The 57,671-nt window shown below is 34.8% G+C and carries 49 protein-coding genes, 2 tRNA genes and 2 rRNA genes (2 of these 53 running past the window's edge); 18 read left to right on the top strand and 35 right to left on the bottom strand.

The genetic code is table 11. From position 1 onward, the window contains the following. The 7 genes from ACZZZA_RS00860 to ACZZZA_RS00890 all read right to left on the bottom strand — a co-directional run. Positions 1-681: ribosomal RNA gene (locus tag ACZZZA_RS00860) — 23S ribosomal RNA — on the bottom strand (it extends 2,081 nt beyond the left edge of the window). 203 nt (positions 682-884) lie between these two features. After that, positions 885-958: transfer RNA gene (locus ACZZZA_RS00865), tRNA-Ala, on the bottom strand. An 89-nt stretch (positions 959-1,047) separates the two neighbouring features. Next, positions 1,048-1,121 (bottom strand) — tRNA-Ile (locus tag ACZZZA_RS00870). Positions 1,122-1,340: 219 nt separating this feature from the next. After that, positions 1,341-2,857, bottom strand: a 16S ribosomal RNA gene (locus ACZZZA_RS00875). Together the 16S and 23S rRNA genes with 2 tRNA genes alongside form the textbook arrangement of a ribosomal RNA operon. Positions 2,858-4,000: 1,143 nt before the next feature. Next, positions 4,001-5,449 carry an asparagine--tRNA ligase gene (gene asnS / locus ACZZZA_RS00880; protein WP_463429387.1) on the bottom strand — a complete coding sequence of 483 codons (1,449 nt, stop codon included), beginning with the start codon at positions 5,447-5,449 and terminating at the stop codon, positions 4,001-4,003. A 125-nt stretch (positions 5,450-5,574) separates the two neighbouring features. Continuing rightward, a complete protein-coding gene (locus ACZZZA_RS00885; protein ID WP_463429388.1) occupies positions 5,575-6,174 on the bottom strand; it encodes a CDP-alcohol phosphatidyltransferase family protein in 600 nt (199 codons plus the stop codon). Then, positions 6,171-6,839: an LA_2272 family surface repeat-containing protein gene (locus tag ACZZZA_RS00890; RefSeq protein ID WP_463429389.1), complete on the bottom strand. Its 669-nt coding sequence runs from the start codon at positions 6,837-6,839 to the stop codon at positions 6,171-6,173. The genes ACZZZA_RS00885 and ACZZZA_RS00890 overlap by 4 nt, the downstream gene beginning before the upstream one ends. Before the next feature lie 107 nt (positions 6,840-6,946). Here ACZZZA_RS00890 and ACZZZA_RS00895 point away from each other — a divergent pair, with 107 nt between their 5' ends. Together ACZZZA_RS00895 and ACZZZA_RS00900 are read left to right on the top strand one after the other, a co-directional pair. Continuing rightward, positions 6,947-7,879: a helix-turn-helix domain-containing protein gene (locus tag ACZZZA_RS00895; RefSeq protein WP_463429390.1), complete on the top strand. Its 933-nt coding sequence runs from the start codon at positions 6,947-6,949 to the stop codon at positions 7,877-7,879. A gap of 82 nt (positions 7,880-7,961) precedes the next feature. Next, complete coding sequence (locus ACZZZA_RS00900; RefSeq protein ID WP_463429391.1) at positions 7,962-8,363, top strand: GlcG/HbpS family heme-binding protein; 402 nt, start codon at positions 7,962-7,964, stop codon at positions 8,361-8,363. 618 nt (positions 8,364-8,981) lie between these two features. Here ACZZZA_RS00900 and ACZZZA_RS00905 read toward each other — a convergent pair. Both ACZZZA_RS00905 and ACZZZA_RS00910 read right to left on the bottom strand, forming a co-directional pair. Beyond that, complete coding sequence (locus ACZZZA_RS00905; RefSeq protein ID WP_463429392.1) at positions 8,982-9,752, bottom strand: hypothetical protein; 771 nt, start codon at positions 9,750-9,752, stop codon at positions 8,982-8,984. Between the two features lie 161 nt (positions 9,753-9,913). Then, positions 9,914-10,864 (bottom strand): hypothetical protein, encoded by a 951-nt coding sequence (locus ACZZZA_RS00910; RefSeq protein ID WP_463429393.1) that lies wholly within the window; start codon positions 10,862-10,864, stop codon positions 9,914-9,916. A 1,265-nt stretch (positions 10,865-12,129) separates the two neighbouring features. Here ACZZZA_RS00910 and ACZZZA_RS00915 point away from each other — a divergent pair. Next, positions 12,130-12,516, top strand: a complete 387-nt coding sequence (locus ACZZZA_RS00915; RefSeq protein WP_463429394.1) for a helix-turn-helix domain-containing protein — start codon at positions 12,130-12,132, stop codon at positions 12,514-12,516. 107 nt (positions 12,517-12,623) lie between these two features. Here the strand turns inward: ACZZZA_RS00915 and rimM are convergent, their stop codons facing one another. The 5 genes from rimM to ACZZZA_RS00940 all read right to left on the bottom strand — a co-directional run bounded on the left by rimM (position 12,624) and on the right by ACZZZA_RS00940 (position 15,710). Then, positions 12,624-13,166, bottom strand: a complete 543-nt coding sequence (rimM, locus tag ACZZZA_RS00920; protein WP_463429395.1) for a ribosome maturation factor RimM — start codon at positions 13,164-13,166, stop codon at positions 12,624-12,626. A gap of 13 nt (positions 13,167-13,179) precedes the next feature. Next, positions 13,180-13,752: a 30S ribosomal protein S16 gene (locus tag ACZZZA_RS00925; RefSeq protein WP_463429396.1), complete on the bottom strand. Its 573-nt coding sequence runs from the start codon at positions 13,750-13,752 to the stop codon at positions 13,180-13,182. 286 nt (positions 13,753-14,038) lie between these two features. Beyond that, a complete protein-coding gene (locus ACZZZA_RS00930) occupies positions 14,039-14,554 on the bottom strand; it encodes a nitroreductase family protein (RefSeq protein ID WP_463429397.1) in 516 nt (171 codons plus the stop codon). A gap of 62 nt (positions 14,555-14,616) precedes the next feature. Then, positions 14,617-15,066, bottom strand: coding sequence for a hypothetical protein (locus ACZZZA_RS00935; protein ID WP_463429398.1), 450 nt, complete (start codon positions 15,064-15,066; stop codon positions 14,617-14,619). A 110-nt stretch (positions 15,067-15,176) separates the two neighbouring features. Further along, positions 15,177-15,710: an SRPBCC family protein gene (locus ACZZZA_RS00940; RefSeq protein WP_463429399.1), complete on the bottom strand. Its 534-nt coding sequence runs from the start codon at positions 15,708-15,710 to the stop codon at positions 15,177-15,179. A 264-nt stretch (positions 15,711-15,974) separates the two neighbouring features. Between ACZZZA_RS00940 and ACZZZA_RS00945 the strand changes: the two genes are divergently transcribed. Continuing rightward, positions 15,975-18,029, top strand: a complete 2,055-nt coding sequence (locus ACZZZA_RS00945; RefSeq protein ID WP_463429400.1) for a M3 family metallopeptidase — start codon at positions 15,975-15,977, stop codon at positions 18,027-18,029. Between the two features lie 24 nt (positions 18,030-18,053). On the opposite strand, the gene xerA is transcribed toward ACZZZA_RS00945, so the two are convergent. Further along, positions 18,054-18,878, bottom strand: a complete 825-nt coding sequence (gene xerA / locus ACZZZA_RS00950; RefSeq protein WP_463429401.1) for a site-specific tyrosine recombinase/integron integrase — start codon at positions 18,876-18,878, stop codon at positions 18,054-18,056. Positions 18,879-19,082: 204 nt separating this feature from the next. Here xerA and ACZZZA_RS00955 point away from each other — a divergent pair, with 204 nt between their 5' ends. The 4 genes from ACZZZA_RS00955 (at position 19,083) to ACZZZA_RS00970 (ending at position 27,734) form a co-directional block, all read left to right on the top strand. Then, positions 19,083-19,556 carry a hypothetical protein gene (locus tag ACZZZA_RS00955; protein WP_463429402.1) on the top strand — a complete coding sequence of 158 codons (474 nt, stop codon included), beginning with the start codon at positions 19,083-19,085 and terminating at the stop codon, positions 19,554-19,556. A 9-nt stretch (positions 19,557-19,565) separates the two neighbouring features. Continuing rightward, a complete protein-coding gene (locus tag ACZZZA_RS00960) occupies positions 19,566-20,921 on the top strand; it encodes a hypothetical protein (protein WP_463429403.1) in 1,356 nt (451 codons plus the stop codon). A gap of 801 nt (positions 20,922-21,722) precedes the next feature. Continuing rightward, positions 21,723-24,098 (top strand): outer membrane beta-barrel family protein, encoded by a 2,376-nt coding sequence (locus tag ACZZZA_RS00965; RefSeq protein WP_463429404.1) that lies wholly within the window; start codon positions 21,723-21,725, stop codon positions 24,096-24,098. Between the two features lie 402 nt (positions 24,099-24,500). Continuing rightward, positions 24,501-27,734, top strand: coding sequence for a fibronectin type III domain-containing protein (locus ACZZZA_RS00970; RefSeq protein WP_463429405.1), 3,234 nt, complete (start codon positions 24,501-24,503; stop codon positions 27,732-27,734). A 113-nt stretch (positions 27,735-27,847) separates the two neighbouring features. Here ACZZZA_RS00970 and ACZZZA_RS00975 read toward each other — a convergent pair whose 3' ends face one another. From ACZZZA_RS00975 to panD, 3 genes are all read right to left on the bottom strand, one after another. Next, complete coding sequence (locus ACZZZA_RS00975) at positions 27,848-28,423, bottom strand: TerD family protein (RefSeq protein WP_463429406.1); 576 nt, start codon at positions 28,421-28,423, stop codon at positions 27,848-27,850. Positions 28,424-28,545: 122 nt separating this feature from the next. Beyond that, positions 28,546-29,634, bottom strand: a complete 1,089-nt coding sequence (locus ACZZZA_RS00980) for a lysylphosphatidylglycerol synthase transmembrane domain-containing protein (protein WP_463429407.1) — start codon at positions 29,632-29,634, stop codon at positions 28,546-28,548. Between the two features lie 3 nt (positions 29,635-29,637). Next, positions 29,638-29,988, bottom strand: coding sequence for an aspartate 1-decarboxylase (gene panD, locus ACZZZA_RS00985; protein ID WP_047444445.1), 351 nt, complete (start codon positions 29,986-29,988; stop codon positions 29,638-29,640). A 397-nt stretch (positions 29,989-30,385) separates the two neighbouring features. Between panD and ACZZZA_RS00990 the strand changes: the two genes are divergently transcribed. After that, positions 30,386-30,676, top strand: a complete 291-nt coding sequence (locus ACZZZA_RS00990) for an HU family DNA-binding protein (protein WP_129536153.1) — start codon at positions 30,386-30,388, stop codon at positions 30,674-30,676. Positions 30,677-30,847: 171 nt separating this feature from the next. On the opposite strand, the gene pdxH is transcribed toward ACZZZA_RS00990, so the two are convergent. Further along, the gene (gene pdxH, locus ACZZZA_RS00995) at positions 30,848-31,489 is read right to left on the bottom strand and encodes a pyridoxamine 5'-phosphate oxidase (protein ID WP_463429408.1); all 642 of its coding nucleotides are present in this window, start codon (positions 31,487-31,489) and stop codon (positions 30,848-30,850) included. 24 nt (positions 31,490-31,513) lie between these two features. Between pdxH and ACZZZA_RS01000 the strand changes: the two genes are divergently transcribed. Both ACZZZA_RS01000 and ACZZZA_RS01005 read left to right on the top strand, forming a co-directional pair. After that, the gene (locus tag ACZZZA_RS01000) at positions 31,514-32,062 is read left to right on the top strand and encodes a YqgE/AlgH family protein (RefSeq protein ID WP_463429409.1); all 549 of its coding nucleotides are present in this window, start codon (positions 31,514-31,516) and stop codon (positions 32,060-32,062) included. A gap of 104 nt (positions 32,063-32,166) precedes the next feature. Then, complete coding sequence (locus tag ACZZZA_RS01005) at positions 32,167-32,748, top strand: N-acetylmuramoyl-L-alanine amidase family protein (protein ID WP_463429410.1); 582 nt, start codon at positions 32,167-32,169, stop codon at positions 32,746-32,748. A gap of 78 nt (positions 32,749-32,826) precedes the next feature. On the opposite strand, the gene ACZZZA_RS01010 is transcribed toward ACZZZA_RS01005, so the two are convergent. The 9 genes from ACZZZA_RS01010 to ACZZZA_RS01050 form a co-directional block, all read right to left on the bottom strand. Next, a complete protein-coding gene (locus tag ACZZZA_RS01010) occupies positions 32,827-33,642 on the bottom strand; it encodes an aminotransferase class IV (RefSeq protein WP_463429411.1) in 816 nt (271 codons plus the stop codon). A gap of 77 nt (positions 33,643-33,719) precedes the next feature. Further along, entirely contained in the window at positions 33,720-34,106 is a 387-nt protein-coding gene (locus ACZZZA_RS01015) for an START-like domain-containing protein (RefSeq protein WP_300355011.1), read from the bottom strand. 203 nt (positions 34,107-34,309) lie between these two features. Further along, entirely contained in the window at positions 34,310-35,485 is a 1,176-nt protein-coding gene (locus tag ACZZZA_RS01020) for an aspartate aminotransferase family protein (RefSeq protein WP_463429412.1), read from the bottom strand. Positions 35,486-35,591: 106 nt separating this feature from the next. Beyond that, a complete protein-coding gene (locus tag ACZZZA_RS01025; RefSeq protein WP_463429413.1) occupies positions 35,592-37,328 on the bottom strand; it encodes an OstA-like protein in 1,737 nt (578 codons plus the stop codon). 3 nt (positions 37,329-37,331) lie between these two features. Further along, a complete protein-coding gene (locus tag ACZZZA_RS01030) occupies positions 37,332-37,805 on the bottom strand; it encodes a transcriptional repressor (RefSeq protein WP_314494890.1) in 474 nt (157 codons plus the stop codon). A gap of 77 nt (positions 37,806-37,882) precedes the next feature. Continuing rightward, a complete protein-coding gene (locus tag ACZZZA_RS01035; protein WP_463429414.1) occupies positions 37,883-39,877 on the bottom strand; it encodes a KUP/HAK/KT family potassium transporter in 1,995 nt (664 codons plus the stop codon). 108 nt (positions 39,878-39,985) lie between these two features. After that, positions 39,986-40,969 (bottom strand): pyruvate dehydrogenase complex E1 component subunit beta, encoded by a 984-nt coding sequence (locus ACZZZA_RS01040; protein WP_463429415.1) that lies wholly within the window; start codon positions 40,967-40,969, stop codon positions 39,986-39,988. Positions 40,970-41,078: 109 nt separating this feature from the next. After that, a complete protein-coding gene (locus tag ACZZZA_RS01045; RefSeq protein WP_463429416.1) occupies positions 41,079-41,498 on the bottom strand; it encodes a DUF2147 domain-containing protein in 420 nt (139 codons plus the stop codon). Between the two features lie 147 nt (positions 41,499-41,645). Further along, positions 41,646-43,574: an LTA synthase family protein gene (locus ACZZZA_RS01050; RefSeq protein ID WP_463429417.1), complete on the bottom strand. Its 1,929-nt coding sequence runs from the start codon at positions 43,572-43,574 to the stop codon at positions 41,646-41,648. Between the two features lie 127 nt (positions 43,575-43,701). On the opposite strand from ACZZZA_RS01050, the gene ACZZZA_RS01055 reads away from it, so the two are divergent. From ACZZZA_RS01055 to ACZZZA_RS01075, 5 genes are all read left to right on the top strand, one after another. Continuing rightward, positions 43,702-44,415 carry a CDP-alcohol phosphatidyltransferase family protein gene (locus tag ACZZZA_RS01055; protein WP_463429418.1) on the top strand — a complete coding sequence of 238 codons (714 nt, stop codon included), beginning with the start codon at positions 43,702-43,704 and terminating at the stop codon, positions 44,413-44,415. A gap of 75 nt (positions 44,416-44,490) precedes the next feature. After that, positions 44,491-45,255 (top strand): exonuclease domain-containing protein, encoded by a 765-nt coding sequence (locus ACZZZA_RS01060; RefSeq protein WP_463429419.1) that lies wholly within the window; start codon positions 44,491-44,493, stop codon positions 45,253-45,255. 3 nt (positions 45,256-45,258) lie between these two features. Continuing rightward, complete coding sequence (locus tag ACZZZA_RS01065) at positions 45,259-45,660, top strand: putative signal transducing protein (RefSeq protein ID WP_463429420.1); 402 nt, start codon at positions 45,259-45,261, stop codon at positions 45,658-45,660. Positions 45,661-45,907: 247 nt separating this feature from the next. Further along, positions 45,908-46,513 (top strand): fumarylacetoacetate hydrolase family protein, encoded by a 606-nt coding sequence (locus ACZZZA_RS01070; protein ID WP_463429421.1) that lies wholly within the window; start codon positions 45,908-45,910, stop codon positions 46,511-46,513. A 63-nt stretch (positions 46,514-46,576) separates the two neighbouring features. Continuing rightward, complete coding sequence (locus ACZZZA_RS01075; protein WP_463429422.1) at positions 46,577-47,014, top strand: universal stress protein; 438 nt, start codon at positions 46,577-46,579, stop codon at positions 47,012-47,014. Between the two features lie 28 nt (positions 47,015-47,042). Here ACZZZA_RS01075 and ACZZZA_RS01080 read toward each other — a convergent pair whose 3' ends face one another. Then, complete coding sequence (locus ACZZZA_RS01080; RefSeq protein ID WP_463429423.1) at positions 47,043-47,315, bottom strand: DUF6341 family protein; 273 nt, start codon at positions 47,313-47,315, stop codon at positions 47,043-47,045. Between the two features lie 42 nt (positions 47,316-47,357). Here ACZZZA_RS01080 and ACZZZA_RS01085 point away from each other — a divergent pair, with 42 nt between their 5' ends. Further along, entirely contained in the window at positions 47,358-48,263 is a 906-nt protein-coding gene (locus tag ACZZZA_RS01085) for a DUF6427 family protein (protein WP_463429424.1), read from the top strand. 11 nt (positions 48,264-48,274) lie between these two features. Next, positions 48,275-48,859: a DUF3109 family protein gene (locus tag ACZZZA_RS01090; protein WP_463429425.1), complete on the top strand. Its 585-nt coding sequence runs from the start codon at positions 48,275-48,277 to the stop codon at positions 48,857-48,859. Positions 48,860-48,947: 88 nt separating this feature from the next. Here the strand turns inward: ACZZZA_RS01090 and ACZZZA_RS01095 are convergent, their stop codons facing one another. The 6 genes from ACZZZA_RS01095 to ACZZZA_RS01120 form a co-directional block, all read right to left on the bottom strand. Continuing rightward, complete coding sequence (locus ACZZZA_RS01095; RefSeq protein ID WP_463429426.1) at positions 48,948-51,800, bottom strand: M16 family metallopeptidase; 2,853 nt, start codon at positions 51,798-51,800, stop codon at positions 48,948-48,950. Between the two features lie 157 nt (positions 51,801-51,957). Continuing rightward, positions 51,958-52,644, bottom strand: a complete 687-nt coding sequence (locus tag ACZZZA_RS01100) for a LolA family protein (protein WP_463429427.1) — start codon at positions 52,642-52,644, stop codon at positions 51,958-51,960. A 133-nt stretch (positions 52,645-52,777) separates the two neighbouring features. After that, positions 52,778-54,112 (bottom strand): trigger factor, encoded by a 1,335-nt coding sequence (locus tag ACZZZA_RS01105; RefSeq protein WP_463429428.1) that lies wholly within the window; start codon positions 54,110-54,112, stop codon positions 52,778-52,780. 142 nt (positions 54,113-54,254) lie between these two features. After that, positions 54,255-54,824 (bottom strand): hypothetical protein, encoded by a 570-nt coding sequence (locus ACZZZA_RS01110; protein WP_463429429.1) that lies wholly within the window; start codon positions 54,822-54,824, stop codon positions 54,255-54,257. Positions 54,825-54,866: 42 nt separating this feature from the next. Then, on the bottom strand, positions 54,867-57,251 hold the full coding sequence (locus ACZZZA_RS01115; RefSeq protein ID WP_463429430.1) for a TonB-dependent receptor: 2,385 nt from the start codon (positions 57,249-57,251) through the stop codon (positions 54,867-54,869). Positions 57,252-57,470: 219 nt separating this feature from the next. Then, positions 57,471-57,671: the 3' portion of a hypothetical protein gene (locus tag ACZZZA_RS01120; protein WP_463429431.1), read on the bottom strand. 156 nt of this gene lie beyond the right edge of the window; only the last 201 of its 357 coding nucleotides appear in the window; the start codon falls outside the window, past its right edge — the gene reads right to left on this strand; it ends in the stop codon at positions 57,471-57,473.

Genomic DNA, 57,671 nt, shown 5'->3' on the forward strand with positions numbered 1-57,671 from the left:
ACCTGCCCATGGGTAGATCACAAGGTTTCGCGTCTAATCCTACTAACTATACGCCCTATTCAGACTCGCTTTCGCTCCGGCTCCGGACCTGAAGTCCTTAACCTCGCTAGTAAAATTAACTCGTAGGCTCATTATGCAAAAGGCACGCCGTCACCCAACTTGTGGGCTCCGACCGCTTGTAGGCGTACGGTTTCAGGTTCTATTTCACCCTTCTATTCGAAGTGCTTTTCACCTTTCCTTCACAGTACTTGTTCACTATCGGTCTTTCAGGAGTATTTAGCCTTGGAGGATGGCCCCCCCATATTCAGACAGGATTTCACGTGTCCCGCCCTACTCATTTATCATCTATGTATGCCTTTCAAATACGGGGCTATCACCCTCTATGGCTGTTCTTTCCAGAACATTCTTTTAAACATATAAAGACTTTTGGGCTAATCCGCGTTCGCTCGCCACTACTTACGGAATCTCTTCGATTTCTTTTCCTCCGGGTACTTAGATGTTTCAGTTCTCCGGGTTTGCTCTCCTTGCGGAGTGACTGGTCTTCAACCAGACGGGTTGCCCCATTCGGACATCTGCGGATCAATTCGTGTGTGCCGATCCCCGCAGCTTTTCGCAGCTTACCGCGTCCTTCTTCGCCTCTGAAAGCCTAGGCATCCGCCATACGCCCTTAACGATTTCTTTCCTAATTATTAATTAGTTCAGTATTTTTGTCTAATATTGCTATTAAACTATTTTGTAAACTCAAACGCTTAATTGCGCTCGGTTTTCTCTTTGTGATATTTTTACCGTTAATGTCAATGATCTTAATTCTTTCTGCTCGTCTGATAAATGGATATTTGTTTTGGCTCTATCCATCTTACTTTTAAATCAAACTCACAAAACTGTGGAGAATAAGGGAGTCGAACCCTTGACCTCCTGCGTGCAAGGCAGGCGCTCTAGCCAGCTGAGCTAATTCCCCCTCTAGTAGACTTCAGATGTCAGATTACAGACTCTAGACCTAAATGTCTCACGTCTCATATCTGATGTCTTCCCGTCTTTTACAATTAGTAGTCTCGGGCAGGCTCGAACTGCCGACCTCTACATTATCAGTGTAGCGCTCTAACCAGCTGAGCTACGAGACTTTGTTTAGATGTTAGATTTTAGACACTAGATGTTGGACTAATCTCTAACTTCTAATTTTCTAACCTCTATTTTCTAAATCTCTCCCTCTGATACTAATTTCTAGTGGGTTTTGTATTTTTATAATATAAGCAACCGAGTAAAAAACTAAAACGTCTTCTTTAAGTAAGTACATGATACATTTAAGTATCTTTTTTTGTTTATCGTCTAATGACGCTCTAAAATGAGATGTTCCAGCCGCACCTTCCGGTACGGCTACCTTGTTACGACTTAGCCCTAGTTACCTGTTTTACCCTAGGCAGCTCCTGTTACGGTCACCGACTTCAGGTACCCCAGACTTCCATGGCTTGACGGGCGGTGTGTACAAGGCCCGGGAACGTATTCACCGCGCCATGGCTGATGCGCGATTACTAGCGATTCCAGCTTCATAGAGTCGAGTTGCAGACTCCAATCCGAACTGAGACCGGCTTTCGAGATTTGCATCACATCGCTGTGTAGCTGCCCTCTGTACCGGCCATTGTATTACGTGTGTGGCCCAAGGCGTAAGGGCCGTGATGATTTGACGTCATCCCCACCTTCCTCTCTACTTGCGTAGGCAGTCTCACTAGAGTCCTCAACTTAATGCTAGCAACTAGTGACAGGGGTTGCGCTCGTTGCAGGACTTAACCTAACACCTCACGGCACGAGCTGACGACAACCATGCAGCACCTTGAAAATTGTCCGAAGAAAAGTCTATTTCTAAACCTGTCAATTCCCATTTAAGCCTTGGTAAGGTTCCTCGCGTATCATCGAATTAAACCACATAATCCACCGCTTGTGCGGGCCCCCGTCAATTCCTTTGAGTTTCAATCTTGCGATCGTACTCCCCAGGTGGCTAACTTATCACTTTCGCTTAGTCTCTGAATCCGAAAACCCAAAAACGAGTTAGCATCGTTTACGGCGTGGACTACCAGGGTATCTAATCCTGTTCGCTCCCCACGCTTTCGTCCATCAGCGTCAGTTAAGACATGGTAACCTGCCTTCGCAATTGGTGTTCTAAGTAATATCTATGCATTTCACCGCTACACTACTTATTCCAGCTACCTCTACCTTACTCAAGACCCGCAGTATCAATGGCAGTTTCATAGTTAAGCTATGAGATTTCACCACTGACTTACGAGTCCGCCTACGGACCCTTTAAACCCAATAAATCCGGATAACGCTTGCACCCTCCGTATTACCGCGGCTGCTGGCACGGAGTTAGCCGGTGCTTATTCATACTGTACCTTCAGCTACTTACACGTAAGTAGGTTTATCCCAGTATAAAAGAAGTTTACAACCCATAGGGCCTTAGTCCTTCACGCGGGATGGCTGGATCAGGCTCTCACCCATTGTCCAATATTCCTCACTGCTGCCTCCCGTAGGAGTCTGGTCCGTGTCTCAGTACCAGTGTGGGGGATCACCCTCTCAGGCCCCCTAAAGATCATGGACTTGGTGAGCCGTTACCTCACCAACTATCTAATCTTGCGCGTGCCCATCTCTATCCACCGGAGTTTTCAATATCAACTGATGCCAGTTAATATATTATGGGGTATTAATCTTCCTTTCGAAAGGCTATCCCCCAGATAAAGGCAGGTTGCACACGTGTTCCGCACCCGTGCGCCGCTCTCAAAGTCCCGAAGGACTTCTACCGCTCGGCTTGCATGTGTTAGGCCTCCCGCTAGCGTTCATCCTGAGCCAGGATCAAACTCTCCATTGTATGTTTGTCTGACTCACTCAAAGTTATTGACGCTTTAGTCTTTTCCTTACTTGGTTGTTATATCTATGTTTCAATGATCTCTTCTCTTACGCTTCCTCAGCTACCCTTTTCTGTCGTTGGGCGTTGCCGTATTTGCGTGTGCAAAAGTAATAATTTATTTTGTCCTGACCAAATGTTTTTTGAAGAAATTTTAAAGTTTTTTAAGTAACCCTAAACACCCTCTTTCTAAACATCCAATCTACTACTCCTGCGCTCCCCGTATTGGGATTGCAAAGATACAAATCTTTTTCAACCTCACAAATTTTTATCGCTAAAAATTTATTAATAATTAAAAAGTTTTTCTCTCTTCTAAAGTAATATAAACTACTGCCCTAAAGCTCTCCTGCGCTACTGATATACTCTCGTTTTCAGTGGGGCAAAGATAGGGCACATTCTTACACGAAACAAATATTTAATAATCAATTATTTTGATTGTGGAAAAGTATTAGAGTAAAACGCTGGTTTGATAAGCATTAAATAACATTATAGAGTTATCCACAATGTTCATATTATTTTAATGATGGATAAAAGGCAGTTTTATCCGGGTAATATTTGGAAATTTAGTAAAACAAAATATCTATTTTGTTTCTCGAAAATACTGTTAACGACATGTTTTAAGTATAAACAACATCGACGAGTGTACTGTTTACAAAAATTAAGCCAACAGATTATTAATATCAATCTATTAATGGAAGGTGTCGCTCCTACGGAGCTCTTTGTATATGTGATAATCGATTACTACAAACATATTGCTCCTCCGGAGCAAAAGATAACAATAAGATCTTCAAATGGGCAATGATTATTCGTCATGGAAAGATTAGGTTGAGAAAAAAATAGTCAGACTGAAGCTAAATAATTGAAAAATATTTCTTTTTGGCCGAATAATGAACTACCGACCGCTATCCTAGCCTAGATTGAACGACATGTTTGAGCTCTTTTTGCAAGAGAGGGATAAGCAAAGTGTAAAAAAGCGAGTAGTGAAAGCTGGAATAAGCTTCTGAAATAAAAAGTATCCAAGTTGGAAGTAACGCTTCTATAAGTATAACAAAAAAACCTCTGAAATTTTCAGAGGTTATATATATATATATATATATATGATGCAGATTAAAATTCTGCGTTCTTTGGAGTTCTTGGAAAAGGAATTACGTCTCGAATATTTGTCATACCCGTCACGAAAAGCACAAGTCTTTCTAAACCGAGTCCGAAACCAGCGTGAGGAACGGAACCAAATCTTCTGGTATCAAGATACCACCACAATTCGTGCTCATCTACGTGCATTTCTGCCATTTTGGTTTTCAGAACGTCTAATCTCGCTTCTCTTTCTGAGCCACCGATGATTTCTCCGATTCCGGGAAAGAGTACATCCATGGCGGCAACGGTTTTGTTATCGTCGTTCAGCTTCATGTAGAATGCTTTGATCTCTTTTGGATAATCGAAAAGAACAACAGGACATTCAAAATGTTTCTCTACTAAGAATCTTTCGTGCTCAGACTGAAGATCTGCACCCCATTCTTCGATCGGATAAACGAATTTTCCTTTTTTATTTTCTTTTGAATTGAGTAAAATCTCAATTGCTTCTGTATAAGAAACTCTTTTGAAACGTTTTGCTATAACATTTTCCAATTTTTCGATTAAGCCTTCTTTAGCTCTTTCTTTTTCAGGTTTTGTTTTTTGCTCTTCTTCAAAACGTTTATCTAAGAATTCAAGATCATCTTTACAATTGTCTAAGACATATTGGATGACATATTTTAAGAAATCTTCTGCCAAATCGATGTTATCTTCAAGGTTGTTGAAAGCAACTTCAGGCTCTATCATCCAGAATTCGGCTAAGTGGCGAGTTGTGTTTGAATTTTCTGCGCGGAAAGTCGGTCCGAAAGTATAGATTCTTCCTAACCCCATTGCTGCAGTTTCACCTTCAAGCTGCCCGGAAACCGTCAAGTTGGTCTTTTTACCAAAGAAATCCTGAGCAAAATCGATATCGCCCTGTTCATCTCTTGGAATATTATTTAAATCGAAGTTGGTTACCCCAAACATTTCTCCTGCTCCTTCGGCATCAGCTCCTGTTACGATTGGAGTATTGATATAGAAAAATTGGTTTTGGTTAAAGAATGAGTGAATTGCAAAACTTACCGCATGACGTACTCTGAAAACTGCTCCAAATAAATTGGTTCTGAATCTCAAATGCGCCTGCTCTCTTAACACTTCTAATGAATGTTTTTTTGGCTGAAGAATCGTTTTATCTCTTTCTTCGGTAAAGTTGTCGCCTAGAATAATGATTTTTTTAGCAATAATTTCTACGGTTTGTCCGGCTCCCTGGCTTTCCACGACTTCACCAACAACTTTGAGAGAAGAGGCTGTACTTATTTTGCTGATAATTTCTGCATCGAAATTTTCAAAATCAACAACAATCTGCAAATTATTAATTGTAGAACCATCATTAAGCGCAATAAAGCGATTTGAACGGAAAGCTCTTACCCAACCGTAAACTGTAATGTCATGATGTAATACTTTTTTGTAGTCTTGTAGGACTTCTTTAATTGTCTGCTTTTTCATTTGTTGATTGATAAATTTTTGTATAAAAATTAATGTTTGCAAATCTACAAAAAACAGTGTAATTTTTCTATGATTCCATTGTTTGATTTATCATTGATCGTTAATCCATAAAAATTCGCTATCGATTAATTGAAAAGTGTGCTCTTTTTTCTCTGCTTTCCTTTCCTGATATTCCAGGCATGATAAAAACTTGGAACGTCATACTGCCATTTAGGAAGAATTAAAATAATGAGGATGACATCAATATGAGAGATGACTCCTAAAACTATCATAAGATAAAACGCCCAACCAACTTCTTGAAATCCTATTAAATATACAAATGCAATCAGTAAGCTCAAACCCCACATTTTTGATAGAAATGCATGAGTGCAGGTTTCTTTTTTAAATTTTAAAAAGCTTATCAGATAGCATAAAGCTTCCATGACGAAAACAATTGTAATACTTTCCCAATGATTTTGTATGATTTTCGGATTGATAAAATAAGCAGCAAAACCTAACGAGAGCCAGAAAACCAAATCTACCTGACTGTCTAATCTTCTTAATTTTTCTGAAGAAACCCCTACCTTTCGTGCAATGATTCCATCAAAAATATCTGTTAGCAGACCAACGAACATTAAGGTTATAATTAAATATCCCAATTCTTCACCTTTTAAATAGGCTAAAAAGAAAATTATTGGTGCTAAAAGAAAACGGATTGCTATTAATATATAAGGTATGTTTTTCATGATTTAATTTTTTTAGATTTAAAATTCCAATTGACGATTGGAAACTTTCTTTTCTCGTTCACATTCCATAATCCAAACTGAAAACCTTTGAGATCTTTAGTTTTGTTGACTATTCCTATTTGAATTCCTCTCAATTTTTTCGATTCGTTGAACATAGAAATTTGCATACCTTTAAAATCATCTGAGTAATTTCCGAAAAAAGCCATATTCAAACCATTTCCTCTCTCCGAACTATTATCAAATCCTGAAATATGAACTCCATTTAAATTTCCTGAAGTATTGTTAAAAAAATTTACCGATAATCCGTTTGTCGTGCGTGAATGATGATACATTGAGATACCGATTCCGTTCAATTTTTTGCCATCCATCATTCCGCCTGTAGAAAGATGCAATCCATTCACCGTCACAGTTGATTTCTCTTCGGTAGGGACTGAAATTGCCTGTGGAATTAAAGGATAAAGTAAAGTGAGAGGGTTTACCTGAAAATTAATCCCATTAATCCTTTGTTTTTGATAGTCATCTAAAATTCCAACGTTAAAACCATTTGTATTCCTAATCGTTTTTTGAGGATTGATAGTAACCAATGAGGATTTTACTTTCAAACTGTCTTGCCCGAAAATAATTAAACTCATCAGTAGTGCGATGATTGATAATTTCGTTTTCATAACATTTAATTTTAAATTATATTTCAAAGCTAATTTTGAAAACCACTTTTATGAATGCGATAAAAAATTAAAATAAATCAATACATTTGTGAAAATCGCAAATCAGAATGAATCAAGAAATTCTACTCAGACAAATCAGAAAAAAAATTGGAGATAAATCGTTGAATGATGAGATTGCCAATATTCTCAACATTAGCTATGACGCAGCACACAGAAGAACTTCGATGAAAGCGAAATTCAGTTTTGAAGAAGCGGTGGAATTGGCCAAATATTATCAGATTTCAATTGATCAGTTTTTGGGAACCGAAAACCAATTGGTGGTAAAAAGAACTCAGCCTGTAAAGACACAGGAAGATTTATTGCATTTTTTTGAGAGTTCGCTGAAAATACTGAATGTTTTCCAAGGTATGAATCAATCACAGGTTTATTATTCGGCTAAAGATATTCCGTTTTTTTATACGATTTCGAATACAATTCTATCACGCTTCAAATTTTATGTTTGGATGAATCTGCTGAATGAAGACAAGTTTCTATGTTCATTTGAAGATTTTGATCTCCCCTACCATTCTCCAAAAAATGAAATGCTGAAAGATCTTTATGAAAATCAAAATGTAACCGAAGTCTGGAACGACACAACCATTATGAGTATTCTAATGCAGATTTCTTATTATTCTGAAATGGGACTTTTAAAATTTAAAGACATTGCACTTATTTTGGAAGAAGTCAGAATTGTTCTTCGCAATATAGAATATAAAATTCAAAACAATCCTGATTTTAATTTTTACGTCAATGATTTGGTGATCTTAAGCAACAATATTTTCTTTAAAAACGAATATCAATCATCATTTTTCATCCCTTTTAATATGTTTGGCTACATGATGACCAATGATGAAAAAACTTGTAATGATACCTTGATTTATTTTGAGCATGAAATTAAAAATTCAAAATCTCTTAATACAGCCGGAAATAGAGAAAGAAAGATGTTCTTTAATAAAATGTATCAACAAATTAATGAATTAGAGAATAAACTGAAAATCTGATATAATTTAACAAAACATTAAATGGCGGGAATCATTGTTTGCCAACAATTTTTGTAGATTTACTGTAATTAAACAAAAAAATATGAACATCACATTAGATCAGGCTCAAAAAATAATAGAAGCTGCATTAGAAAAATCCAAGGAATTGGGAGTTAAAATGAATATCGCCGTTATGGACAGTGGTACTAATCTGGTTGCATTTGCAAAAATGGATGATGCCTGGTTAGGATCGATCGATATTGCTCAGAAAAAAGCTAAGACGGCAAGGTATTTTAATATGAATACCGGCGAAATCGGGAAATTATCACAACCTGGTCAACCTTTATACAATATAGAACACTCCAACAACGGATTGATTACATTTCCGGGTGGAGTTTTGATAAAAGATTCTTCAGGAAATATTATTGGATCGATTGGAGTAAGCGGAAGTTCTGTGGAAGATGATCATGAAGTTGCCTCTGCAGGAGCAGCAGCTTTAGAATAAATAAAATTTAAATTAAAAAATAATTAAAGTTGGTTTTCAGAAAGCCAGCTTTTTTTGTGGGAATATCACTACGGGAAATTATAAATTTTAGAATAAAAAAAATAGTGACCCCCTTATTTAGAGGTCACTATTATAAGATTAAGAATTTAAATATATTTGGAACTGTTTAAATTCTCTCAAATTTTTTTTTGTGTTTTTAGAATCATCCGTTTTTTTTACTGCAAAATTTTAATATAATCCTATTTGAAGTATCATATTGGGAATATATAATACAAGAATCATCAACAAGTTTTTAAGTAGAATTGGGATTTTCATACCGATAATCATATTATTTTTGATATCTAAACTTGTCTCAAGATTCTATCTGACATAGGAAATAAAATTTTATGTAAATATTTGAATTGATATAGTTTTGTTAGAAAAATTATACTTTTAAATAGTTATTTAACTATCTCAACTATAAATCTTTTTCCATTTTCCAACTGTATTTTTACTAGTTTAAAACAATTAGCCATTTGTTCTCAATTACATGCTATTTGATTTACAATTAATATATAATACAGATGGTATTAAAAGCCAGGAGGAGCAAATCTCCTGGCTGTAAGTCTAAAGGAGCAATTAATAAACTACTGGATAGAAGGTTCCTATTGCCCAATATGCGTTATTTACTGCTGTTACTCTTATTTTTGTGGTTTTAATTTCACAAACTGGTATTGTAGTGAGAGCAGTTTTACTCATTACCGGCACTTCTGCTGCATATACCCAAGCTGTACCATTCCAGTATTGAATTTCGTATGCGTATTGTTTAGGACTACCATAAGCTTTCCAATAATTTGTATAAGCATTTGTATAATATTCACCTAAATAAGCATAACCACCCCAACATGTAGGATCACTTGTTGATATCTTTATTTCTTTAAGCGTTTTTTCTTCCGGGAAGGTAATTTCTACAAATCCACCAGTAGCACCTGTACCCGTATTGTTATAATCATTAGCCCAACCTGAAGCGAAATCATTATCTGTCATGTTAGCTTGGGTCGCTACACAGCCAGGGAAATAAACTGTATTAAGACTTGATGCATAAGTACCTGAAAGAAACGGTGTGGCAACCCCTATCTTCACACTGCAAGATTGAGTTCCTACTATATTGATATTAGCCGTCATTTCCTGACAGGTAGTACCTGTATAGGTACCTCCGATCGTGTAGACTACAGAACCTGAAAGTCCAAATGTTCCTGCCGATCTGGAAACGGTAAGTCCGTTACCTATTGAAACATTAGTCTGGGCCGGATAAGCAATACCAGCTATTGTAGAAGTATAAGGTATTGTTATTGTTCCGGTATATGAAGTACCATTCTTAAGATATTTAAACGGAGCCAAAGCAGACACAACAGCATTCGCACAGTCAGGAGTAACTGCTCCATCTTTTACGGTTCCAACTTTTTCACACTCTAATCCGTTTCCTGAAAATCTTGCTCTAAAATCTCCTGCTACTGTAGGTGTCCCGGAGATCGTATATACTAAAGTTACGCTTGAGTTAGCAGGGATATTTACAGGTTGAGCCGGAGAAGGCCTGAAACCGTAAGACCTGCAGCCGCTGATCCTAATAATGTAAGATAACCTGTGAAGTTATTTGAAACAGTCTGGAATGAATTATTGATAACTTTAATTGAAACTGTATTGGATGCTGAATTAGCTATCCCTTTAATATAGTCTCCATTAATTGAACTACCAACACAATCTACGCTAAATACAGCTCCTTTTGGTTTACCCAAGCATTCCCAAAGAGGTGCTGCCGGTGTACCATAATTATATATCAAACATCCATTTTTGGTCAGACCGTCTGTGCTTACGTTACAATCTGTACAATATACCATTAAACCTTCTGCCGGCTGTGAAATGGCATCACGTTCTGCTTGCGTCATCCTTGGAGGTAATAAACCTTTGGTTTTAGAATTAACATCCAGCATTGCACTTGCATCTATCGTTGAAGTTGCGCCAATTCCTACTTCTCCTGTTCTATATATTGCATTCGTTTTATTAGATGAAGCATCTGTAGTAGTACCACCTAAATACCATTCTGTAGAAGGATCCGGCTGGTACGAAAGATAAATGTTGCTTAGTTGATCATATTTCCAATAAGATCCGTCAATTGAGGACGCGTATATGTTATTGAAGTTTGCGGGCAAATTCGGTGAAAACACGGTTCCTGACTGGTTTGGATCGGTAGTGTTAAATGAAACTAACGAAGAAGTATCCTTATTAACTTTAGTCCATTGAAGACCATCATTATAATAAAATCCCTCAGTCAAACTAGAAGTTGCCGAACCTAAATTGTACACAATCATCCCTTTTACATGCGCTGATAAAGGTGCAGGATCGATCGAAGCAACTAATACTACCCTGGGAATGAGTAACCCTTTATTATCACTTTTTATCTCCAGAGCGGCATTAGGGTCTGGAGTAATTGTATTAATACCTACTTGCGAGTATGAGAGCATACTTAAAAAAATAAATAGGATTTGATAAAATTTCTTCATTGAATTGTTTGTTTTTTTATTATTGTTTTCTATTAACTAATTTATTTATACTATCTGCACTATGAGCGCTGATAGTTTACCTTCATGTGCTAATATTTTGAGATTCATCCATATAATGTTGTTTTAGGTTATTTTGTTTTTATGATTTCATTTAAAGTTTTAATATTATTATAGGTTTATAATTCTTTAGGGATACATCCTTTTTTCTGAATTCGGGTAAGGTGACGATTTATATTTTGTTGGTGGGGAAAGAGAAAGATTGTGGAGAATAAAGAAATTAAATCCTGTCTCTATATTTTAAAAAAAAATCATATTTTATAAATATCTGAAATATGAATATATGTGTGGTATCAGATTCCAACACTTTATGTTTAATATAATTTCCTATATTAATTTCTTTAAAATTTTCATAATTTAATTCCATCATTTGTGTTTAATAAGTAATTGTGTTAAATAACTAATTTTTATTAATAACTAATTTGTGTTTAATAACTATTTGAATAAAATGCAATACCATTCAATAAACATTGTATAATTTCATCTAAAATCACAATCAAAAAATTTAATTTTATATTTTTTTTGAGGATAGATGAAAAATCGATATTTTTACCACCATTATTCTTAACACAAATTAAGAGAGACTTTATTACAAAAATTTTGTAAAACATAAAAAGAGTAAAACATAAAAAACATATCTTGTAAATGACCGGTTATCAATCATTTATATTTTATGTTTTATTGTTTTGTTTTACTGTTTAGATTTTACTTTTAAGTTTTATTTATAAAAGATGGATATTGAAAAAAAAATATTAGAGTTTGAAATACTATTTGTTAAATATTCTACCTTATTATATTGCTCAATAAGCTATAGCCAGAATCTTACTATTGTATTTTTGTATATCTTTTTATTTCCGATAGGCTTTTTACTTTTCTTTGACTTTAAAAAAGTTTTTATTTTATCTGCTTCAATGGTGTTGATCTTTCCTATTAGTTATTTAATCAAATACTCTTTTACGCTCAACTCACATTTTTCTGAAATATATTTGGAGGGTCTAAAAATATTCACCATCACATTCTCTCTAGTTTTATTCTTTTGCTATTTATACTATTTTGTTCAAATCATTAAACTGAGAACAATACGTGATTTTAGAGACAGTAATGAAATAATGATCGATGGCTTTTTTTTCATTAAACAACAATGTTATAGAATCAACTCCAACAATATTTTGAATAAAACAGCAGATCTCCCCGAAGATGAATCTGCTTATAAAATGCTGTTCGAAAAGATAGAATGTCACATGAATACCGCCCAGCCCTGGAAGTCTTCAGAATACACTTTACAACAATTGGCAAAAGAAATTAACTCAAACCATCTGTATGTTTCATCTGCCATTAATAAGTATTCAAAAAACAACTTTAAAACTTATCTGAATGAATATAGATTAAATGCCTTTACCGAATATGTGAAAAATAAAAACAACGGACAAGTGCTTTTAAAAGAAATATATCTGAATATTGGTTTTGATAATCAGGCAACTTTCAACAGAGTATTTAAAAGTAAATTTTTAATGACTCCAAATGAATATCTTGAACAGATAATAAATAAACAATAATACTACCTTATTCTTGTTTGAAAGTAATACATTGAGAATGTAAGGATTGTATAACGGATGTATAGTAGAAGTAAATAAGTAATTTTATTTTTCAGAAAAATAAATTATTATTCGTCTTTCTTTGAAGGAACTAAAAAGACATCAATCAAACCTTCGGGAAGATTCATTTTGATTGTTCTTTCTTCACGGTCTACTTCAAGAATCCAGTCTTTGATGATTGGGACTACGACTTCTTTTCCGTCTAAGTTGGTCACGAAATAGTTCTGAGCGGTCTGATCGTTCACAGATCTTATGACCCCACAGTTGTTACCGTCTTGATCAAAAATTTCAAAACCGATAATTTCATGATAATAAAATTGATTTCCGGTCAGTTTTGGCAAACTCGTCAACGGAAGGTAAACATCTTTATTCAAAGACTGGTCTACCAAAGCTTCGGAAGAGTTTTTAAAAGAAAGGTTCAGAGCATCGAGTTTGCTCCAGGATGATTTTTCAATAAAAAAAGGAACCAATAATCCGTTGATTTCAACGAATATTGATTCCAATTTATTGTAAAGCTCGGGTTGGTCGGTATCCAATTTAAGGATGACGTTTCCCGCAAGGCCGTGTCTGCGTGTGATTTTTCCTAAAAAATAGCAATCTTCTTTACGCATAACGGGTTTGTTTTTAAGCTTCAGTGTTTTCTTCAGTTTCAGCAGCAGGAGTTTCTCCTTCTGTAGCTTCCGCAACAACTTCTTCAGCAGGAGCAGGTGCATTTGCAGCTTCTTCAGCAGCTTTAGCATCAGCTTCTACTTGTGCAGCAGCAGCAATTCTTGCTTCATTTACTTTAGTTTCAGCATCAAAAGCAGCTTTTTTAGCATCAGACTGAGATTTTGATAAACCTTCTACTTTACCTTGTACTTTTTGTTCTTTAGATTCTAACCAAGCACCGAATCTTTTTTCAGCTTCAGCCTCATCAAAAGCACCTTTAGCAACACCACCTTGTAAGTGTTTTTTGTAAAGTACACCTTTGTAAGAAAGAATAGCTCTTGCAGTATCAGTAGGTTGAGCACCGTTGTTTAACCACTTTACAGCAGAATCAACGTTCAAATCGATAGTCGCAGGGTTAGTAATTGGGTTGTAAGTACCTAGTTTCTCGATGAATCTACCATCTCTTCTAGCTCTAGCATCTGCAACCACGATGTGGAAAAAAGGTCTCCCTTTTGATCCGTGTCTTTGTAATCTGATTTTTACTGACATAATGTATGAATTTTAAGGGAACTCGTCCCGATTAAATATTTAAGTGTGCAAAGATAGTAAAAATTTTCTATTCTGAAAATTTATTGGAAGCCAGATGCCGGAAGTTTAGTGTCATTCTCATTTCATATATAACTAAAAAATATTTTACAGAAGCCGGGAACCTGCTGTTCACTATATCTTTTTTCCTCCATCGCTAAATCTTAACAAACAAAAAAGGATGCCGTTTCCATCAGGGCTATTTCACAGCTTCGTTACAGATTTTGGTTCAATTATAAGACTTATGTTTTTACACTTCAACATTTCCCATATAAAATAATCCCAAACATTTTTGGTTTTCCTCAATCGTTAAAGATTCCTTCAGATGATCTACAATTTTAGGCGAACTCCAGTAGCATCCTACTCCATTTGCTGTACAAGTAAGATACATATTCTGAACAGCCATTGAAACTGCCGCAATCTCTTCCCATTCCGGAACCATTCCGCTGTAATTAACTACAATGGAAATAACCACATCAGCTTTATTAATTTTAAATCCGATGTCATTATATTTCTTTTCTAGAAATACTTGCGGAGTTTGAGTAGATTTGTAAATTTCCTGCATTTCTATAGCTAATTTTGCTTTTTCTTCTCCTTTGAAAACTTTAAAACGCCAAGGTTTCGTTCTTTTATGGTTTGGAGCTAATGTTGCTGAATGCAAGATTTCTTCAATGATTTGCTGCGAGATTTCTGTTTCAGCATAATCTTTTGGAAAGATACTTCTTCTTTGCTCTATGATTTCCTTTAAAACTTCTGCTTTATTCATAGACACAAAATTACGGAAAAAGATGGAAGTTAGAAGTTAGAAGTTAGAAGTTAGAATCAAAATTAGAGAACCTCAATTATTTCCTGATGAATATTATTTAAAGTAAATGAACTACCGGATTTCATACCCATCATTTTTTTTGCCATCGGACTTTCTGCCGAGATAGCGTAGAAACGGTCGCCCTCAAAAAAGAATTCACCCAAAGAAACCGAAATATAAAATCTCGCTTTATTGGTAATCACTAATGAGCCCAGCTGCACTCTTTCTGTAGAAGCAGGAAGAACTCTTGCTAAATTTATTTTCAAATCATTCAATGCAGCGAGTTGTCTTTGCATCTGGTAAATTTCCTCCTGCATTTCTTCGCGCATACTGTCGTATTTAGGGGTTTTCTTGATTTCCCGACTTGCTTCTAAGGTAAATTCTATAAAGTTTTTAAGTTTTTCTATTTTTTCTGAAATCACGGTTTTCACATAATTTCTTATGTTGTTTTTCTCAAATACTATCTTCTCCATGTATCGTAATCTTTAGATAAAGATAATGTTTTAATTTAAATTTTGAAAAACAAAAAACTGATTTCAAAATGTGAAATCAGTTTTTTATTACATCAATTCTTAGATAGTAATTATTTTTCTACCAATATTTTCAGATTATTAAAACCCTCTTCGTAAGATTTTCCCATCTGGTAATCCATCATCGGTCGCATAATTTTCATCCATGTTTCCTGTTTTGTATCCATGCTCCACGTAACTTTTGTAGAATTTCCTTCGGAAGTTAAAACAATATCAGAAATTGCCTGTCCTTCAAAAGGTCTTTTAAAAATCATTTCTGTTTTTTGTTTTTCGCCAGAAATCAGTTCTTTAATTTCCTGACAACCTGCTCCTGCGTCATCATTTTTACTATCCCAACAATACTTATCTCCCACTTCCCCAGAATTGCCGGTGTAAGTGATTTTCATGTTATTGTCTAATTTCATCCAGGGATTCCATTGGTTAAACGCTTTCATTGTACTGATTTGCTGCCAGACTTTCTCCTTTGAAGCATTCATGACGACAGATTTTTCGTAGTGATAATGATCTCCGAAAGTCAACATGGCAACGATTGCATAGACAACGAGCAAAAGGATAACGCCGCCGATAATTTTTAAAATTGTTTTCATTTGTATATTTATTACGTTTAAATGTATGTTATTTTTTTGAATTAAATAAGACACCTGTTTAAGGTGTTCTATACAACAAAGAACTCAAAGTAAATTACTGAAAATCAAAATTAGCAATTCGTTATGAAGTAAATCTTTCCCTATGACAAGAAAATTAATTAATGAGGCATTTTTGTCATACAAATTGTGGCGGGCATCGTTTTTGAGAATCAAAATATCATTACATTCAAATTAATTAAATTTACACATATTAAAAATACGTCAATGAATATTTTAACAGAAAATTTTAATACACCATATCATTCAGCACCCTTTGATCAGATTAAAAACGAAGATTATCTTCCGGCATTTAAAGAATTAATTGAGAAATCTGAGAAAGAAGTTGACGCAATAGTCAATAATCCTGAAGAACCCAATTTTGAAAACGTCATCGAAGCTTTGGCTTTTTCGGGAGAGCAACTTGACCGAGTGTCTAATATTTTTTTTAATTTAAATTCTGCGGAGACAAGCGATCAATTACAGCAAATTGCTCAGGAAGTTTCACCTATCCTGACAGCATATTCTTCAAAAATTTCTCAAAACGAAGCTTTATTTAATAAGATTAAAAAAGTGTACGACGAAAAGGAAAAATACAATCTGAATGAAGAACAGCAAATGCTTTTGAATGAGACCTATAAAGGTTTTGTGAGAAACGGAGCACTTCTGAATGAAGAAGATAAAGAAAAATTAAAGAAAATCAGTATGGATTTATCTTTGAAATCTCTTCAATTCGGGCAAAATGCTTTAGCATCAACCAATGCCTACTTCAAGCACATCACCGATAAAGAAGATTTGGCCGGGATCCCAGAAGCAATTATCGAGCAATATGCTGAAGAAGCTAAGGAAAGAAATCTGGAAGGCTGGGTTGTAACGCTGCAATATCCAAGTTACATTCCGTTGATGACGTATGCTGAAAACCGTGACCTGAGAAAAGAGCTGGCTTTGGCAAACGGTAAAAAGTCTTTTGACGGCGGAGAATTTGACAATCAAAACCTCATCAAAGAACTTTTAAAGTTAAAACAACAAAAAGCAGAACTTCTAGGCTATGCAACTTATGCAGATTTTGTTCTGGAAGAAAGAATGGCAAAATCTCCCACCAAAGTTTTGGATTTTCTGAATGAACTTTTAACGAAAGCAAAGCCTTACGCAGAACAGGAAATTGGAGAATTGAAATCGTTGGCAAAAGCTGACGGAATTGAAGAAATGCAAGGTTACGATCACGCTTTTTATGCAGAAAAACTTCGTAAAGCAAAATACGACCTGAATGATGAGGAATTAAAACCTTATTTTCCTTTAGAGCAGGTTCAGGAAGCAGTTTTTGGATTATCTAATCAACTTTTCGGGCTGACTTTTGTGGAAAGAAATGACATCCCGAAATATCATGAAGATGTGAAAGTATATGAAGTAAAGGAGGTCTTCAACTCTGCTCAGACCGACAACCATCAACCGACAAGCGACTTCAAAGCTTTGCTTTATGTAGATTATTTCCCAAGAAAAGGGAAAAGAGCTGGAGCATGGATGACGAGTTACAAAAATCAGTATCAGAAGGATGTAGAAAATTCTCGTCCGCACATTTCTATTGTTTGTAATTTTAGCAAGCCTACGAAAGACACGCCGAGTTTATTGACATTTCAGGAAGTGACGACATTGTTCCATGAGTTTGGTCACGCTTTACACGGCATGATGGCAAACACGCAGTATCCGAATCTATCAGGAACCTCTGTGAAATGGGATTTTGTAGAGCTGCCTTCACAATTTTTGGAAAATTTCTGCTACGAACCAGAATTTTTGAAAACTTTTGCTAAACATTATAAAACAGGAGAAGTTTTACCTGATGAAAAAATAGAAAAAATTGCATTATCTAAGAACTTTATGGAAGGTTATCAGACGATGAGGCAGCTTGGTTTCGGTATTTTAGATATGAATTACCATACAAAAGTTGAAGAGTTGGAGCATTTGACTGTGAAAGAGTTTGAGGATCATTATACAAAAGCGACACAACTGTATCCTGCAAATCCTGAAACAGCGATGAGCCCGAGTTTTTCGCATATTTTTCAAGGGGGATATTCTGCGGGATATTATTCGTACAAATGGGCGGAAGTTTTGGATGCTGATGCTTTTCAACATTTTAAGGATACAGGAATTTTCAATCCTGAAACTGCAGCAAAATTTAAAATTCTTCTTTCTTCCGGCGGTACAAAAGACCCGATGGAATTGTATAAAAACTTCAGAGGAAGCGAGCCAAAAGTGGAAAGCTTGCTGAAAAGAGCGTTTGGCTAAAAATTTAATTCAAAGTTCCTGGGGTTACATATCAAGGGGACTTTGAATTTTTCTTTTTTTTAAATCTGTAATATGAGTGTAGATTTGAGTTGTAATTATGCTATTATGACCTAACAATTCCTGTATATATCTGATATCTGTACCACTCTCAATAAGATGCGTTGCGAAACTGTGTCTTAAAATGTGAGGCGTTACCAAATTTGGTATCTTTGATTTGATGGCTGCCTGTTTTACAACCTGCTGCACGCTTCGGGTTGAATATTTTTCACCAACATTTCCTTCAAAAAGATAGACATTGGGCGAACAGCTCTTAAAATAATCCCGCAGCAATGGCAGAATTGACTTAGGCAACATCACATAACGATCTTTTTTTCCTTTTGACTGGACGATTGCAATCATTCCGGAAACAGAATCTATATCGGTAATTTTCAGACTGACCAGCTCACTCACTCTCAAACCGCAACCGTACAATAGGCTAATGATAGATTTGTGTTTCAGATTTTCTGTAAGGCTGATCATTTTCAGGATATCATCTTTGTTGAGATATTTGGGTAATGAATGCTCTACCCTTTTCGGATAAAGATGAGAAAGTGAAAATTTTCTATTGAACATTACTTCATAAAACAGTTTTATGCTTCCTAAAATATGTTTCTGATACGATTGTGAAATATTCTTTTCTTTTATTTCACTGTAAATATATTTTTCAATAATACTTTCATCAACTTCTTCTATGGAAACATCGTGTAGCGTTTTAAAAAAAGATGCTAAGGTCGAAATATAAGTTTTGATCGTAGACGTGCTGTATCTTGCTATTTCAAGCTTTTGTCTGAATAATTGTGAATATTTCATCAGTTGTGTGTGTTTGATCAAAAATACAAAATATTCGTCAATCCAAAAAAAAATATAAAAAATTCTTTTTCTCAAAACCCAATATTTACCAGCAAATGATATATTACGTAATCAAAGCTTAAAATATGACTTAGTGAATGTTATATAGTTTGGATTGACGCAATGCGTAAATTTGGACGTTAGCAGACATTTTATACCAACATTATGGCAATCATCAAAAAAGCAAAGAATATTACCATCAAAGTGAATAGAGATTATACATTAATTGCTGGTACAATAACAGAAATTGCAGATAAAATCACTATTACTGCAACAAAAGGCAATCTAACTTTGGGTTCTAATAAAAAAGTAATAATGCAGGGTTTAAATGGAGGAGTGAAATTTGGAAATTATGAACCTCCAGTAGAAACAAAAAAAACAATTACTGAAGTTGTTTGGATGGACTCACCAATGGAAAAACAAATAAGTGAAGCCCAAACAAATGAACTTTTGAGCATAAAAGTCAAAACTCAAAACTATAATGAGGGTGAGATGATTTCTCTTTTAATAAAAGATGAAGAAAATCACGAAGAAAATATTCAATTAATAGGATATGTAGATAATGAGGGTTTTGCTGTTCTTCAAGAAGTAATGTATGCAGATTCTGAAAACTTAAACAAAAACACAAATTTAGCTTAAAAATTAATAATGGCAAGAACCCTAATTATAGCCGAAATCAATGGTGAAGATGTTAGACATTTTAATGCAACTTTGGACATTTTAGATGAGCCAATTTGTATGAATGTTGGAATAGCTTATATGCCATTTATGGAAAATGGATTTTATTTTCTGAAAGAGGACAATACAAAATCTGTAAAGGGAATAAATGAAGTGGAAACTGATTTTGTTGAATATTTATACAAAATAAGACAAGCCAATAGAAATAAAACAAAACTAGAATATACTCGTCTTTCCAGGCCTAGTAGATTAACTAGAAGAGAACGGATTTTCATAGCCGGAAAAATATTTCCAGTTATGAGTATTTCATACAGCGGAAAAGATATTGATTGTTCTACTTCAAAAATTCGAGTAAAGTCAATTTCTACTTATGAATTGAGACTTTTATTTGGAGAAACGTTTAGTGAATACAAAGAATTTGCAATAAATTACATCAGTATAGATAATGACAACATACGGATTTATTTACCAAAATATTCAAGCATAGAAGTTGATTATGCAGATTTATTGATTGATTTTTTGAGTAACGGAGAAAAAACAAAAATTGTAGCGAATAACGGAGAATTTCCAAGTATGGAAATCTATAAAATGGCAACAGGAAATGTAAACCTCCAAAAAGCTTGCTGGTTAAAAAGTGACCGAAAAGCAAAAAATGATAAGTGGAAAGACGCTTGTATGTACATTGTGGAACACAAATATCAGGGTGTTTTAGGTCCTTTCGGACAGATTGCTGATTTTTATGGTTTATTAAAAGATAAAGTAACACAATCACAACATAAATCTCGTTGGCTAAAAGGTGCATATAATTTAGTTGATAAACTTAAAATTATGGATGGTGGATTTGGTTTTGTAGATAATGATGTTGAAGTTATTTTAAGTGAATTAAATATAGGTATTTGCGATTATGCTATTACTAAATTTTATGATTTATTTTACGGGAAATATAAAAATGTACCAATAGACACCTTTGAAAAAGCATATAATTGGGACTTGGCATTTGTAAAACACGAGCAAGGAGTTGTTGCTGTTCCTATTTATGCAAAAACCTCAAAGAAAACCATAGAAACATTTCAATCTATGGCAGACAAAGATCCTCAAAACAATATAAGACACGGTTTTGGTGGTTATTTAGGTGTAACTCCTGAGTTCGATGACCCTTGGAATGGAAATGTTACAGATGCTAATTTTAGAATAGATTTACCAATGTTAATGTTGTGGTTAGATAGGCACAAACCTACTTCTACACCTTTTAAAGGTAAAGTTAATAGTACTGGATTTTTGAAAGAAGATTATAAGAAAATAATAAGAAAATATGCGGTTAAATAAAACGTACACGATACTATTAATTTGGGTAGTGCATTTCTATATTTTTTTTGGACTAACAGTTTCTTACATGAACTATCAATCAGGGACATTAGACGCAACATTTTATGATCTTAAAAGTAGCTTCTTGTTTTTAGTTGGTGTTCCAATTTTTTCTACATTATTGGGTGTGTATTGTCCAATTTTTTTGGCTATTATATTGATGATCATACTTATTGAATACAAAAAATATAAAATATTTAAATCATATATTATATCTATTTTGTTTTTTTTTATTGCATACTTGTTTCTTTTTACAAGAGTAAATTACTTAAAATATGATTTAGAGTGGATAGCAAGTTTAGCTTCATTAATATTTGCAAGTTTAATTATTTTTATAGTTTTCAAAAAAACTTTTGCTCGATTGAATAAAGAATATAATTTGAAATAAAAAATGTCTGCTAACAAGGGTTTGCAATAGTGGGGCGAAACTGCAAAGTTCAACGGTAGTTCTTCGATTGAACTTTTGCGCAAAATTGTAGATTTGTGCTTCGATTGCCCCACCTTAGCAAAGCCCAAAAACGTTATGCGGCAATCCTAGAAGTATTTAAAAAATTTGAACCAAAAATGATGAACTATCAATGAGTTTGAAAATTTTATAATAATTTCGGTTAGATTAAAGCGTTTTTCTAAAATTTTGCTATTTAAAATAAATTTCTATTCTCTATACAAATAATCTTTCTCAGAATCAAAGATTTAAAAATTATTTCCCACCGTGATGTAATATTTTACGTTTGACAACTGTCTAATGAGTAAATAATACACATGAACAAGAAAATCATTCTTCTTTTTGCAATTGCCTCATCAGCATTTTTATTTGCACAAAGTATTGAAGGAACTATCACCCATAATTCTCATCAACCTGCCACTGATACCGAAATTCTTTTAACCAAAGAAAACTCAAAATTCTCAGCAATTACAGACGAAAAAGGAAAATTTAAAATTCCACTAAAAGAAAACGGAAACTATGTTCTTCAGATCATCAGAGACGGCATTACTACAAACACAGAAAATATTACCGTAAAAGGGAATCTTCTTAAAAATATAGAAATCAAAGAAGAAAAAGCACCTTCCGAACAAAAAATAGAAGGTGTAACCATGACTGCAAAGAAAAAACTTTTTGAAAGAAAAGTAGACCGTTTGGTTTTCAATGTAGAAAATTCTGTTGCTTCACAGGGAATTGATGCTGTAGAAGCCTTAGCAAAAACTCCGATGGTACGCGCAACTGATGATGCGATTTCGATTGCAGGAAAAAGCAATGTTGCCATTATGGTGAATGACAGACTGCTGAATTTATCCGGTCAGGAAATGATCAACTATCTTAAAACGCTACGCTCAGACGATATTGCGAAGATCGAAGTGATCACTACTCCACCCGCAAAATATGAAGCTGAAGGGAAAAGCGGATTGATTAATATAGTCTTGAAAAAGAACACAAGTCTTGGATGGAACGGATCTCTGCAAACATCCGGAAGCTACTATTGGAACCGCCCTGTCGTTTCTACAAGAAGTGGCGCAAGTTTTAATTATCAGGGAGAGAAATTATCTGTAACGACCAATCTGTCTCTGGGAGATAATTACTGGGAACAAAAATCCTACAACTATCTTACTGGAAAAGGCAATACAGATTATTGGAATACCGACAGCCAAAGTGCTAATAACTACCGATATAAAGGTGGAAACGTAAAAGGAGAATACAAAATCAATGATAAAAACCTTGTTGGTGTCAATTATAATTATTCGTACAGCAACCCGATAGAGCGCGCTAAAAATTACACCAAAAGACAATCGGAGAATATTCCGCAGGAATTTTATTCAGATTCAGAAAACAGAAATATCAGAAAAGTACACAACGCATCAGCTTTTTATGATGTAAAACTGGACACGTTGGGAAGCAAACTGAGTCTTTCTGCCAATGTCATGTTGAATGATGCTAATGCTAAAAATCTATACAGTACAGTTACGGATGTTGTTACAGCGTCATTTGTAAATCCTATCAGTCAATATAAAATCTATTCGGGACAGGCAGATCTTGAAAAAAATTTCGCTAAAATAAAAACAGAAGCCGGACTGAAATTCACCAGCATAAAAAACGATTCATACTTCAACTTTTTTGATATTGAAAACGGTCAGAATGTAAGAAACACTGCAAGAAGCAATGATTTTTTCTACAACGAACAAAATTATGCGGCATACGCTTCCACGAGTTTTAAAATCAATGAAAAATGGGATGCTAAAGCCGGATTGAGATATGAATACACTAATCTTGAAGGAATTTCTGTAAACGATAATGTAGGTACAAACATCCAATACGGAAAGTTTTTTCCTACCGCTTACCTGAGTTATAAAGCGAATGACAACAATACTTTTTCCATTAATTATTCAAGAAGAATCAGCAGACCTTATTTCGGGAATCTGAATCCTTTTAAATACATCATTTCAGAATTTGAGTACAGCACCGGAAATCCTTATTTGCTTCCTTCGTTTTCAGATAATCTGGAGTTTGGATATGTTTTGAAAAATAATTTCAACATTACAGCATATTATAATTACAATAAAGATAATTCTGACCGCATCCAGGTGGTGCAAGGTGCCGAAAAATACAGCATAGTAAAGAATTTTTATAATGAAGATCAAGCCGGAATCAATATTTCCTATAATTACAACAAACTGAAATGGCTGGAATCTAATATTTTTGTCAATGGTTTTTATGCCCAATCAAAATCTTTTGATGCAGATGCCGTTGCAGCACCTGCAGGATACGGAGCCAACTTTAATTTTGACAACAATTTCTTTTTAAACAAAGAAAAAACCGTCACCCTTATGCTCGGACTATGGAGTAACATCCCAAACAGAAGCGGAAATACCTACTTTAACGGTAATTTCTCTGCTTATTCTGGTTTAAAACTGAATCTGATGCAGAAAAACCTGATGATCAATCTTTACGTAAACGATTTACTAAATACCAACCGTTCAAAAGGTACAGAATACTATCCCAATTATGATGTGGAATACTATTCTAAAGGAATTACCCGAAATATTTACCTTTCTGTGACCTACAAATTTGGAAATAACGATGTAAAAGGCGCTACCAAACAAGTGAAATTTGAGGAATCGAGCAGAGCTGGAGGCGGAAGTTAGAATCTGAAAACAACAATTTGATTTATTGTTGTTTTGATAACAATAAAGAAGCATTCACTTAAAACGAAATTAATACTCCATCGGAAAGAACATCAGAAACGTAAATTTAGATTAGAATCGAAAAAAAAAACATTTATTTTTTTACACCTACTTCAACATATGTTGAAGTATTTTTTTATTGAAATTATCATTTTGAGTTAATAATAGCATTTTTTCTAAGAAAATTGATTAAGCTTATGATAGATTTTATCAAAAAACAGATTATTCATAAATTCTAAAAATTAGACATCTGATAATAAATCAGACATACATATATATTTATTGCAAAATTATAAGCAATAAAAAAAGATTAATAAGTTAATAAATACTAAATTAGCAGAAATTTAATAATCGATAAATCAAATGAAAAAAACTTTACTCTCAATTGTTTCAGCTGCATTTGCCACGCTGACCTTTGTGACCACTAATGCCCAGTATTACAATCGGGCACCTATCTCAAGCGGTTTTAATGCTGATGTCATCGCAAACGGCACAGGTCCTTCAGCAAGTTCCACCACTATAGATGTTGATGGTGTGAGCTTTGCGTTTATTTCGAAAGACTTTATGGCAACAGCTACAAGCCCAACGCTGGCTTACGGACTTCCTGTAAATGGTATTTTCACATCTGCAGTTACAACTACACCGGGATTGAGTTACGAATTAGCTTCCTACTCATCAAACAACACTTTAAGGTTGAGTGCGGTAAATGACACAGGTACTTTAGCATTAACTACACCTGTAGCTTCGTATAACCTTTACATTTTAGCAACTAGCGGAAGCGGAACTTCTACTCTTACCGCAGTAATTAACTTTACAGATGGTACAAGCCAAACGGCTACGGGACTTGCCGTAGGAGATTGGTACAACACCACAGGATTCGCAATACAAGGTATCGGAAGAATCAACAGAACCAATGATAACCTGGAAGACGGTGGTGGTACTAATCCCAGATTATACCAAATCCCAGTAACAGTCAATGTTGCTAATCAGGCGAAGCTGGTACAGTCTGTTGCATTTACCAAAACTGCAGGAAGCGGAATTTCAAATATTTTCGCATTATCTGTAAATAAATACACCACTTGTCCTGCTCCTTCTGCACTTACAGCGGGAAGCATTACTCAAAATGGAGCCACAATTTCATTTACGGCACCTACACCTGCTCCTTCTAACGGATATCAGTTGTACTACAGCACTTCGAATGTTTCTCCTACGGATGCAACACCGGCTTCCATTACAAACATCACAGGTTTATCTGCTCCTGTTACCGGTCTTAGTCCTAACACCATCTATTATGTATGGGGAAGATCAGTATGCGGAACGCCTGGACCTTGGGGATTTTCTGCAACTTTCAAAACATTATGCGGACCCGTAACCTCTCTTTCCGAAAATCTTGACAGTTACACAACAGGAAGTATTGTTCCTGATTGTTGGGCAAGGCTTGTTTCCGGAACAGGAACCATGTCAATTAGTGCTACAGCTCCGGTATCATCAGGAAACAGACATCTTTATCAGAGCAGCTCGACTGTTGCTAACTCGTCTGTCGTTGTTTTACCTGAATTCAGCAATATCAATGCAGGTACACACAGATTGAAATTTAAAGGAAGATCATCATCTACAACAGGTTCTGCTATACAAGTTGGATATGTGACAGATGCTACAAGTGCAGCAAGTTTCGTAAGCTTATTTGCCTTTGACGTTACCAATACCACCTACACAGATTTGGCTTCACAAAGATCATTTGTAATTCCTAATACCGTTCCTGCCACAGCAAGACTTGCTGTAAAAAATACAGGAACAAAGACGGGCGGTTTTTATTGGGATGATGTTGTATGGGAAGCGGCTCCTGTATGCATTGAGCCTTACAACCCTGTAAAGACAAATTCATCAACCTCATCAATATCGTTATCATGGACTGCGCCTTCACCGGCTCCTGCTACGTATGATATCTTCTATTCAACCACAAATACTCCACCTACAGGTACTTCAACACCACAAATTTCAGGAGTTACAACCACCTCAAATACTGTAGGCAGCTTAACAGCCAGTACAACTTATTATTTCTGGATCAGATCTAACTGCGGTACTTCTCAGAGCTCATGGATTGGTCCTGTGACGGGTTATACAGGAGTTTGTTTACCAACAGGAGGAGCTAGCTCAACCACATATTACTTACAAACAATTAGTACAACAGGTGGCACAAATAATATTTCGTATAATGCTACTACGTATAATGCATACACCGATAACAGTGCTACATCACTTTCATCTTATCCTGGCGGTATTGTTAACTACAATCTTGTAAGCAGTGCAGGAACCAACTATCATTATATCTGGGTAGATCATAACAATGACTTAGATTTTGACGATACTGGTGAAACTATTTTAGCTACAACAACATATACAGCTTCTTCTGCCGGAAACTTTACTATTCCTGCTACTCAGGCGATTGGTAATTACAGAATTAGATTTGCACAGTCTTACAGCGGAAACATCACCTCTTGCGGCCCAGCTCCTTATGGTAGTTATGTAGATTACACCCTTAACATCAATGCTGCACCATCTTGTGGTGTTGTAACAGGTGTTACGGCAACCAACCCTACTACTACATCAGCTTCAGTGTCATGGTCAGCTCCTGCTAATATACCTTCTAGCGGATATCAAATTTACTACAGCACAAGCAATGTCGCACCAACTGCATCAACTGCGGCAACTCAAAGTGTAGCATCAGGAACTACTGCTACCATTACACCGCTTACACCCAATACAACTTATTACGTGTGGGTAAGATCAAATTGTGGTTCAGGAACTTCAAGCGACTGGTCTGTTACAGCAGCTACTGTAACAACACTATGCAACGCTACAACAGTACCTTACAATGAAAACTTTGAAACTGCAGTAACTCCTGCTGCACCATCTTGTACGAATGTAATTAATGCCGGATTGGGGAACAATTGGTACACAAGCAACAATCCAGGATCAGGATTTACTACAAATGTTTTGAGATACGATTACAACTCATCAAATGCAGCAAACTCTTGGTTCTTTACTCAAGGAATTCAGCTTACCGCAGGAACACAGTACAGCGTAGAATTTGATTATGGTGATAATACTGTAGACACCTATTCTGAAAACCTTAAAGTTTCTTACGGAACTACGGCAACAGTTGCCGGAATGACAAATCTTATTACCGACATTACAGGGATCAACACAGGAACTTTGACTAATGGAGTATACACATTTACACCTGCTACAACAGGAGTTTATTACATTGGATTTAATGCTCATTCTGACGCTGATCAATATTATCTTTATGTTGATAATATAAAAGTAAATCTTAGCACATTAGGAACTTCAGAAGCAACTAAAAAACTGAATGAAGTAAGATTATATCCTAATCCTTTTGTGGATATTCTAAGTATTTCAGACATTAAAGGTTTACAGTCTGTATCTATTGTAGATATTGCAGGCAGAACTGTAAAAACGATTGCAAAACCTGGTAAAGATTTGAATGTATCTGATTTGGTTTCTGGTTCTTATCTGGTAACTCTTCACTATGAAGACGGAAGCAAAAAGACCATCAAAACTATTAAGAAATAGAAATCTGTTACCTCTTAAATACAATAAAGGCTGTCATTCAACAATGACAGCCTTTTATTTTTACTTTATCTCAGTTTTACAAAAGATGCGAAATACATGATTAAAAAACTTTATTATTTAATGATCTGCCCACTGTAATATTTCTCTAAAAAGAAACCCAAATCAGCTCTATAGCCAATTCCGGAAGCTTCAAATTTCCAGCTGCCGTTTCTTTTATACAGTCTGCCGAATTCAATTCCTGTTTCTATGGAAAAATCTTCATCTAATTCGTATTTCGCAATCTCCTGATTTGTATTCTGATCAACAATTCTTATGTAGGAGTTTCTCACCTGTCCAAAATTCTGCCTTCTTCTTTCAAAATCTTCGATCGTGACTACGAACAGGATCTCTTCCACTCTGGAATCCACTTTTTCAAGGTCGACTAAAATCGCCTCATCATCATCGCCGTCACTATTTTTCCCGCTTGGATCATCACCTGTATGGACTAAAGCATCGTCCGGCGATTTGAGATTGTTATAAAAAATAAAATAGTCTTCACTTACCAGTTTTTTCTGGGAATCAATCATAATTGCAGAAGCGTCAAGATCGAAATCATAACCCGTCCCTTCATTAGGATCCCAGCCAAGTCCGATGGTCATTTTTGTAAATCCGATATCTATTCTCTGTCCTTTTCGTAGGTTTATTGCCATAATTCTGTACTTTATATCTAAGATAGTTTTGATTTTTCAAATCTCCAAATATTCAGATTAAATAAACATTAAAAAGCCCGATCGATTTGATCAGGCTATATTTTTTTTGAATATTCAAGAATTTATTTGATATTAATTTCAGTCTCAGTTTCCAATTTATTTCGAGCTTTCGCCAACATCAGAATAGACAGCAAACCGGTGATCAGCATGATTACAATCTGCATCGGCAAGGAAATAAATGAATATGTAATCCCCATTTCACCACCAAATTCAGCACTTTTACCCATTGAGATGAATAATGCCATAAAGCCATATTTCATGGCTAAATTAAATGCTCCAATACCGCCACTCGCCGGAATAATCATTCCTAAAGTTCCCACAACAATAATGAAAAAACCGTCAGCAATAGTGAAATTCGAAGTTTCTGGCAAGGCAAAACAAACAAGGTAGGTTGCCATAAAATAACACGCCCAAATACCAACAGTGTATAAAATAAATTTTCCCTTTTTTTTCAATTTTGAAATTGATGCAATTCCTTCCCAAATTCCTTTACCGAAATTAATGAGCTGAACCCTTTTAAATTTAATCAAATAGAAAATTACACCTAAAAATAAAAGTAAAATGATCACCTTCACTATCAAATAAAAAGAATCAAAATCGTTGATCCCAAGTGACATTAAAAATTCTTCAAAACCATTCGGAATATGCTCTTCTTTACTTACTTTCTTTTTTTCAGTAACGTAATCGTAAAATGATACAATAGCATCAAATTTAAAAATAACCGTCAGCAAAAGAAAACCCATCATACAAACAAGATCAATCACCCGTTCTAAAATAATGGTACCAACAGATTTGCTAACGGGCACTTTTTCAACACCGTACAAAGCCGTTGCTCGGGCAACTTCACCACTTCTCGGAATGGTTAAATTCATTAAATATCCGAAGGAGATCGTCCAGAATGCATTGGAGGTCGAGATGCTGTGTCCCATCGGTTCTAATAAAAGATTCCATCTAACCGCTCTGAACCAATAGGCAAGAACACCAAAAACTGCTGCGAAGGCAACCCAAATATAATTCGCTTTTTCCAAAGATTTCTGAATCTTCGGAAAATCAAAACCTTTCAATGCTAACCATAGAAAAAAGCCTGCGAATGCAAGTGAGATAACAACCGTTACAATTGTTTTTAAAGGATTAGCTGATTTTTTTTCCATGAATCAGGTAAGAAGGTTAGTTTTCTCGTCCGGAAAAACAATTTTCGGCTGAAAATCTCTTGCTTCCTCAGGTGTCATCTGAGCGTAAGCTATGATAATGATAATATCATCACGCTGTACTTTTCTTGCTGCAGGACCATTCAGGCAAACCTCACCAGATTTTCTCTTTCCTTTAATCACATAAGTGTCAAAGCGCTCACCATTATTTACATTAACAATATAAACCCTCTCTCCCACAACCAATCCTGCTGCATCAATAAGATCTTCATCTATGGTAATGCTTCCTATATAATTAAGATCCGAGGCAGTTACTCTTACCCTGTGAATCTTAGATTTGAATACTTCTATTAACATGGTGCAAATTTATTAATAATATTTAATAAAATGATTTTAAAATACACTTTACAATCACTACAAAAAAGACAATTTAATTTCAAATAAAACATGATATTTATTAACTGATTATCAATACAATAAGGATATTAATAAAAAATGAAAACTAAACATGAAATTCAGGAATCAATAAATACAAAACATAATATTATTTTTTTAGCAAAACCAATACACATAAGCAACTGGCACGATTTTAGTATCTCGAAACCTAGATTTTTCGCAAATAACTGAATTATGATATTTTGATTGATTTCAGGATAAATCAAAATACATTCATAAGTTTTTAGAAAAAATTTGCACAATTTGAAAATTGTTTTATATTTGCTATAATTACTAACTAACTTTTAATATTAAAATTATGAACAAATCTGAATTAATCGACGCAATTGCGAAAGATGCAGGAATTACTAAAGTTGCAGCAAAAGCTGCCTTAGAATCATTTATCTCTAACGTTACTACTACTCTTAAAGCGAAAGACGGTAAAGTTTCTCTGGTAGGTTTCGGTACTTTTTCAGTATCTGAAAGAGCTGCGAGACAAGGTATCAACCCTGCAACTAAAAAACCAATCAAAATTGCTGCTAAAACAGTAGCAAAATTCAAAGCTGGTGCTGATTTGGCAACTGCCGTATCTGGAGTTAAGAAAAAATAATCACCCGATTATAAAAAATATAACCTCATCTTTTGATGAGGTTTTTTTGTTTTGCCAAATATTATAAATGTATGTCAGCTTTTTATTAATAGCCCAATCTATTTTACTCGTACTGAGATTTTAAATTATCCATCTTTTGTTTCTCAGAAATCAAACCTTTCACAAAAGAAATTATGGAGCAAGCCGAGAAACTTCCCAATCCAAATTCTTTAATGAATAAATAATTCTGTCATGCAATCTATTAGGCCTTCCCTGCCAAAATTCTATTTCATAAGGTTTTGCAATATAACCGCCCCAGTTATCAGGTCTTGGAACTTCAGAATTTTCAAACTTTGTTTCCAGTTCTTTTAATTTAACTTCTAAAAATTCTCTATTCGGGATCACTTCACTTTGTGGAGAAACCGCTGCTCCCAACTGGCTTCCTTTTGGTCGGGAATGAAAATATCCGTCGCTTAAGTTTTCTGCAATTTTTTCCAAATCAGCTTTAATGATGATTTGTCTTTCTAAAGCCGGCCAGAAAAAATGCAAACAGGCTTTGTGTGTTTTTTCAATTGCTTTGCCTTTCCGGCTGTCATAATTGGTATAAAAGATAAAACCTTCGTATGTATATTCTTTAAGCAAAACCATTCTTGTTCTGGGGCAACCGTCATCTTCTAAGGTAGAAACTGCCATCGCATTGGCTTCAGAAACAGCTGGATTTACAGAAGCTTCCAAAAACCAATCTCTGAACTGCTCAATAGGATTCTCTTTAATCTCACTTTCAATAAGTTGAGATTTTTCATAGATTTTTCTCTTATTGTGAAGGTTTTCCATAAATAATTTTTATTAAATTTGAGTATGAATTACTCATACAAAGGTAAAATATTAATTTCCACACCTGATATTTCCGGAGATATTTTTTCCAGATCGGTGGTGCTTATCATAGAACATGATGAAAATTCAGCTTTTGGATTGATTTTGAATAAGAAAAATTCAAAAATGAGTAACAGATTCAAAAACTTCTTCGATTTTAAAATTGAAGTTTACGATGGTGGACCGGTAGAAAATGACAAAGTTTTTTTCATTATAAAAGGCAAAAAAGTATCTGATGTTACTATTGAGATTAATGAAGAATTTTATGTTACAGAAGACATAGAAAAAGTGATCAGTTCAGTGATCAGCAATGAATTATCAATCAATGATGTGAAAATATTTTCAGGCTATTCCGGTTGGGGCGGTATGCAGCTTGATAATGAAATAAAAAACAAACTATGGACCGTAGTAGACGTCTATAATCTCGATTACACACTTCCTAACGATCAGTCATTATGGAAGTCTATCATGCAAAATCTTGGTGGGGAATTTCTGCTTTGGGCAAATACTCCCGATGATATATCGCTGAATTAGTTTGTGTTTCACAATGAAGCGATTTAACTTTAACAAATATTTAGTATTCATAACATAATTTTTAGAATACTTTCACGTTTTTAGATGAATTAAACAATTAAACTATGAAAGCAATTAAACTGTTATTTTTATTAATTGCATCTTCAGCAATACTCTCTTTCTCGCCTAGCCATAAAAAAATAATTGTTATTGATGCCGGACATGGCGGAAATGATATGGGTGCCACTTATAAAGGCGTTTCTGAAAAGCAAATCGTCTTAGGAATTGCTTCAAAAATCAAAGAACTCAACGAGTCTCAGGATAATTATGAAATCGTTCTTACACGAGATTCTGATTCTTCCCCTACCTTACGTGAAAGAACAGACATAATCAACAAACTGAATCCTGAAATGGTTATCTCACTTCACGTCAACAGAAGTCCTGCAAAAGAGTCAGAGAGAATGGGACATGAGATCTTCACTCAAAATTCTGATGCTTCTAAAGCTTTGGCTGAAAAAATTTCAAAAAAATTGGGAGTATGCGATAGTAAAGAAATGAATCTTCATATTTTGAGAGAATCAAAAGCTCCGTCAGTAGTGGTAGAATTGGGGTTTATCAATAATACAAAAGATCGGGAATATCTGAGCAGTGAAAACGGACAGAAAGAAGTTGCCCAAAAATTCATCGAAATTATTTACGAAAAATAAGAAAAAAATACTCTTTTCTGATTGTATCAGAATAAAACCCGGTAAAGGACGTAACAGTTGTTTACCGGGTTTGTCAATTTAATTTGAAAAACTATTCTTCCAGCCTTTTACTAATTCTAAAAAGCGCAAGTTTTCAAATGTTTTATTTCTAATTTTTCCTACTGAGAAAATTCCTTTTTCGTCTGAAATCATCAGAATTTCTTCAGCCTTTTGAGATTCAAAAGCAATAATCTCATGCTCCTGAATATCTGCTAAATTATTTTTGTGCAAAAATGTAACAAAATTTTCCAACAATGGCGAAATGTAAGCACCTTCAGAATGTTTCGGAACTTTAATGATATTCCCTTCTAAAAACAAAAGATTTCCTGAAACAGAACGTGCAATTCTCTTGTTTGGATTTAATAGTATCACATCATCAAGGTCATTTTCCTGTGCGTAAATTGCAGCATAAATATTTTCCGGACAATGTACTCTGATATTGCTCAAAAGATTATTATTGACGTTAATTTCCTTGATTAAATCTAATTCTAAAGGACGCTGATGTAAATTTAAAACATCATCCAATTCTTTAACCTCAAAGAAATAGGAAATGGATGACTTTGAGAGGGTGATATCATCATAATTTCTGTAAACCAGAAAATCAATAATTCCGTTTTTCACTTCTTTTTGCTGAATAACTTTTTCATGAAAAAGATTCTGAAAAAACTCCAGGGTATACGTTAAGGGAATATTCATTCGCATTTTCCGCATGGAAGCCATCAGGAAGAAGTAGCATTCTTCATCCATAATGAGTTGAGAATTTCTTACAAAAAATGAAACTTTGACCGCATCTCCCAAAAGAAATGCTCTGTTTTTCAATTCAAGCTCTTCTGAAGTAAAATATGTATTATCCAAAATATGATTATTTATAAAAAAATAATGAACGATAAATCGTCCATCAGTTTTACCATTAAGTCAGTACCGCTTAAGAATTAAGCTGCACCTAATTTTATTCTAAGGTTTTCAATCAGATTTTCCCAGTACAAAGCATTTTCTTCTTCGTCACCTTCTTCACAAAAATCTGTAATATTTAAAGCCAAATCTTCTGTAATATCATCGATCGTAATCGTCATTTCAAAGAAGTTTTTAGTACCTTCATCTTCTTCCCATCTGAAACGCACGAAACTTTCAGGCTTGTATCTGATCAAAGTTGCTTTTTCTTCAGAACCTCCACCCCAACTAAAATAGAAATCGTCACCTTTCTCTATTACATCATCTGCAAACCACTCGGATAATCCCTCAGCACTAGCCAAATATTCGTACAAAATCTCTGAGAGACAATGCATTGGGAATTCGTAATGGACTTTATGTTTCGCCATATAACTTATTTTTAACGTCACGCAATATATAAATTAATTTTTTTATTACACAAAAAACTAAATAGATTTTTAAGCAATATCAATGATATTTATCACAAAAATAAATTTATTTCATTTGATCTCAATTTTTGTTTCAAAATTTGTACTGATCATTAAAAAACCTCTTTCTTGAAGAGGTTTGCTATAAATCATAAAAGTGATTTTCAGTTTTCATTTAAGACATCAAGAATGGTCTGACATCCTTCAGCAATTTCATCTTTAGAAATAGTCAACGGTGGAGAAATTCTCAGATATTCATTTCTATACAGTTGCCAGAAAACGATTAATCCTTTTTCCATGCATCTTTTGGCTACATCTAAAGTAAATTCCGGTGTTCCGAGATTGACAGCAAGCATCAATCCTTTTCCGTTTATATTTTTAATTTTTGGGTGTACCAGCAGTTTTCTGAACAACTCTTCTTTTTCAGCAATTTCATTCATCAATCCGCTTTCTAAAACTTCCTTTAAAGTTGCATGAGAAGCTGCCGCAATCAAAGGATTTCCTCCGAAAGTCGTGATATGACCTAATTTTGGCGAATGAGACAAAGTTTCCATGATTTTTTTCGAACTCATAAAAGCTCCTACCGGAACTCCGCCGCCCATTCCTTTTCCCATCACCAGAATATCAGGCACAATTCCGAAATGTTCAAACGCAAATAATTTTCCTGTTCTTCCGAAGCCCGGCTGAATTTCATCTAAAATCAAAAGTGCTCCTACTTCTTCGCATCTCTTTTTTAATTTGATTAAATAATCATCATCAGGAACTAAAAATCCTGCTGCTCCCTGAATGGTCTCAAGAACTACACAAGCAGTTTTTTGTGTGATTTTATCAAGATCATTTTCATTATTAAATTCAATAAAAGAAACCATTGGCAACAACGGACGAAATTCTCTTTTATGAAATTCATTTCCGGAAACGCTCAACGCTCCATGTGTATTTCCGTGGTAAGAGTTTTTGAAAGAAACAATTTCTTCTCTGCCGGTATATCTTTTGGCCAGTTTTAAACTTCCGTCGATAGCTTCTGCCCCACTGTTCACCAAATAAGTAACTTCCAATGGTTCGGGTGTTGATTCAGCCAACAATTTGCACAATTCTACAGGTTTTTCCTGAGCATACTCGCCATATACCATGACGTGGAGATATTTATCTGCCTGTTGTTTGATTGCATTAACAATTTTGGGATGAGAATGACCTAAAGTATTGGCAGAAACTCCCGCAACAAAATCAAGATATTTTCTGCCGTCTTTGCCAAAAACATAGCTTCCTTCTGCTTTTTCCACTTCAAAACCTGCCGCAAACTGCGTGGTTTTTGCCTGATATTTAAAAAAGTCCTGTTGCATTTGTATGGATGAAAAATTTAGGCAAAGCTAAAAAAGATAAGTTGAATTGTAAAACTAATGGACAAGAAAAAAGACCAGCTTTAAAAACTGGTCTTTATATTTTAAATTATTTCCTTACTCTTTTCGGCTTTTTGGCTTCTTCTGCAGCTTTTTGTTTATCGATAATTTCCTGAGCCTGATTGAAGAGTGCATCACCCGACTCGTATTTTATTTCTTCATAATTGGGGGTATCAACGAGAATATCCTGCCATTTTCTGATCCTGTCTTTTGTATTCCAGTTGAAATCCTGAAATTTCTTTCGATCGGGCCCTATTTTACTCATCGGATAGGTAGATGATAATGCACCAATGCTGCACGATACAATCTGTAAAGCCTGCTCTTCGAAATTGGCATTGATGATTCCGCAGGAAGAAAGCGTGATTCCCACCCTTTCTTTTTCTTTGGTTTTTTCGTTAACATCATCTGCATAAGTTATGGATTGTGCATTTCCGATTACTTTTACCTCTTTGATGTCTTTACCTTCGTAAAAAACAACCATCAATTTACCTTTCACCTGGTTAAACTCATCTTTCATGTTAAGAGAATCGACTTTACTAATTGCATAACCGTTTCCTATTACTTTCAGAGAGTCTATGTTTTCTGTCTGGGTATTGAAATATGCTTCCACTTTATCACCGGTAACCTGTTTTTCTCCGCTCCATAAGATGGGGTTGGTGTACATGTGCATGATGCCATCGGTTTCGTTAAATGCGATAGAATCTGCTCTACCCTGTGCATTAGATTTATAAATTCTTGCTTTTTTAAATGCCCGTAAATAACTTTTCTTAACGTTGGCAGAATCTAATTTTTGGTAAGAAAGTATTTTTTCGGATGCAAAATATAGCGAATCTGTTTCCAGAATTTTTACAGCGTAAGGACTTTTGGTCATCATGGCAGAATCTTTCTTTTCAAAAATTTCACCATAACCTCCTTTCAGGTATCTTTTTTCTAAAGGATCATCGAGCGTGACATTTCCGGTAGCTGTCCCGAAGCCACTGAGCTGATTGTAATACATCGCATCACCCGTAAGAATTTTATCATTGTAATATATCCTTGAGTTTTTATTCAGGAAAGATTCTTTGGTATTGAGATTATGGGTTCCTTTTTCAGTAAAAATTCTGTTTTTGGGATTTTTTCGGTTGGTAATTGTCGTGGGACCGTTGATGTCAACAACATTGGTATTTTGATTCTGAACGACATTAATTCCATCTAAAATATAATCTTTGTCTTCAATTCTCACATTATCTGATAAGTTAATGGTTCTCAGTGCGAGATTGTAGGTTGCAGATCTTGAATAGGTAGTGCTTTTGCCATCATTAATGGTTCCGCCGGTATTGTAGTACGCCAGATTCGAGCCTCTGTCGTAGTACATCGTTTCGGTCTTTATGACTGTACCTTTAGGATCATTTAAAACTACATTTTTTCTGGCAACCCCTTTTTGAGTATTCCCGTCATACTCCATTTCAGAAGCGGTGATTATCGAGCCATCCGGATTCTGAAGTTTGGTATTGCCAATTGCTTTAACGAAGTTTTCTGCTTCATATAAAACCACTTCGTCTGCGTATAAGACTGAGCCTTGATGCTCAATGATTACGTTACCCACAAGATATTGGTTGCCATCATATTTTGTATCCTTTTTGATCTCATTGGCATTTTTGATACGAACCTTGTTTTCGGGGTTTGATTTTTGTGGCTGATTTTTTACAGGATTCTGCAAAAAAGGATCTCTCTGCACAAGTTTAGGCTGATTTTGTGCAAAAGTGACCGTCGTAAATAAAAGGAATATGAAAAAGAATATTCTCATTGATTAGTCATTCTTTTTGCCATAAAAATACAGCGAATGAGAATCGATTTTCACACCAAAAGCTTCTTCAATTGCTTCTTTAATCCCCTGAATTCTAGGATCGCAAAATTCAATAATCTCTTCAATCTCTTTGTCTGAACCTTTTTTGTAAATCACCAAGTGATCATGCTGCTTATCGAAGTATGATTTTTCGTACGAAGAAGATGTTAATGTTTTCTCACCGAACTGATGCTTACGGATCAATCCTGCATCCAGAAAGATTTCAATCGTATTATAGATCGTTGCTTTAGAAACATGATATTTCTTTTGCATCATTAAGAGGTAAAGATCATCTACATTGAAATGGTGATCCATATTATAGATTTCCTCTAAAATGGTGTATCGTTCCGGTGTGTTTCGAAATCCCTTTTCTAAAAGGTAATTTCTTAAAACATCTTTTATTAAGGTTATATTTTTTTCTTTTTGTAAAGTATCCATTAAAAAATTTATACTACAAATTTATCGATTTTTATTTAAATATAATTATCGCTTCAGAAATCATGACATTGATGTTCTTACAAATTATGACGCAGATAATTAGACTGTTCTATTCTGTTTGCAGAGATCGTTTCTTCCGTTAAAGGAGCAGATTCTACTTCTACATTGTGCATGGTAACTCCCCAAGCCTTAAAATCATCACTACCAATGTACTTTACAAAATTATACAAACTGAGTGTAATTTTTTGTTTCACCGTCAAAAGAATATCGTTGATATAGGTGTTGTCTATGACAACATATTTCAAATCCGGCGGAATATTGTGTGCTCTCAGAGATGGGTGGCTGCTTCGCGAAGGTATTGTGCCTTCTGCCATCATATCTTTCAGGACCATATTAAAATAATCATTGATTCTTCTGTCCACCTTGAAGCCTAAAAGAAAATTGACTTTGTAGATGGTTCCCGGAAGAATTTCCTCAACGCTGTATGTAAAAGTATAAGGATCTTCCTGATTGATTATCGTTAGTATGAAGTAATGATCTGCCCTTTTAGGTTGCTTTTTTATAATGGAATATATAATTTTTGATTCAATTTCATCATTATATTTTGCTCTACTTAAATAAGCCAGATTAGTACAATATTTTGGTATAGTCTCATCAAGCTTCATATCTTTAATAATAGAAACATATTTATTTATTTTAACAAAATTAATGAATTTTGCTTTTATTTGTCTGCCATTATACCAAGCATACATACAAATTCCTATGAATCCGCCAAGAACCACTGTAATCCAGCCCCCATCAAAAAACTTGATAATATTGGCACTAAAAAATCCTAATTCGATTGCTCCATAAACCAAGAAAAAACCTAAAATCAGCAGTTTATGCACCCTTTTTTTCAGTAGCCAGAAAGTGAGTAAAATGGTTGTCATAAACATAGTTACCGTAATAGAAAGACCGTAAGCCGCTTCCATTTTATGTGATTCTTTAAAATGTAAAACAACAATGATGCAAAATAACAGTAACCCCCAATTGATTCTTGGGATATACATTTGTCCTTTTACCCCGGAAGGATAATCAATTTTTTGATTTGGCCACAAATTCAGTGACATCGCTTCTGAGAAAATAGTGAAAGAACCTGTGATAAGCGCTTGAGAAGCAATGATCGCCGCTGCTGTAGCTAAAATAACACCAGGCAAAATCATCCATTCTGGCATAATTCCGAAGAAAGGATTGACTCCGTTGCCTTGTATGATATGGTGATTTTTTAATAACCATGCGCCTTGTCCGAGATAATTTAATATCAACATTAACTTGACAAAAATCCAGCTTATTCTGATGTTTTTTGCACCGCAATGTCCCAAATCAGAATACAAAGCTTCCGCTCCGGTAGTACATAAAAAAACAGCTCCTAAAATGATTATCGCACTAGGAGAATCTACTATTAGCTTATATGCATAGTATGGATTAAAAGACTTGAGAATAGAAAAGTCCTGGAATAAATGTAATGCGCCTAAACCACCTAAAACTAAAAACCAAACCACCATAATGGGTCCAAAAAATTTCCCAATAAAACTTGTTCCAAATTGCTGAACAACAAATATAATAATCAATATTCCTATGGTAATAGGTACAACCGGTGTGTGAGGATTATAAATCTCAAGTCCTTCAATCGCAGACATAACTGTCAGTGAAGGAGTTATGACCCCATCTGCAACAAGTGCTGCTGCCCCAATAATTGCAATTAAATAAAGCCATCGTTTTTTTAAGTTTTTGACTAATGAAAACAATGCTAAAATTCCTCCTTCACCTTTGTTGTCAGCACGCAAGGCTATAATTACATATTTTACGGTAGTCTGAAGAGTAAGCGTCCAAATAATGCAGGAAAGTGCACCTTCTATATATTGGTCAAACGGCATCGTTGCACCTGCTTCTCTTGCATTCACAATCGCTTTCATTACATAAAGCGGTGAGGTACCAATATCACCGAAAACAATTCCGAGTGAAACAAGAACTCCCACAAATGAAAGTTTTTTAAGATCTAAGTGATGACCTCCTTCTGTAACGTTTGACATGTCAGCTAATTAATTTTTGAAAGCGCAAATGTATACTAAATTTATGATCCTCAACTCAAATAGTGATGCATTGTATAAATGAAAAAACTTCCTTTCGGAAGTTTTTTTCTATGACTTAATGTACATTGCTTTTTTGATTTCTTCTTTTACTTTTTCAAGTTTCGGGAACCAGTCTGCAAATAATGCTGCTGAGTAAGGTGCAGGAGCATCTGGAGTTGTAATTCTTTTAATTGGAGCATCTAAATAATCAAATGCTTTTTGCTGTACCATATACGTTATTTCTGAAGATACAGAACCAAACGGCCATGCTTCTTCTAAAATAACCAATCTGTTGGTTTTCTTTACCGAAGCTAAAACAGTATCAAAATCTAAAGGACGAACAGTTCTTAAATCAATCACTTCAACAGAAATACCTTCTTTAGCCATATCTTCAGCTGCCTGAATCGCTAATTTCATGATTTTTCCGAAAGAAACCAAAGTAACATCAGTACCTTCTTTTTTTATCTCTGCTTTTCCTATTGGCAAGTAATATTCTTCCTCAGGAATTTCCATTTTGTCTCCGTACATCTGTTCAGATTCCATGAAAATCACCGGATCGTTATCCTGAATTGCAGTTTTTAATAATCCTTTTGCGTCATATGGGTTTGAAGGTACTACCACTTTAAGACCCGGAACATTTGCAAACCAGTTTTCGAAAGCCTGAGAGTGCGTTGCACCCAACTGACCTGCAGAAGCTGTAGGACCACGGAAAACAATCGGGCAGTTCCACTGACCACCACTCATCTGACGAATTTTTGCGGCGTTGTTGATAATCTGATCGATCCCAACAAGTGCAAAGTTGAACGTCATATATTCTACAATCGGTCTGTTACCATTCATTGCAGCACCTACGGCGATACCGGTAAAACCAAGCTCTGCAATAGGGGTATCGATTACACGTTTAGCACCAAACTCATCCAGCATTCCTTTAGAAGCTTTGTATGCACCATTGTAATCTGCAACTTCTTCTCCCATTAGAAAAATGGATTCGTCTTTACGCATTTCCTCACTCATTGCCTGCGCAATCACTTCACGAAAAGTATATTCTGCCATATTTATTTGAAAAATTTAGAGTACAAAAATAGTAATTATTTATTATTTACATAACAAAAAAGACAACTCATTGCTGAGTTGCCCTATATTTAATATTATTTTAAACTGATTAGTTGACTTTCTGCCAAACTTGTGTTCTTCCTAAAATTGAAACTCCCATATATCCTCTTACATTTAGTTTATCACCAGCTTTTGTAATTGTACATTTGTAAGTTTTCCCTGTCTTAGGATCGGTAATAGTACCTCCGGTGAACTCATCACCGTCTTTTGATAATCCTCTGATAATTTCAAGCCCTACTAACGGTTTTCCTTTTCTGTCGTCTTTACATGCCACACAATTAGGATTTGCTGGTTTTGCTAATAATTGAGAAATTTTCCCGTAATATTTACCGTCAGATTTTTTCCAGATTTCAACGATGGATTTTGCCTGTTTTGTCTCGTCATCAATGGTTTTCCATTTTCCTTCAATCTGTGCAAATGACATTACGCTGAATAAAGAAAGTACAACTGTTGCTAATAATTTTTTCATTTTATTTTAAGTTTAATTTATTTATAGATAATTAATTTGTTCAATAGTTAAAAATAGAAATAATTTTTAAACATGCAACAATTTTTATTATCCGTAGCATATATAACAATAGAGAGACCATTTTTTTAAATTAAACACTTATAAAAACTAATTCAGCTTTCTGTTCATTATTCGGTTCATATAATCCTGATACCAAGCTTTGGCAATCAGCTTTCCTTTTTCTGTTTCGGTAGTTTTTAATTTACCGTTTAGATTATTTTCAAATCCTAAATCGCTTTTATCGTAAATTCCGGTAATATCTTTACCATCAAAACGGTACATGTAATTCTCGATAATAAACTGCTCAGATGAGCCATCTGAATTAACAATTAAAGGAGCATATTTTTTCTCACTCAGCAAACTTCTTCCCCAGCTTCTGATTTTTTTGTTGTAACCAATTAAATCCGCTAAAGTGGGATAAATATCAATTTGCTGTGCTACTTCATTATTTGTACCTTTTAAATTAAATTTAGGATTTGGAGAATAAAAAATCAAAGGCACTGCAAACCGGTTCATTGCTTTTTCATATTCCGGGTAGTAGATCTGATTGGGGTGATCTCCTGTAAAAACAAATATCGTATTATTGAACCATGGTTGTTTTTTTGCCGTTTCAAAATACTTTTTGATCGAAAAATCAGTGTATTGCATCGGCTGATGCATTTCTATATTTCCTTTTTTGAACTTCCCATTGTATTTCTCAGGAATTTTAAACGGATGATGTGATGAAGCCGTGAAAACAGTTGCCATAAAAGGTTTTGTTTTTCCTGTATTTTTAGCAAAATACTGAAGGAAAGGCTCGTCCCAAATAGCCCAGATTCCGTCAAAATCTTCGTTGTGATTGTATTCATCTTTTCCGAAATAATGTTTAAACCCAAGAATATTTCCAAAGCCTAAAAATCCCATCGATCCGTTCGGTGCTCCGTGGTAAAACGACGTATCATACCCCATATCATTACAAACCGAAACAATCGACTGTATTTTCTGATTAGAATAAGGCGAACTCGTAAAAGCATCCGTGAGGCTAGGAATTCCTGCCAAAATACTGCTCATCCCATGAATCGACTGTCTTCCGTTGGCAAAAGTATTGGGGAAAATTAAACTTTCATTTGCCAGACTGTCAATAAAAGGGGTGTAAGAAACATAATCTTTAATATTTTTATCTTTATTAAATGCTCCTGAATATTCTCTTCCGAAAGATTCTACAATAAAAATAACGACGTTGGGTTTATCTTCAACCTGTCTGTTGTAAATTTTATAAGGCTGGATATTTTCGTTGATAAATTTCTCATCAACAAAATGAACTTCTTTGAAATTGTTGCTTCCCAAGGTTCTGAAAAACGAAAATGTACTGTTCAAAACTACATTTCCCTGAAGTGGCGTTTTCACAAATTTATTGGCGTCAACCAGATTAATTGGTCTTGTACTGTGTTTAAAGTCACCCCGAATTCCACCTACAATCAAAACCGCAGAAAGACATATCGTCAAAACTGATAAAATAAAATATGGGATTAATTGAGCCGGTTTTCTTTCCTGAATTTTAAATCTTTTGTAAAGAAAAATCCACAATGCCATCAATACAATAAACCAAAAGATCACAAAAGGATGTTCTTTTGTAGATACTGTAAACACTTTTAAAATATTTGATTCATGTTTTGTCACCTGAAAAGCGGCTGAAGTCAATCTTGTCTGTGAAAATTTATAGTAAATAAAATCCCCGAAATTCATCGAATACGCAATGCCATTCGTTATAAAATACAGCCAGAAAAGAACTTTCTGATAAACTTTTTTCGTATTAATGATTATAGGAATCAGACTCAACAGAATAAACAGTGAGTTGACGTACAGAATCGCAGTAAGGTCAAACGCAATCCCGTGAAAAGCAAGACTCAAATAATCTGCAACACTGTCTATTTTTATTAAATCTTTATTGAAAAACCAAAACAGAAATCTGGCAAACTGATAAAAAACAAAAGCCAAAAAAATCCTGTAACATAAAATCAGGACTTCTTGCTTTCTAAATTCTTTAAAAAATTTCATTTAGGTATTACTGTTTTTAAAATTCAAATAATTTATAGTCTGCAAATTTAAGTTAAATTCACAGTATTGTAATTTTTAGTTCACATTAATTAAGGTTAAAATTTTTAAAAAATGTAATTTTGCTCTCATGAATTTCATTAAAAACAATCTGGCAAATGCCATCACACTCGGAAATTTATTTTCAGGCTGCGTCGGAGCTGTACATTTGATTAATGGCGATTATCAGACGACTGCCATCTGCATTATTCTATCTTTGATCTTAGATTTTTTTGACGGATTTGTGGCGAGAGCTTTAAAGGCCAATTCCAATTTGGGAACTCAGCTGGATTCTTTGGCAGATATGGTAAGTTTCGGATTGATTCCTGGTTTAACAATGTTTAAAATGCTTGAACCTTTCGGAAACGAACTTTTAGGAATAAATTTTCCTTTTGAAATAAAATATCATGGATTTTTCATTACGCTTTTTTCTTGTTTAAGATTAGCAATTTTTAATTTGGATGAAGACCAGAAATATTATTTTAAAGGATTAAATACACCATCAAATACGATCTTGATTTTTGGATTATTTTATGCTTTTAAAGAAACTCAAAGTTTCGGTTTTCTTTTCGAAAGTGGTTTGTATTTATTGATTTTAACCATAGTTTCTTCATGGCTTCTAATCTCACCCATCAAAATGATTGCAATGAAATTCAAATCGATGAAGTTGCAGGATAATTATCCGAAACTGGCTTTATTAATTGGTGCAATTCTTATCTTAATTATATTTAAAACTGTCGGAATTCCATTAGTGATTCTCTATTACATTTTTATTTCTCTTATATTCCAGAAACAACTAAAATAGTTATGAGTGTGAGTGATAAGTTAACAATTCTTACAACTCATTATTCATAATGCATAACTTATAACTCTTTAAAAAATGAACTTAAAACTACATAAACCACTTTGTGTCTTTGATCTTGAAACGACAGGAACAAATGTTGGGAAAGACAGAATTGTTGAGATTTGCATTCTAAAAGTAAATCCTGATTCTTCAAGAGAGAGCAAAACATGGAAAGTCAATCCGGAAATGCCAATTCCTCTATCTTCAAGTGAAATTCATGGTATTTATGATGAAGATGTAAAAGATGCTCCAACATTTAGAGAAATTGCATCTAAAGTAGTAGAAATGATTTCTGGCGCAGATTTGGGTGGGTTTAATTCTAATAGATTTGATGTTCCTTTATTGGCTGAAGAATTGCTTCGTGCAGATTTTGATTTTGACTTGAGTAAATTTAAATTGGTAGATGCACAAACGATTTATCATAAAATGGAACCGAGAAATTTGGGCGCAGCTTACCAGTTTTATTGTGGGAAAACTTTAGAAAACGCACATTCTGCAGAAGCTGATGTTTTGGCAACTTTTGAAGTTCTGGATGCTCAGGTGGGAAAATATGATGATGTTCCGAAAGAGATCAATGCATTAAGCGAGTTTAGTTTCCACAATAAAAATGCTGATTTGGCAGGTTTTATAGGATTGAATGATAAAAATACCGAGGTTTTTAATTTCGGAAAATATAAAGGACAAGGTGTGAAAGATGTTTTCAAAAAAGATTTTGGATATTACGGATGGCTTCAGAATGCTGATTTCCCGCTGTACACGAAGAAAGTTTTTACAAAAATTCAGTTATCAAGTAAATTTTAAAATATGAGTGATTTAGTTAAGTTCAAATTTTACGAAACAGCTCTTGAAGCCAACAGAGATAAACAGATCTTAGCTGAAAACGACATTCAGAGCTTTATTGCCAACGAACAGACCATTCAGTCAGATTGGTTATTATCACAGGCTTTAGGCGGAATTCAACTGCAGGTTTTTGAAGATGACTTTCAAAATGCTGAAAAGATTCTCACTGATTATCACGAAAATAATAAATTCTCTTTAGAAGTTGAACACACAGTTGCTGACCCAAAATTTGATTTTGTCTGCCCGAAATGCGGTTCAAACCATATTTACAGAGACGATAGCTCAACAAGTTTTTTTGGAATTTCTTTGATTTCCAGCCACAAATTTGTGTGTTATTATTGTGAGAATGAGTTTACTCATGAATAAAAAGCATTCTTTGTCATTCTGAAAGAATCTAAATAATGTTTTAAATATACGCGTTGATTCCTCGGAATGACAAACATATTGTAGAATGTTTAGTCTTAAAAAGAATGACAAAAGTTTAGCCCCGATTGTAGTGGAAATCCTTTTTTGAAAAAAAAAGATTGCAACGGAAAGCGGGAAATAGCTCCTAAAAATACGTTTAACTAAACAAAAAGATTGCTTCGCATTTGGCTGGCAATGACAACAAAAAATGAAAATAATCTGTATAGGAAGAAATTACAGCGAACACGCAAAAGAATTGGGAAATGCAATTCCTGAAAAGCCGGTCATCTTTATGAAACCCGACACAGCAGTTTTAAAAGGGAATGATTTTTATATTCCTGAATTTTCCAATGATGTTCATTATGAACTGGAAGTGGTGGTGAAAATCTCTAAAGGCGGAAAATATATCCAGAAAGAAGTTGCTGATAAGCATTATGACGAAATTGGCTTAGGAATCGATTTTACTGCAAGAGATTTGCAGAGCGACTTAAAATCTAAAGGTCTTCCCTGGGAACTGGCAAAAGGATTTGACGGTTCTGCAGTGGTTGGAAATTTCTTCAAAAAAGAGCAGTACAATCTTGAAAATCTACAGTTTTCATTGCTTAAAAACAAGGAAGAAGTACAACATGGGAATTCAAAAGATATGATATTTAAGATTGATGATATCATTGCTTTTGTTTCGCAGTATTTTACTTTAAAAGTAGGTGACCTCATCTTTACCGGAACTCCCGAAGGTGTAGGCAAAGTATCTGAGAATGATATTCTGGAAGCATATCTTGAAGAAGAAAAAGCTTTAGATATCAGAATATTATAAAAATTAACAAGATTTTTTTACAATTTTTACTATCTTTAAGGAGACCAATTTAAATATGAAAATATGATAAACATAGTATTGCCAGTAGATTTTGGCGAAAAAACAGATCATCTTGTAGACGGAGCAATACAATTTGCAAAGAAGGTGAACGGAAAGATCAATTTGATACACGTTGCACCCACAGACATCGGTTTTGCAATTGGAGATATGGGCTATCAGTATTTTCCTGAAGTGGAAGAAAACGAAATCAGAGAAGAGCTTGTGCTACTTAATAAAATTAACAAAAGAATTTTGGGTCAGGATATAGACTGTGAGCATATTTTGAAGCAGGGAATCGCTAAAGATATTATTCTGGAATATGCAGACACAAAAAATGCAGACTTCATTGTAATGGGCTCACACGGAAGAAGCGGAATTTACGATGTTTTTGTAGGAAGTCTAACCAAAGGAATTACTAAAAATTCTAAAATCCCTGTGTTGGTTCTGCCAATACACGATTAAGAGTAAAAACCAGCATAAAAAAGACCGATCAAAAATGACCGGTCTTTTTATTATATAACCAATTAATTAACCTTTCTTTTTTATAGATCGAGGGATCATAATAAGGGTTTTTACCCTCAGTTGGGGAATAATATTCTTTGTCTTTGTCTCCTCCAAGTGTTACCACCAAGACATAGCACCAATATGTAAATAGTACGCAACAAACGATGAATAAAATCCAGTTGAGTACGTTTCCAAAGGTTGAGAAAAACCCGAAAGACCATTTGAAAACATCACTTAAGAATAGAAAGAAAGACGTCATTATTTTCCTTTTTTAAATTAACTTTGCACAAATTTATAAAAAATGTTTAGATTACTTTCAAAAGAAAGCAATATTTTTTCAATTCCTGTTTACATCGGCTTTCTTCTGTTTGGAGTAATTATATTTAATATCCTGAATTTCAGTACATATGAAGCGATCATTGCTGTGATAACATTTTTAGGAATCTCTTTGGGATATTTTTGTTTTAATGCCATCGCTCTGAATTACCAAACACATCTGCCGTTATTTCTCTACACATTTTTTGTTTTTGGATTGTATCCCGGAACACTGGATATCGGAATTGCCGTATCATTGCTGACCAACGCTTTCCTTTTACTACTTCTTACCAGTACAGATGAAGATCTTAGAAAAAAATCTTATGTTCTGGTAGGTGCAATTCTAGCGCTGAATTTTATATTTCTTCCCACCATCTGGCCTACCATTTTATTTGTACTGATTCACCTGATTGTAACTTCAGACAGAATAGGGCTCAATATTTTCAGATTTATTTTAGGAATGTCATTAATTGCGTTCAGTTATTTCTCTTTAATGTTTTTCTTTAAATTCAACGAGTGGAATTCAGATTACCTGCCATTCGGAAAAATAAAATTCGTGACAGATTTCACCGAACTCATCCCATTAATTCCCATTTTTATGATGTTGATCTATGCAATATATGATCATTTTAAGCATTATAATAAGAAGAGCCCTGTAAGCAGATATAAATATTCTTTTCTGCTTGTATTTTCATTTGCCCAGCTCGTAAGCATTGTTTTATACATGAATAGTAATTACGAATATCTGCTGCTGTTAGCATTTCCTGCAACCATAATTATCAGCAGAATGCTTAAATTTTTACCGAAATACTGGATTCAGGAATTAAGTTTATGGGTAATTATTGCCAGCTTAATTACTTTTAAAGCAGGAACACATTTCGATTTATTTTAAAAAAAAAGATTATGATTCAAATAGACGATAAATTAATTTCTGAAGATATTTTCTCTGAAGAATTTGTATGCAATCTCACCAAATGCAAAGGTGCTTGTTGTGTGGAAGGTGATGTGGGAGCTCCGTTAGATAAGGACGAATTGGTTATTTTAGACAATATTTTTGATAAAATAAAACCTTATCTTACTCAAGACGGAATAAAAGCTCTGGAAGAACAGGGAACATGGACAACCGATCCCATGGACGGAATGTACGTCACCCCGATGATTGAAGATGCCGAATGTGCGTACGTGACTTTTGACGAAAGAGGAATTACAAAATGCGGGATCGAAAAAGCCTATGAAGACGGAGCTATCGACTGGCAAAAACCGATCTCTTGTCATCTATACCCAATTCGGGTTACAGAATACTCTTCATTCACTGCTTTGAATTACCATGAATGGCCCATTTGCAATGATGCCTGTACTTTGGGTAAAGAACTTCAGGTTCCGGTATATAAGTTCTTAAAGACGCCTTTAACACGTAAATACGGAGAAGACTTTTACGCAACGTTAAGCGAAGTTGCCGAAGAGTGGAAAAAGGAATATGGGTCTTAGTTGATTAGTTGGTATCTATCGCTTTTCTAAAAACAAACAACCGCAGAAAATCTCTGCGGTTGTTGTATTAATCCATTAAGATGAATGATTACCTGGCTACAGAAGCCGTTACGCTTGCTGCTTCAGTTTTCTTTGGTGCGCTTTCCCAACCGTCTTCAGGCATTAAGGTCGCAACTATTCTGTTTTTCGTAAGATATTTTTTAGCAACATCCTGCAAATCTTTTACAGTCAGTGCTTTTACTTTATCCTGATAATTTAAGATTTCATACTTATCACTTCCATCCAACTGATTTTTTGCGATAGCATTCATCCAGTAGCTATTATCTTTGATGTCTGTATTGTAGTCATTCATTTCACCTTCTTTGTACTTATCAAGATCTTTCTGATCAGGACCTTTTTCAATCAGTTTTTGAATTTCGGTGATTGCACTTTTAGTCAGTTTATCAGCATTCTCAGGTCCACATGGGAAACTGATGCTAAAACTGTAGTTTCCGTAAGGAACTTTACCCAATCCTCCTCTTGCTCCGCCACCGTAGATTCCGCTTTCATCCTCTCTCAGTTTTTCAATTACTTTTATTGTAGCCACTTCTCCTAGTGCAGATAATGCCATAGCTTCTTTCTCGTTATACGGAGTTTCTCCGGAATAAACGATTTGCACCATACTCTTAGGATCTTTACCTTTCTTATACACTTTGGTGTGATCACCCGTTATCGATCTGTATCCAGTATCTTTAAAGTTGGTCGCTTTTCCAGAACTTGGTAAGCTTGCGATATACTGCAAAACTTCATTTTTAAATTTAGCTTCATCAATGTTTCCTACGAAATAGAAATGGAAATTTCCTGCATTGGCAAATTTTTCCTTGTATACATCGTACGCTTTTTTGTAATCAGTGGCTGCCCAATCTTTTTCCATCGGAATTAAACCAATAAATCTCGGATTCTTCTGTTGAGTAAATTTAGCATGCTCACTGGAAAAGTAGAACTGAGGATCAGAAAGTAAATTATCCATCATCGCAGACTGCTTCATTTTGTAAGCATTGAATGCTTCAGGACTATAATTTAATCCTGTAAAATAAGCATAAATTAGCTCCATTGCAGAACCAAGATCTTTTTGGTTGGTTCTTCCATTGATTCCTTCAGTTAAAGTACCGATAAAAGGATTTACACTTGCCTGCTTCCCTGCTAAATAATTGGTAAGATCTGCTTTAGAATTGCCATTTACACCCGCTTCAGTTAAAGCCTGATAAGCAAATTGGGTTTTGTTATAATCTGAATCATTCAATAAAGAATTTCCACCTAAACTTCTGGCCGTGAAAACAATTTCATCATCTTTGAAATCTGTTTTTTTGAAAGTAACTTTTGCTCCGTTTCCTAATGTCCAGGTGGTAGTACCCAGCTTGGCATCAGTATCTGTTTTAGCAATTTTACCTTCAGATTTGAAAGGTTTAACCAAATTTTTGATCGCTGCTTTCTCTTCGTAAGGTTTTAGATCTGCCATTTTTACATTATCAAAGGTTTTTAGAACCATCGCTTCAGTTGGCATTGTAATATTGTCCTTCTTTGAACCGGTAAGTATCACTACTCTGCTGTCTTCTTTTACCATTTTCTTGATCACCTCATTGGTTTGAGCTAACGTAACTGTTGGTAAAAACTTCTTGGTATCTTCATATTCCCAGGCGATTCCCGGCATCGGTTCCTGCTCCAGGAAATTTCTTACATACTCGTCTATCAACGCATCGCTTTCCGTTTTGTCGCGATTGTTGTAGGATCTTTCCATATTAGACATCATTTGAGCTTTTGCTCTATCTAACTCGCTCTGAGTAAATCCAAATCTTTTTGCCCTTTCTGTTTCTTCAAGTAAAACCTTCAAAGCACTCACCTGGTTTCCATCTTTTACCATTGCATATCCTTGGAAAGCTTCTTTTGTTCTGCCCACAACACCGCCGTGATATACAGACCCGAATGTGAAAGGAGGATTGTTTGAATTGACCAGTTCTCTCAATCTGTTGTTCAGCATGGTGGTGGCCAGATTTTCTACCAAGCTTTGGTTGTATTGTTCTACAGTAACGTCTGGTGAGTAAGATTCTGTATCTTTCATCATAAACTGAACCACAGAGCTGGTAGCATCCGGATCGGTTTCTATTGCTACAAGAGTTTGCTCGTGGTTGGGTAAATCAAAAGTTTTTCTTTCTCTTGGCTTAGAAGGATTTTTATATTTGCCAAAATTATCTTTAATTTTCTTTTCAACTTCTTCTACATTGATATCTCCCACCACTACAATTGCCATCAAATCTGGTCTGTACCAGTCTTTGTGAAACTGCCTGATTACATCTGGTTTAAAGTTTTGCAGAACCTCTTTTTTACCAATAGGTAATCTATCGGCATAGTGAGATTTATGCAACATCTTAGGAAGATACTTATCAGACATTCTTTTGTCTGCACCTAATCCCAATCTTAATTCTTCAAGTACAACACCTCTTTCTTTATTGATCTGTTCGTCCGTCAATGTTGCATTAAAAGCCCAGTCTTCCATTACTTTAAGACCTGCATCAAAATTTCCGGGCTTGTCTAAAGGAACAGGAAGCATATAAACCGTTTCGTCAAAGCTAGTATACGCATTAAGATGCTGACCGAATTTCACACCAATTGACTGTAGAAAGTCTACCAGTTTGTTATCCGGGAAATTTTTGGTTCCGTTGAAGTTCATATGCTCCATAAAGTGGGCAAGACCTCTTTGGTTTTCGTCTTCAAGGATAGATCCTGCATTGATTGCCAAACGGAAATCTACCTTTTTTTCGGGTAATGTATTTTTTTTGATGTAGTACTTCATCCCGTTTGGAAGAGTTCCTGTTTTTACAGATGCATCCATCGGGATATTCTGTGCAAATGCACCAGATGAAGCCATAAAAACAACTCCCAATGACAATAGAATTTTTTTCATACAATTGATATTTAAATTTTCGGGATAAAAATATACATTATTCACAATTAAAAGAAATTTTATTTGTCAGATTTTAGTTAAAATTGAGTTAAAATTATTTTTATAAAAAAAAGACCGGAAATTTTCCGGTCTTTTGGGTATATTAAAATGATGTAATCTATTTGAAATCAGCTTCGCTCACTCCAGAATTTAGTGTGATCTTTGTTGTTTTGATGGTCACTTTTTGCCCACCGCCTTCAGCTTCTATCAACTCAGGAAATTTAATTCCATCTACCGTCATATAGCTTTTCATGACCGCATCTCCCTGACCGCTTCCTGCTTTGTAAAGAAGACCTGTAGCAGCATCAAAATAAAATTTCCCTTTATCCGAAGACAATACATGGTAATCTTTCCCATCTATTTTTTCAACAGATACCGTTTGAAAACTTGCAGGATCATAAGACAGTGCATCAATCGTCTGACTTTTTTTCAGTTCAGGAATTTTATCTGCCGGAAATTCAGTTTTTGCTCCCATCTGGTTCATATACCCTTTTTCGCCGTCAAAGACCTGAGTCATCTCCTGTCCCATTACCGTCTGTACAGATTTGAATTTATTTCCCATTTTCTTTGTGGTAGAAGTGATCTCCATACCTTGTGCTGAGATTACGTTTTCAATAACGGTAGATTTTACAGCTTCCAGTTTTGATTTTCCTCCAAGAGCAGTAATATAGTTATCAATTACCTGTTTTGGAGTGATCTGTGATGTAGCTGCCGCAGATTTTACGGTAGCCGTAGATGTTTTTTGCGCTACTGCTGATGTAGAAAAAAGTACAGCGCAGAAAAACGGAACGATTATCTTTTTCATATTAATATTAAATTTATGGTGTAAATATAGGAAATTTGATTGGTATAAGGATATGAAGATTTGCATTGAAAAATAGAATCATCAACAAAAAAACCCACCAAATTGGTGGGTTTTAATTTATATAAAAAGTAAATTACTTCTTCAATTCTTCTAAAAACTCGTCGTGAGAGATTACAGTTTCTTTTTTAGTCGCTTTTTCAAGAATTACATCTTTTAGTTTTGCCATAGCAACTTCAGAAGAGATCTGTCTTACCTGCTCCTGGTCTTTCAACATCTCAACAGCGTACTTTTGAATTTCTTCGTCTCCTAAATGATGAATTCCATAGATCGCCAATTGGTTTCTTACCAACTGCTCTGCCTGAGCCAAAACATCAGCGTAATCTAATTTGATATCATTATCAGACATCAATTTACCTTCGATGATCTGGTATTTCAACTGAGTTTTCTCTGCTTCAAGAATTCCTTTTGCCTGCTCTTCAGACTGGATGTTCTGGTTTGAGAATACCAACCACTTCGTAAGGAATTCTTCAGGAAGCTTTACTTCTTCTTTTTCAGAAACCTGCTCCAATACTTTATTCACAAAGTGTACGTCTGCATTTTGCTGGAAGTATTCATCAAGCTCAGTTTTTACTTTATCTTTAAGCTCTTCTTCACTTTTGATATTTCCTTCACCGTAAACTTTATCAAACAATTCCTGATTAAGTTCTGCTAAGTTTAAGCTGTAGAAATCTTTTACTTTCACTTCAACTTCAGCGTGGTGTAAATGCTCAGCTTCTTCTTTAGTGAATCCTAATTCTTTAGCCAGGTTTTCGTCAGCAGTAAGAGTTTCTTTAGAAACTTTCACAGACTCATCCATTTTCAGCCCTTTTACCAATTTGAAAGCGTCTTTGTTTTCAGCAGTAATGGTAGCATTTTTAGGTTGGTGGTGGTGCTCACCTTCAGCATCTTCTTCTACCACCTGAGAAATTTCTAGGTTGATGTAAGAATCTTTAGCGATTTTGTCTTGCGGAACCTGCTCTGCAAAACGCTTCTGCATGTTCTCGATGCTTTTGCTGATTTCTTTATCAGAAGCTTCTACTTTGTAATGAGGAGCTTCATATTTAGCCAAATCTATAGTAAATTCTGGTTCGTAACCTACTTCGAAAGCAACTTCCAACTTCTCTGCATTATGATTGAAATCATTTACAGGCTGAGGAACTGGCTGACCAACTAATCTTAGTTTGTTTTCGTTGATATAGTTATTCAAAGCATCAGAAACTTGTTTGTTGATTTCTTCGAATGCAATCCCTGCTTCATATTGCTTTCTAACCATACTCAAAGGCACTTTTCCTTTTCTGAAACCAGGAACCTGTGCGTTTTTAGCATAATTAATCAATTGCTTTTCTACTTTTTCTTTGTAGTCAGATTTCTCCAATGTTACTGTAAGCAATGCACTTACATCATCATGGTTTTTTGCGGTAACCTTCATTATTGATTAAAATTTTAGGTTGCAAAAATATGAATTTTTTATTAAAATGAATCATTAAAGATAAATTCTTCGTCATCAAATATTTATAAATAAAAAAACCACTAAAATTTCAGTGGTTTTTGTCTGCCATAAAAGCTTTTTATTAATTGCTGAGGTTAAACGTAGCTTCTGCATCAGTTTCACCGCCTACTACACTTCCCCATGCCGTACCATTTTGCGCAGAACTTGCACTTTGCGGAGCGTGGATTAAATCTAATTTTAAAAATGGTGCAGAAGAATTAACCACATTCACCACATTCCATTTGGTTATAAGACCTACTTTGCCTAAATCTCCTGTTGATAATACACCGTCTTCTCTCGTAAGATTAATAGTAGATTTAGGAAAATCAAAAATAATAAAGTGCTCGTCTTTAGCATCAATGATTTCCTGCGTAACATCATCATTACCATTATAAAATCTAGTGTTTACAATATAAGATTTTCCGTTGGTAAGAGGGATGGTAGGAATTCCTCCTGCTCCGATGCTGTAGTTATACTCTACTGCAATTGCTCCCGGCGCGTCTTCTTTTACTAATAATAGGATATTTGTAAGCTCTTCCTGTGGAATATCGTCTTCATCTGCCGAATCTCTCTGGCAAGAAACAACACTGATTGTGATGAATAAAACCGCTAATAATTTGATAATATTTTTTGTATTGAATAAGTTTTTCATTTTGATAATTTTAAAATTTAATTAAATAATTTTTTGAATTTTTTAGAATCTGTATCTAAAGTTTAAAATAAAGTTTCTTCCTGCCTCATCTGCGAAGAATCTTAAACGATTCAGGTAATCTCTGTACGAAGTATTGAAGAGATTATTTACGATAAGACCCGCAGAAAGATTTTTGCTGATATTTACACCTGTCTGAATATTCCAAAGTGAATATCCGTTTGGCGGTGTGCTGAAATCGATCTCTGTATTGACCAATTCACCATCCAAATAAATTTCCAGTGGAGCATTTCTGACAGGGAATCTGGTTTGTCTTAAAGAGGTTTGATTTTCAACAGTGAAATAGAAATTATTCCATTTTTCTTTCTTGAATTGCAACGCATTGGAGAAATTTGGAGGCATCATTAAAATCAACGGTTCGTTGTTGGTTTCGTCCTGGCCGTGAACATAACTTCCTTTTCCAACATACGTAAAATCTTCAGTCAGTTTCCAATTGATATCCAAGTCTAAACCATACATTTTGGCATCAATCTGCTGATACTGCCATTCTGGGAAAACTCCCCTGATTGTCCCTTTGATACCGACCGGAACTTCATTAATGAAATTTTTGGTCATAAAAAAATAAGGATTTACGGAAATATTCAGTCCTTTCAACACATTAAATCTTGAATCTACTGTAAGATTAAACTGATGTCCCTGCTCATTTTTCAATGCCATATCTCCGGTTTCAATGATTCCTGCAGAATGATGTAATCCGTCAGAGAATAATTCTGCCACATTCGGAGATCTACCTACTTTCGCATAATTGAATCTGAGATCAAACATAGAACTTGGGTGATATTCCAGCCCTGCATTAAAAGAAACATTATTATAATTCAGTTGAGGACGTGTCAAAACTCTGTTTTGATCAGTTTTCACATAGAACTCAGGAAAAACATCTGCATATCTTTCTTCCCAATCGCTTTTATCATACCATTTGGTGACATCATAACGGGCAAAATCATATCTCGCTCCTGCTTCAAAATTAAAATCTTGAGAAATTTTATACTTAAAAACAGAATAAATTCCCGCAGAATATTTATCATAATTAGGAATCAAACGTCTTGCTTTTGTCGCAGGATCTGAATAATTGTTTTGAAAACCTGCATCAATTCCTGTTTCCAGAGACCATTTTTCTCTTTCCAATAAATCATTTAGGTTAAACTGATGGGTCATTAATTCGAGATCCAAAGAAGGCGTGTCTTTCAACTCTCCTCTTCTGATGTCATATTCCTGTCTGTGATTGTACTGATAACTGTATGTTGCTGATAATTTCCCTATATTTTCAAACCTTTTGAAAGCAGAAACTTTCGCAATATGATGCTCAACAACCTGTCTAGGATTATCGATATCATAACTGAATTTTCCTGAATAAATCGGTGGATCTGCGCTCATTGCACGGTAATAATCACCTGAATTGGCAACATGAGAATCTCTCAAAATCCCAATATTTTGGTTTGTTAAATAATAATCAAATGAAATTCCTTTTTCATAAGAATTATTCTGAACAGTAAAATTAAAAGATGAAAAATCCATTCCTGTATTCTTCAGGTTGTAATCAGGAGCACTTTGATCGCCCAGTTTCTTAATGCTTCCGCCAGACTTTACAGCCCATCCGTTTTTCCAGACTTTAGCAACATCTGCATCAAAAGCCAGACCCCTTCCGTTGGAAATGCCTGAAAGACCGACTGAACCTTTGATTGTATCTTTTTTAGGAAAAATTTCAGGTTCCATTACCACGACTCCACCGATGGCATCACTTCCATATTTCAATGCTGATGCACCTTTAATGACATCGATATGCTGAAAATTATTGATATCAACATTTGGCGCATGTTCTACTCCCCATTCTTGTTCTGCCAGTTTTACTCCGTTATTTAAAATAGCGATTCTACTTCCGTAAAGCCCATGAATAATAGGTTTTGAGATGTTATTTCCTGTTTTTAAAGCAGTAACACCTGAAATTTTGGATAATAAATTCCCCAGATTATCGGTAGAATTTCTTTCTATCTCCGTTTTATCAAGAGTTTTTATAATTAAAGAACCGTTTTTCTTGTGATTTCCATGTATGGTTACCGTTTCTATATCCTGAATATGATGTTCGAGGGTTATGACGAGATGCATATCCTGTGTAACTCCTACATTTTCAGTATAATCATTACAATCAGGATGTGTAGCAATAAGTATATATTTCCCAGCAGGAATTTTATTGAATGAAAACTTCCCTTTTTTGTCTGTTTTGGCAGTAAAATCTCCAATTTTTACCACAGCATTTTGCAGCATGGTTTTATCATGGAAATCCTGAACAATACCTTCTACAGTATGGGTTTTTTGTGCGTTTGTAAATGCAAATCCTGTAAGGATCAACATTAAACTATATATCAATTTCATTGTAAATAGATAGATTTCGTACTTTAAAAAAGTACATTTTTAAAATCGTGAAATAAATGATTAGCGGATTTGTACATGCAAAATATACAGTGCATTAACGATTTAGATGTATAGAAATACATTAAATTGTTATTCTTAATGACTTAATAGCCCCCATTTTTTCCATTGAGTGAGGTAAGCCTTAAAAATTTAAGTCAAATCCGGTAAGTAAATCTGGAATTAAGAAATTGTGGGTGGACCCCGAAGCTGAAAAGTGAATTTTGTCTGAAACCAAACTCTTTCCTGAAACGCAATAATTTGCTTTACCTCGTGCGTATAGCTCTCGAAAACAAAACTAAACTCTTCGGGAATTAAGGTATTTCCGGTTGCCAAGAAATGACAGGCCAAACAGTCGCCGGCTTTTTCTTTGGAAAGATTTTT

The sequence above is a fragment of the Chryseobacterium sp. AC405b genome, assembly GCF_979258685.1.

Coding starts and splice junctions, on each gene's coding strand:
- ACZZZA_RS00945 (WP_463429400.1), top strand. CDS start 15,975: ATGAATATTTTAACAGAAAATTTTAATACACCATATCATTCAGCACCC.
- ACZZZA_RS00965 (WP_463429404.1), top strand. CDS start 21,723: ATGAACAAGAAAATCATTCTTCTTTTTGCAATTGCCTCATCAGCATTT.
- xerA (WP_463429401.1), bottom strand. CDS start 18,878: ATGAAATATTCACAATTATTCAGACAAAAGCTTGAAATAGCAAGATAC.
- ACZZZA_RS01035 (WP_463429414.1), bottom strand. CDS start 39,877: ATGTCAAACGTTACAGAAGGAGGTCATCACTTAGATCTTAAAAAACTT.
- pdxH (WP_463429408.1), bottom strand. CDS start 31,489: ATGGAAAACCTTCACAATAAGAGAAAAATCTATGAAAAATCTCAACTT.
- ACZZZA_RS00955 (WP_463429402.1), top strand. CDS start 19,083: ATGGCAATCATCAAAAAAGCAAAGAATATTACCATCAAAGTGAATAGA.
- ACZZZA_RS00885 (WP_463429388.1), bottom strand. CDS start 6,174: ATGAAAAACATACCTTATATATTAATAGCAATCCGTTTTCTTTTAGCA.
- ACZZZA_RS01050 (WP_463429417.1), bottom strand. CDS start 43,574: ATGAAATTTTTTAAAGAATTTAGAAAGCAAGAAGTCCTGATTTTATGT.
- ACZZZA_RS00910 (WP_463429393.1), bottom strand. CDS start 10,864: ATGCTCTCATACTCGCAAGTAGGTATTAATACAATTACTCCAGACCCT.
- ACZZZA_RS00970 (WP_463429405.1), top strand. CDS start 24,501: ATGAAAAAAACTTTACTCTCAATTGTTTCAGCTGCATTTGCCACGCTG.
- panD (WP_047444445.1), bottom strand. CDS start 29,988: ATGTTAATAGAAGTATTCAAATCTAAGATTCACAGGGTAAGAGTAACT.
- rimM (WP_463429395.1), bottom strand. CDS start 13,166: ATGCGTAAAGAAGATTGCTATTTTTTAGGAAAAATCACACGCAGACAC.
- ACZZZA_RS00925 (WP_463429396.1), bottom strand. CDS start 13,752: ATGTCAGTAAAAATCAGATTACAAAGACACGGATCAAAAGGGAGACCT.
- ACZZZA_RS01055 (WP_463429418.1), top strand. CDS start 43,702: ATGAATTTCATTAAAAACAATCTGGCAAATGCCATCACACTCGGAAAT.
- ACZZZA_RS00900 (WP_463429391.1), top strand. CDS start 7,962: ATGAACATCACATTAGATCAGGCTCAAAAAATAATAGAAGCTGCATTA.
- ACZZZA_RS00895 (WP_463429390.1), top strand. CDS start 6,947: ATGAATCAAGAAATTCTACTCAGACAAATCAGAAAAAAAATTGGAGAT.
- asnS (WP_463429387.1), bottom strand. CDS start 5,449: ATGAAAAAGCAGACAATTAAAGAAGTCCTACAAGACTACAAAAAAGTA.
- ACZZZA_RS00960 (WP_463429403.1), top strand. CDS start 19,566: ATGGCAAGAACCCTAATTATAGCCGAAATCAATGGTGAAGATGTTAGA.
- ACZZZA_RS00935 (WP_463429398.1), bottom strand. CDS start 15,066: ATGGAGAAGATAGTATTTGAGAAAAACAACATAAGAAATTATGTGAAA.
- ACZZZA_RS00990 (WP_129536153.1), top strand. CDS start 30,386: ATGAACAAATCTGAATTAATCGACGCAATTGCGAAAGATGCAGGAATT.
- ACZZZA_RS01065 (WP_463429420.1), top strand. CDS start 45,259: ATGAGTGATTTAGTTAAGTTCAAATTTTACGAAACAGCTCTTGAAGCC.
- ACZZZA_RS01000 (WP_463429409.1), top strand. CDS start 31,514: ATGAATTACTCATACAAAGGTAAAATATTAATTTCCACACCTGATATT.
- ACZZZA_RS01025 (WP_463429413.1), bottom strand. CDS start 37,328: ATGAGAATATTCTTTTTCATATTCCTTTTATTTACGACGGTCACTTTT.
- ACZZZA_RS00890 (WP_463429389.1), bottom strand. CDS start 6,839: ATGAAAACGAAATTATCAATCATCGCACTACTGATGAGTTTAATTATT.
- ACZZZA_RS01075 (WP_463429422.1), top strand. CDS start 46,577: ATGATAAACATAGTATTGCCAGTAGATTTTGGCGAAAAAACAGATCAT.
- ACZZZA_RS01070 (WP_463429421.1), top strand. CDS start 45,908: ATGAAAATAATCTGTATAGGAAGAAATTACAGCGAACACGCAAAAGAA.
- ACZZZA_RS01105 (WP_463429428.1), bottom strand. CDS start 54,112: ATGAAGGTTACCGCAAAAAACCATGATGATGTAAGTGCATTGCTTACA.
- ACZZZA_RS01095 (WP_463429426.1), bottom strand. CDS start 51,800: ATGAAAAAAATTCTATTGTCATTGGGAGTTGTTTTTATGGCTTCATCT.
- ACZZZA_RS01100 (WP_463429427.1), bottom strand. CDS start 52,644: ATGAAAAAGATAATCGTTCCGTTTTTCTGCGCTGTACTTTTTTCTACA.
- ACZZZA_RS00940 (WP_463429399.1), bottom strand. CDS start 15,710: ATGAAAACAATTTTAAAAATTATCGGCGGCGTTATCCTTTTGCTCGTT.
- ACZZZA_RS01060 (WP_463429419.1), top strand. CDS start 44,491: ATGAACTTAAAACTACATAAACCACTTTGTGTCTTTGATCTTGAAACG.
- ACZZZA_RS01115 (WP_463429430.1), bottom strand. CDS start 57,251: ATGAAATTGATATATAGTTTAATGTTGATCCTTACAGGATTTGCATTT.
- ACZZZA_RS01085 (WP_463429424.1), top strand. CDS start 47,358: ATGTTTAGATTACTTTCAAAAGAAAGCAATATTTTTTCAATTCCTGTT.
- ACZZZA_RS01090 (WP_463429425.1), top strand. CDS start 48,275: ATGATTCAAATAGACGATAAATTAATTTCTGAAGATATTTTCTCTGAA.
- ACZZZA_RS00930 (WP_463429397.1), bottom strand. CDS start 14,554: ATGAATAAAGCAGAAGTTTTAAAGGAAATCATAGAGCAAAGAAGAAGT.
- ACZZZA_RS01045 (WP_463429416.1), bottom strand. CDS start 41,498: ATGAAAAAATTATTAGCAACAGTTGTACTTTCTTTATTCAGCGTAATG.
- ACZZZA_RS01080 (WP_463429423.1), bottom strand. CDS start 47,315: ATGACGTCTTTCTTTCTATTCTTAAGTGATGTTTTCAAATGGTCTTTC.
- ACZZZA_RS00975 (WP_463429406.1), bottom strand. CDS start 28,423: ATGGCAATAAACCTACGAAAAGGACAGAGAATAGATATCGGATTTACA.
- ACZZZA_RS01020 (WP_463429412.1), bottom strand. CDS start 35,485: ATGCAACAGGACTTTTTTAAATATCAGGCAAAAACCACGCAGTTTGCG.
- ACZZZA_RS01005 (WP_463429410.1), top strand. CDS start 32,167: ATGAAAGCAATTAAACTGTTATTTTTATTAATTGCATCTTCAGCAATA.
- ACZZZA_RS01040 (WP_463429415.1), bottom strand. CDS start 40,969: ATGGCAGAATATACTTTTCGTGAAGTGATTGCGCAGGCAATGAGTGAG.
- ACZZZA_RS00980 (WP_463429407.1), bottom strand. CDS start 29,634: ATGGAAAAAAAATCAGCTAATCCTTTAAAAACAATTGTAACGGTTGTT.
- ACZZZA_RS01030 (WP_314494890.1), bottom strand. CDS start 37,805: ATGGATACTTTACAAAAAGAAAAAAATATAACCTTAATAAAAGATGTT.
- ACZZZA_RS01015 (WP_300355011.1), bottom strand. CDS start 34,106: ATGGCGAAACATAAAGTCCATTACGAATTCCCAATGCATTGTCTCTCA.
- ACZZZA_RS01110 (WP_463429429.1), bottom strand. CDS start 54,824: ATGAAAAACTTATTCAATACAAAAAATATTATCAAATTATTAGCGGTT.